Raw genomic sequence first — 57425 nt, forward strand, 5'->3', positions numbered from 1 at the left:
CCAGCCAGAGTTACGGAACCCGAGCGAGTACGGCGCTGATCGTTCATGCCGACGGGACGCGGCATGTGGTTGAACGGAGCTTCGGGCCGTATGGCGGGCATCTTGGGGAGGTGGAGATCAGGGCTTAGTTAGATGTTGTCAGGACTGACCCCATCGCGAGCAAGCTCGCTCCCACAGGGTTTTGTGTCGACCACAAACGAGTGAACAAACACAAATCCACTGTGGGAGCGAGCTTGCTCGCGATGGGGCCATCCGCGTTTCAGTGAGGCTTGATCGCCGCCGGATTGATCATCCGCGCCAACCCAAGGTTCTTCAGCGCCAGTTGCAGCGAGCTGTGGATAACTTGCGGGTTGTCGATGGTCATCAGCTCCGCCAGCAATTCCTTGGCTTTGCTCAGGTTGATCTGACGCAGCATCCACTTCACCTTCGGCAGGTTGGTGGCGTTCATCGACAAGCTGTCGAAACCCATCGCCATCAGCAGCACCGCCGCCGCCGGGTCACCGGCCATTTCGCCGCAGATGCTCACGGGCTTGCCTTCGGCATGGGCATCGCGCACCACGTTCTGCAAAGCCTGGAGCACCGCCGGGTGCAGATAATCGTAGAGATCGGCCACCCGCGGATTATTGCGATCCACGGCCAGCAGGTACTGGGTCAGGTCGTTGGAGCCGACCGACAGAAAGTCCACCTGACGCGCCAGTTCCTTGGTCTGATACACCGCTGCAGGAATCTCGATCATCACGCCAATCGGCGGCATCGGCACGTCGGTACCTTCGTCGCGGACTTCACCCCAGGCCCGGTGAATCAGGTGCAGGGCTTCTTCCAGTTCGTGGGTGCCGGAGATCATCGGCAACAGAATCCGCAAGTTGTTCAGGCCTTCGCTGGCCTTGAGCATCGCGCGGGTCTGAACCAGGAAAATCTCCGGGTGGTCGAGGGTGACGCGAATGCCGCGCCAGCCGAGGAACGGGTTGTCTTCCTTGATCGGGAAGTACGACAGCGACTTGTCACCGCCGATGTCCAGGCTGCGCATGGTGACCGGTTGCGGGTGGAACGCGGCGAGTTGTTCGCGGTAGATCGCCAACTGCTCCTTTTCGCTGGGGAACCTCTGGTTGATCATGAACGGCACTTCGGTGCGGTACAGACCGACGCCCTCGGCGCCACGCTTCTGTGCCCGCGCCACGTCCGCCAGCAGGCCGGTGTTGACCCACAGCGGCATGCGGTGGCCATCAAGCGTCACGCACGGCAAGTCGCGCAAAGCATCCAGCCCGAGGGCCAGTTGTTTCTCTTCCTCGACCACTTCGGCGAACTGCTTGCGCAGCACGTCACTCGGGTTGGTATAGACCTCCCCGTGGTAGCCGTCGACGATCATCTGGATGCCGTCGACCTTGGAATACGGCAGATCGACCAGGCCCATCACTGTCGGGATGCCCATGGCGCGCGCTAGGATCGCCACGTGAGAGTTGCCGGACCCGAGGACCGAGACCAGACCGGCCAGCTTGCCTTCCGGCACCTCCCCGAGCATGGCCGGCGTCAGTTCTTCGCTGATCAGAATGGTGTTGTCGGGGTAGACCAGGGTCTGTTGCCGCTCTTCCTGCAAATAAGCCAGCAAGCGCCGACCGAGGTCTTTGACGTCCGAGGCGCGCTCACGCAGGTAGGCGTCGTCCATCAGTTCGAAACGGTTGACGTGTTCGGTGACCACTTGGCGCAATGCGCCCTGGGCCCACTGACCCGTCTTGATCACCGTGGTGATTTCGCTGCCGAGAGAAGCATCGTCGAGCATCATCAGGTAGACATCGAACAGTGCGCGCTCTTCCGGGCGCAACTGGTTCGCCAGTTTGGCGGACAAGGCACGCATGTCGGAGCGCACGCCTTCGATGGCAGTCTTGAACAAGCCGAGCTCGGCTTCGATGTCGGTTATGGTCTTGTCCGGCACCACGTCCAGATCGGCCGGTGGCAACATGACCACCGCCGTACCGACCGCCGCACCCGGCGAACCCGGCACGCCGACGAACTTGGCTTCCTGAATGCCTTTGCCCTGGCGGCCCAGACCCCGGATCGAACCGGTGGCCTCGGCGTGGGCGATAACGCCGGCGAGCTGCGCGCTCATGGTCACGAGGAAGGCTTCTTCGCCTTCGTCGAACTGACGGCGTTCCTTTTGCTGGATGACCAACACGCCGACGACGCGGCGATGGTGAATGATCGGCGCCCCGAGGAATGAGGCGTAGCGTTCTTCACCGGTCTCGGCGAAGTAGCGATAACGCGGGTGATCCGCGGCATTTTCGAGGTTCAGGGGTTCTTCACGCGTGCCGACCAGGCCGACCAGACCTTCGTTGGGCGCCATGCTGACTTTGCCGATCGAGCGCTTGTTCAAGCCCTCGGTCGCCATCAGCACAAAGCGGTTGGTCTCGGGGTCAAGCAGGTAGACCGAGCAGACCTGGCTGCCCATGGCCTCTTTGACGCGCAACACAATAATCCCCAACGCCGCCTTGAGATCCTTGGCGGAGTTAACTTCCTGGACGATCTTGCGCAGCGTATTGAGCATGGCTCGGGGTCGAACTCCGTCGTCAGTCGCGCGATAAAAGGCGCGGGGCAAGCTCTTTGAGAGCGCGTCGATACACCTCGCGCTTGAATGTCACCACCTGGCCCAACGGATACCAATAACTGACCCAGCGCCAGCCATCGAATTCCGGTTTGCCGGTCAAATCCATCCGCACCCGCTGCTCGTTGGAGATCAGGCGCAGGAGAAACCATTTCTGTTTCTGGCCGATGCACAGCGGTTGGCTGTGGGTACGGACCAGACGTTGCGGCAAACGATAGCGCAACCAGCCCCGGGTGCAGGCGAGAATTTCAACATCTTCGCGCTCCAGACCCACTTCTTCGTTCAACTCGCGGTACAAGGCGTCTTCCGGCGTCTCCTGGGGGTTGATACCACCCTGCGGAAACTGCCAGGCATCTTGATTGATACGGCGAGCCCATAGCACCTGTCCGGCATCATTCGTGAGAATGATCCCGACATTGGGGCGGAAACCATCGGGGTCGATCACGGCAACAACCTCGCAAACGCATGTCGCCGCATTGTTCCACAAAGGTTGTGAAGGCAGCAACGCGCCGGCCTACCTTATGTGCACTCTTGTGAAAAGTCCGTATTCTGGATGCCTTTCTACAGACTTTTCAGCGAGTAACTGCAATGCGGCTGGCTTTATTCGACTTGGACAACACACTTCTGGGCGGCGACAGTGACCACGCCTGGGGCGACTATCTGTGCGAACGCGGCTTCCTTGACGCCGTCGCCTACAAGGCGCGCAACGATGAGTTCTATCAGGATTACCTGGCCGGCAAGCTCGATAATGCGGCCTATCTGAATTTTTGCCTGGAAGTGCTCGGCCGTACCGAAATGGCCACGCTGGCTCAATGGCACAGTGATTACATGCGCGATTGCATCGAACCGATCGTGCTGCCCAAGGGGATCGAACTGCTGGCCAAACACCGCGCAGCCGGTGACAAATTGGTGATCATCACCGCGACCAACCGCTTTGTGACCGGGCCAATTGCCGAGCGCCTGGGGGTTGAAACCTTGATCGCCACAGAGTGTGAGATGGTCGATGGCCGTTACACCGGGCGCAGCACCGACATCCCGTGCTTCCGCGAGGGCAAGGTAACGCGGCTGAATCGCTGGCTGGAAGAGACCGGGTTTTCGCTGGAAGACAGTTATTTCTACAGCGACTCGATGAATGATCTGCCGTTGCTGGAGCAGGTGGCGAATCCGGTGGCGGTTGATCCGGATCCGAATTTGCGTGCTGAAGCCGAGAAGCGTGGCTGGCCGGTGATTTCGTTGCGCGGCTAATACCGCCTTCGCGAGCAAGCTCGCTCCCACAGGGGATTTGAGTCGTTCACACATCCAATGTGGCAGCGAGCTTGCTCGCGATGGGGGCAACTCGGTCTCAAGACTTATACAGGCTTCGCGCCCATCAACCCCGCAATGGCGACAAAACAGACGAAGCTGAACAACGCGAGGGCAAACGTGAACTTACCGTTACCCCCCGGCGCGGTGCGTAGCTTGTTCAACCGCACCAACACCCAGAACCAACCCAACGCTGCCACGGTGTAAAGCACGCTGGACGCCAGCAACCACGTCTGCCCCAACGGCCAGCCCACCAGATGCACCATCCACCACCCAGTGAACGGCATGCCCAGCAATGCCAGACCCATCAGCAGCCAAACAAACACCCGTGGCCGCTGTAGCGTACGTGCCGCAGCAGTCGCATCGCCACTGCGCCGCGTTTGCCAAACCCATATCCCCAGGCCCAGCGCACAGCCCAACAATATCGCCGTCGCCGCAGTGTGCGCCATTTTCAGAGCGGTTAACGTTTCCATTGTTCGATTTCCTTATGATCTGCCCATCAGCGTAGCCGCTCAGCCGAGAAACAGCTGATAGGCGGGGTTGTCGCTTTCGTCCCAGTACGGGTAGCCGATTTCTTCCAGCGCTGCGGGCACCAAGTGACGTTCATCGTGAGGCACTTGCAGGCCGGCGACCACTCGGCCGTCCGCCGCACCATGGTTACGGTAGTGGAACATCGAGATGTTCCAGCGCCCGCCGAGTTTGTTGAGGAAGTTGAACAGCGCGCCCGGACGCTCCGGGAACTCAAAACGCAGAATCACTTCATCGACCACATGGGCCGCGCGACCACCGACCATATGGCGGATGTGCAGCTTGGCCAGTTCGTTGTCGGTCAGGTCCAGCACCGGAAAACCCTGCTCGGTCAGGCTGGCGATCAGTGCGCTGCGCGGATCGTTTTCCGGGTGTGTCTGCACGCCGACAAAGATGTGAGCTTCGCTGCCGGTGTTGTAGCGGTAGTTGAACTCGGTGATCTGGCGCTTGCCAATGGCTTCGCAGAACGCCTTGAAACTGCCCGGTTTCTCGGGGATGGTCACGGCGATGATGGCTTCGCGGCCCTCGCCCAGCTCGGCGCGCTCGGCGACGTGGCGCAGGCGGTCGAAGTTGACGTTCGCGCCGGAATCGATGGCGACGAAGGTGTGGCCCGTGACGGCGTGCTGCTCAACGTACTTCTTGATCCCGGCCACGCCCAAGGCGCCGGCAGGCTCAGTAATCGAGCGGGTATCGTCGTAGATATCCTTGATGGCCGCGCAGATCTCGTCGGTGCTGACAGTGATCACTTCATCGACATAGTCTTTACAGATGTCGAAGGTGTGCTGCCCGATCTGAGCGACCGCGACGCCGTCCGCGAACAGACCCACGGTCGGCAGCACCACGCGCTCGCCGGCGGCCATGGCGGCTTGCAGGCAATTGGAATCGTCCGGCTCGACGCCGATGATCTTGATATCCGGGCGCAGGTATTTCACGTACGCCGCGATACCGGCGATCAGCCCGCCGCCGCCCACCGGAACGAAGATCGCATCCAGACGCCCAGGGTGCTGGCGCAGAATCTCCATGGCCACCGTGCCCTGCCCGGCAATGGTGTGGGGATCGTCGTACGGGTGAATGTAGACGTAGCCTTTTTCGTCGACCAGTTTCAGCGAATAGGCCAGGGCCTCCGGGAACGAATCCCCGTGCAGCACCACTTTGCCACCGCGCGAACGCACGCCTTCGACTTTGATCTCGGGAGTGGTCTTGGGCATGACGATGGTGGCTTTCACGCCCAGCACTTTCGCGGCCAGGGCCAGGCCCTGCGCATGGTTGCCTGCCGAAGCGGTCACTACGCCGCGAGCGCGTTCTTCATCGCTCAGTTGGGTCAGCTTGTTGTAGGCACCGCGAATCTTGAACGAGAACACCGGCTGCAAGTCTTCACGCTTGAGCAAAATACTGTTGCCCAGCCGCTCGGAGAGCTGGCGGGCAGCCTGCAATGGGGTTTCTACGGCAACGTCATAAACGCGCGAGGTGAGGATCTTTTTGACGTACTGTTCGAGCATCGGAAAGCATCACTGAGCGGGTTGGGCAGGGCCATGGAGTCTAACCCGGCTTTCGAGCGGGCGACCACACTAAACAGGTGGTTTCAAGGCGCCGGAAAAGATCGCAGCCTTCGGCAGCTCCTACAATATGTTCGCATGCGCCTGTAGGAGCTGCCGAAGGCTGCGATCTTTTGAGCCGCCAATCGGGCAATGACCTTCCCTGCCCCGAAGCCTATAATGCCGGCCTTTCCGTTCTCCCCTTGCCCGCTTTCGGAGCCCGCATGACCCAGGATCAACTCAAACAGGCAGTGGCCCAGGCCGCCGTCGACTTCATCCTCCCGAAACTCGACGACAAGAGCATCGTCGGGGTCGGCACCGGCTCCACCGCCAACTGCTTCATCGACGCCCTGGCCCAGCACAAAGGCGCCTTCGACGGCGCCGTCGCCAGCTCCGAAGCCACCGCCGCGCGTCTCAAGGGCCACGGCATTCCGGTGTATGAGCTGAACACCGTCAGCGACCTGGAGTTCTATGTCGACGGTGCCGACGAAAGCGACGAACACCTGAACCTGATCAAGGGCGGCGGCGCCGCCCTGACCCGTGAGAAGATCGTCGCGGCCGTGGCCAAGACCTTCATCTGCATCGCCGACGCCAGCAAACTGGTGCCGGTGCTCGGCGCGTTCCCGCTGCCTGTGGAAGTGATCCCGATGGCCCGCAGCCACGTGGCCCGTGAGCTGGTGAAGCTCGGCGGCGACCCGGTTTACCGTGAAGGCGTACTGACCGATAACGGCAACATCATTCTGGATGTGTTCAACATGCAGATCACCAACCCGGTGGAGCTGGAAAGTCAGATCAACGCCATCGTTGGCGTCGTGACCAATGGCTTGTTCGCCGCTCGTCCGGCAGATTTGCTGTTGCTGGGCACCAGCGAAGGTGTCAAAACCCTGCGCGCTCAGTAAGCCAAACGCAAAACCTGTGGGAGCGAGCTTGCTCGCGATAGCGGTTTGTCAGTCGACATCTTTATCGACTGACACGGCCCCATCGCGAGCAAGCTCGCTCCCACATTGGTTTTAGGGTGTTGGTCAGGGTTGGGTTGGTTTTTTGAAGACGTAGAACAGGTTCGGCTCGCTCACCAGGTACATCGTGCCATCGTCATCCATGGCGATCCCTTCCGCTTGCGGCACTGTCTTCTGCAACCCCTGACGCCCCTTGCTCAGTGACATGGTGCTCAATGGTCGCCCGTCCACATCCAGCTCCAGAATCAGTCGCGACTCGTCGGACAGCGCCAGTAAATGGCCGCTACGCTCGTCGTATTGCAGGCTCGACAGGTCTCGTACAAACATCCCGGCATCGCGCCTGGGGTTGTTGACCACGTGCACCGCGTAGGATTTCTCCGGGTTGTAATGGGGGAAACCCTGCACTTCGTAGATCAGCATCGGGTCGCGTTCCTTGGCGACAAACAGGCGCTTGCCCACCGAATCGTAGGCCAGTCCTTCAAAGCCCTTGTTGCCGCTCATGTGCACGCCCAGCGTCATTTGCTCGGCATCCGCCGCGTCGAGGAACGTGGTGTCCTTTTCCAGATGAATCTTGATCAGCCGTTGCTGGCTCTCGTCAGTGATCACGTAGGTGTCGGCGCTGATGAACTCCACCGCCTCTGGATCACCGAAGCCGACCAGTGCGACACGCCGAATGATCTGGCCTTCCAGCGACAGCTCGATCAGTTCGGAGTTCTTGTTGGTGACGGTGAACAGGCTTTTGCGCACAGGATCGAAAGTCAGCGCCGATACATCGTCATCCAGGCCTTCAATGACCCGGCCCTCGACCACGACCTGGTAGTGGCTCAAGCCGATGGACTCGGCACTCTCCGGCTGCCAAAGCGTGTGCACATTGAACCAGACGCGCTCGAACAGCCGCAGGTATTGGCCGACCGCAACCAGCACGACCAGCACAATCACCAAAAGAATCAGCATCAGGGGTTTGGGGCGGGCAAGTCGGCGCATTCGGGCAAGCTCGGAATCAGGACGGGCGGATGGAATACCACGGCAGTCTGAATTGAAGCTTAAAGGCCGTTGAGCGGGTCCTACAACTGAGCATCGCGCTTCTTACAAAATCGCGAACCAAGGTCGCGAACCAAGGTCGAGAATCAGTGCTGCTTCTCGAAACGATAGAACAGGTTCGGCTCGCTCACCATATAGAGCGTGCCAGTGTCATCCATGGTCACGCCTTCGGCACGGGGAATGGTTTTTTTCAAACCATTGAAGCCGCCCAGCAAGGTCATGAAACTCACCTGCTCGCCCTTCTCGTCCAGCTCCAGCAACAGATGCGAGTCGGCAGACAATGCCAACGTGTGCCGGGTGCGTGGATCGATGGCCAGGGCCGACAGGTTGCGGATATCCAGCTCATCGCTGGCAAGCTTCTGCTTGTCGCCGGTGAGCGTCAGACCGTCGGTGCTTTTCCAGGTGAACAGCGCCGGTGGACGCTCTTCACCCAGCAGCATCAGCTGGTTGCGCGCATCCCAGACGATCGCTTCGAACGCTTTGTTCTGGTCCTTCGACGTGCCGAGGTCGTACTTCGGGAAGTGGGCGATGTTCAGCTCGCGGGTGTCGGCGTCGACCTTGACGATGCTGAGCAGGTGCTCGCGCTCATCGACGATAGCCAACTGACCGTTACCCATGACCGTCACGGCTTCCGGGTTGCTCCAGCCCACCAGCGGCATTTTGCGCAAGACATCGCCCTGCAAGGTCAGTTCGACAAGGAACGGGTTCTTGCCCATGACCGAGAACAGGGTTTTGGTTTGAGGGTTGTAGGCCAGGTCGGACGCTTCGTCCTCTTCCATGCCCGGCAATGGCTTGGCATCTATCACGGCCCGGTAATCCGGGAGCCAGATGCTTTCCTGGCGTCCGGCCGGACTTTCGAAGCGCTCCAGCACCCAGAGCACGCCACGGTCATCCCAATGCATTGCGAACGCGAGACCATACGCGGCGGCCACGGCCAGCAAAAGCCAGTAATACCAACGCACGAAAAAGCGCGGGCGACGGGCAGTTTTGAACGTGGGCAGCGGTTGGGTGGCCATCAAGGGATGCGTTCCAGAAATTCAGGCTAAGGGTAATAGCACAATTGGGACCGGCTCAGACGCCAGAAGCCCGGGAATTATCCAGACAAGATGTGAAAAAAACGGGAAATGGCGGGATTGCCCTTGTGCAACCAATCACAAAAACCAATGTAGGAGCGAGCTTGCTCGCGATGGACGTTAACGATAACGCTGCAAGCCTGACACCCCGCAGGGCTCTCAGGTTCATCGCGAGCAAGCTCGCTCCTACAAGGGTTTTGCAGTGTCTGGACTATCGGACGCTGCTGGTGAAGCTGCTCGCGCCTGGCAATTCAATGACCAGTTCATCACCGACATTCAGCGGGCCGACACCGACCGGCGTACCAGTGAGGATCACATCCCCGGCCTGCAGCGAGAAGCAACCGGCCATGTGCTGAATCATCGGCACGATCGGGTTGAGCATCGCGCTGCTGCTGCCATCCTGGCGCACTTCGCCGTTGATGGTCAGGCGGATGCCAATGTCGGTCAGGTCAGCAAAGGTGCTGCCGGCCACGAAGGGCGCAATCACTGCCGCGCCATCGAACGACTTGGCGATTTCCCAAGGCAGGCCTTTGGATTTCAACTCGGCCTGCTTGTCACGCAAGGTCAGATCCAGCGCCGGGGCGAAACCGGAGATGGCATCGAGCACTTCTTCGCGGCTCGGTTTGGTCGACAAAGGCTTGCCAATCAACACCGCGATTTCCGCTTCGTAATGCACTGAACCGCGCTCGGTCGGAATGCTGAAGCTGCCTTCCAGTGGCACCACGCAACTGCCCGGCTTGATGAACAGCAGCGGTTCGGTTGGGACCGGGTTATCCAGTTCCTTGGCGTGTTCGGCGTAGTTGCGGCCGATGCACACCACCTTGCCCAGCGGGAAGTGGATACGCGTACCGTCGACATACTGGTGCTGATAGCTCATTGACCGCTCCTGGTTCGTTGATTCAAACAGCGAAAATCTTGCCCGGGTTCATGATGCCGTTCGGGTCGAACACCGCTTTGACCGCTTTCATGTACTCGATCTCAACCGGTGAGCGGCTGTAGGTCAAGTAATCGCGTTTGGTCATGCCCACGCCGTGTTCGGCGGAAATCGAACCGTTGTACTTCTCGACGGTTTCGAACACCCACTTGTTCACGGTCGCGCACTTGGCGAAGAACTCGTCTTTGCTCAGGTTGTCCGGCTTGAGGATGTTCAAGTGCAGGTTGCCGTCGCCGATGTGGCCGAACCAGACGATTTCGAAATCCGGGTAGTGTTCGCCGACGATCGCATCGATTTCCTTCAGGAATGCCGGGACTTTCGACACGGTGACCGAAATGTCGTTCTTGTACGGCGTCCAGTGGGAGATGGTTTCGGAGATGTACTCGCGCAGCTTCCACAAGTTCTGCAGCTGGGTTTCGCTCTGGCTCATCACGCCATCCAGCACCCAGCCCTGCTCGACGCAGTGTTCGAAGGTTTCCAAAGCGTGGTTGGCCACTTCTTCGGTGGTCGCTTCGAATTCCAGCAGTGCGTAGAACGGGCAATCGGATTCGAACGGTGCCGGGACATCGCCGCGCGCCATGACTTTGGCCAGGGCCTTGTCGGAAAAGAATTCGAACGCGGTCAGATCGAGCTTGCTCTGGAACGCGTGCAACACCGGCATGATCGAGTCGAAATCAGTGGTACCGAGCACCATCGCAGTGAGGTTTTTCGGCGCGCGATCCAGACGCATGGTCGCTTCAACCACAAAACCGAGGGTGCCTTCAGCGCCGATGAACAACTGACGCATGTCGTAACCGGTGGCGTTCTTGATCAGATCGCGGTTCAGCTCCAGCACGTCGCCCTTGCCGGTGACCACTTTCATGCCGGCGACCCAGTTACGGGTCATGCCGTAGCGAATCACCTTGATCCCGCCGGCATTGGTGCCGATGTTGCCGCCAATCTGGCTCGAACCTGCGGATGCGAAGTCCACCGGGTAATACAGGCCATTTTCTTCCGCGACATTCTGCAGATGCTCGGTGACCACGCCCGGCTGGCACACCGCGGTGCGGTCGGTCAGGTTCACGTCGAGGATCTGGTTCATGTAATCGAAGGACACAACGACTTCGCCATTGGCGGCCACCGCAGCGGCGGACAGCCCGGTACGCCCGCCGGACGGCACCAGCGCCACCTTGTGTTTGTTGGCCCAAAGGACAATGGCCTGGACCTGTTCGGTGGTCTTGGGGAACACGATGGCCGTCGGGGCCGGAGCGAAATGCTTGGTCCAATCCTTGCCGTAAGCAATCAGGGAGTCGGCATCGGTCAGCACCTTGCCAGGCTCAACCAGGGTCTTCAGCTCATCAATCAGGGCAGGATTGGTCATCGACAGAACTCTCGAACAATTCATGGTCATCCTGAGAACGCTTCACGTCGCAGGAATGAGTGTTTAGCGGGGTGCGTATGCTAGCATATCGACCCCGCAGCATAGTGCCCAACGGCTATTCTGCGGCGACGGCTTTCCTGCCGTCCGGGTCAGCGTCTGCTGGCTATTTCCTGCCATTTTTCTCCGGGATACAGGTTTACGCAGATGAGCAAGACTTCTCTCGATAAGAGCAAGATCAAGTTCCTTCTTCTCGAAGGCGTCCACCAATCGGCTGTCGACGTCCTCAAGTCGGCGGGCTACACCAGCATCGAGTACCTCACCGGTTCTCTGCCGGAAGCCCAGCTGAAGGAAAAGATCGCTGATGCTCACTTCATCGGCATTCGCTCGCGCACTCAACTGACCGAAGAGATCTTCGATCACGCGAAGAAGCTGGTCGCGGTCGGCTGTTTCTGCATCGGCACCAACCAGGTTGACCTGAACGCTGCCCGCGAACGCGGCATCGCAGTGTTCAACGCGCCGTACTCCAACACTCGCTCCGTTGCCGAGCTGGTGCTGGCCGAAGCGATCCTGTTGCTGCGCGGCATCCCTGAGAAGAACGCTTCCTGCCACCGTGGCGGCTGGATCAAGAGCGCGGCCAACTCCTTCGAAATCCGTGGCAAGAAGCTGGGCATCGTCGGTTACGGCTCGATCGGTACGCAACTGTCGGTCCTGGCTGAAGGCCTGGGCATGCAGGTGTACTTCTACGACACCGTGACCAAGCTGCCACTGGGCAACGCAACCCAGGTCGGCAATCTGCACGAGCTGCTGGGCATGTCCGACATCGTCACCCTGCACGTTCCGGAAACCGCTGCCACCCAGTGGATGATCGGCGAGAAGGAAATCCGCGCCATCAAGAAGGGCGGCATCCTGATCAACGCCGCGCGCGGCACCGTGGTCGAACTGCAAGCCCTGGCGGACGCGATCAAGGACAAGCACCTGATCGGCGCGGCCATCGACGTGTTCCCGGTGGAGCCACGCTCCAACGACGAAGAGTTCGAAAGCCCGCTGCGCGGCCTGGACAACGTGATCCTGACCCCGCACATCGGTGGCTCCACCGCCGAGGCGCAAGCCAACATCGGTCTGGAAGTAGCGGAAAAACTGGTCAAGTACAGCGACAACGGTACTTCGGTATCGTCCGTGAACTTCCCGGAAGTGGCCCTGCCGGCTCACCCTGGCAAGCACCGCCTGCTGCACATCCACGAGAACATTCCGGGCGTGATGAGCGAGATCAACAAGGTCTTCGCCGAAAACGGCATCAACATCTCCGGTCAGTTCCTCCAGACCAACGAGAAAGTCGGCTACGTGGTGATCGACGTCGACGCCGAGTACTCGGACCTTGCGCAAGAGAAGCTGCAGCACATCAACGGCACCATTCGTTGCCGCGTGTTGTTCTGATAGCGACTTGAGCAACAAAAAAGGAGACCTTCGGGTCTCCTTTTTCATGGACGCGACTAACGTTACTTAACATTGACAGTAATTTTTTTCGACACGATGGGTGGATCGAACGGCTTGTGACTGCTGTCACCCAGTTCGAGCTGCAAGGTGTGCTTGCCCGGTGCCAGTTTGATGGTGGCCTCGGTTTGCGCCTTGCCGAAGTGCATGTGGTTGGCATCCGCGGGAATCGGTTGCCCGGCAGAAGGAAGCTCTTTAACGTCAATCAGCAAGTGATGGTGGCCGGTGTTCTTGGTGACATCACCCGCCGGAGCCAACGAGATGTCCTTTACGCCGAACTTGACCTTGAACTCTTGTGGGACCGTGGCACCGTCTTCCGGGGAAACAATGAACGCTTCTGCACCTTTGGGAGCCGGCGTTGCCGCCGTCGCCAACATCGAAGCACTCAGCAACAGGCCCGCCAATGTTGCTCGTGACATAAACGTTTTCATTCTCTTCTCCAGTTTTTTCATAAAATCCGCATGGCCATGACAACTTCACGGCCATTCGTTGTCGAAGGCTCAAGACAACCATAGCAAAGCGAGCCTGAACCAGCGCATCGCGATAAATGTATTCAAAGGAGTGACCATGCGCTTTTTGCCTGGCCTGATTTGCCTGCTACCCCTTTTGAGCCCTATGGCTCATGCCGAATTGATTGACGATGTGAACGACCGTGGCGAATTGCGCATTGCCCTTGAGGCTAATACACCGCCCTTCAATTTCAAGGACGACGGCCAACTGCGTGGCTTCGAAGTCGAGTTGGGTCAGCTGCTGGCCAATGAACTGGATGTGCGGGCCGACTTTGTCGTCACCGATTCGAGCGATCTGTTGACCGGCGTCGAAAGCGGCAAGTACGACGTCGCCATCAACCACATAGCAGTGACCCCGGAACTCCAGGATCGTTTCGACTTCAGCGAACCTTACATTCACACCGATGCGCAATTGATCGCGCAGAAAGAAGAGCAGCCGCGTTCGATCCTGTTGATGCAGTCGCTGACGGAAGAAAAGCCGAAAGACGCCCCGGCTGTGAGCCTGGCGATTCCGTTTCAGAAGGGTAACCCGGCGTTCCACGCCAGCCTGGAAAACGCGTTGCAGCGGATCAAGGCGGATGGGCGGCTGGAAGCGCTGGAGCAGAAATGGTTCGGGGCGGATGCGAGCGAGGCGCCCAAACCCTGATTTCGGGTTGATGAATAACCCTGTGGGAGCGAGCTTGCTCGCGATGGGGCCATAGCAGGCAAAATCGATGTTGAATGTCAGTACGCCATCGCGAGCAAGCTCGCTCCCACAGTGGTTTTGGGTTGTTCGTTAGTCGAGTGTGGCCAGAGATTGCGCCGCTTCAGCCAATTCCAGTTCGCTGAAGACTTTCACACCATGGCGTTTGAGCAACGCGGCAGTGACGCCTTCGCCGCTGACTTTCACACCGCTGAACGTCCCGTCATAGGTCAGCAAATTCCCGCAAGAGGGGCTGTTGGCCTTGAGTACGGCAATGCGGATGTTGTGTTTGTGCACCAGCTCCAGCGCCTGCCAGGCGCCGCTCAGAAACTGCGCACTGACGTCCTCGCCTTCGCTGGTGATCACTGCCGCCCGGCCCACCAGCACGTCACCACCCTGCCCGCCCGGAATCTCCGCCGCCGCACGTGGCGTCGGCAACCCGCCGGCGACCTCCGGGCAGAGCGGCACCACCCGACCTTCATCGATCCACTGCTGAAGCTGATCGAACGGCCCACTGGCCCCGCCGTCGTAACGCACGCGATGGCCGAGCAGACAGCGACTTACCAGAATTTTCTGCATGATCAGAACGGCTCGCTGCCACGGCGCCGGAACCAGCCGGTCAATGACAGGCGATCGCGGGTCGCGGGCAGGACTTCGTGGGGCACCTCGCCCGACAGGAACACCACCAGGCATCCGCCGGTAGGCACCACGTCGTGCTCGACGCCGTTTTTCAGGTACATGCGCAACTGACCGCCGTGTTCGGGCAACCAGCCGTCGTTGAGATAGACCACCGCCGACACCATGCGCCGGTCGTCATCGCGAAAACGGTCGAGATGCTTGAGATAGAAAGCGCCGGGCGGGTACAGCGCGAAATGGCTTTCGAAATCTTCGAGGCCCAGATACAGCCCGCGATTCATGGCTTCGCGCAGGCAGTCCATCAATTGCAGATAGTTGTCGCAAGCCAACGCCTGGCCGGGCTCGATCCACTGGATGTGGTCGCCACGAATCCCCTCGCGAACCTCCGACGACGGCCCGCGGCCCACGGCGGCCGGGGCCAATTCGCCCTCGGTCGCACGTTTATGGCACTCAGCAGCCAGTTCTTGGGTCAGACCCAAAGGCAGGAAAATATTCTGCTGCGACCAGCCGTGTTCAGCCAGGTCGTCGACGATACGTAACAGCAGCGGGTGATCAGAGGATATCGGCATGGCGAGCATAGTATTCCTGTGCCTGAAAATCCGACAGAGCCGCGCAGCGGCTTGATACGAATTCTCGACAAGTCCGTATGCCGCACGGAGAATAGTCGCCTGCTGACAGGAGTCCCTATGCGTCGTTTGCTTTTCTCACTGCTGATGTTCTGCGTTTTGCCCGCTTGGGCAGACGGCCACGACCAGTTGTACAAGGTCGCCGGCTGGCCAGAACAACGCGCGCATTTCAGCGATGCTCTTTCAGCCGCGCAGCAGCGTTACCAGAACAGTCTGCCGCCCGCCGTATTCCAGGCGCTGGTGAACAACAGCAATCAGCGCTTCGCCCCGCAGGCCATGGACCAGCGCGCTGAAGCGCAATTGCGCAAAACCCTCGCTGATCCGAAACCTGCACTGGACTTCTTCCAGTCGCCGCTGGGCAAAAAGATCGTCGCCGCCGAGTTGCTGGCGACCCGCCGTGATCAGTTGGCGAAGAACGCCAAAGGCCTGCCGAAGATTCAGGCCAGCGATAGCCGCATGCTGATCATCGGTCACCTCGCCCAAGCCCTGCCCGCACGCGAAGCCGGCGCGGAAGTCAGCCTGGCGATTGCCGGCGTCGCGGCCGACAGCTTGAGTTCGATGATCCCCGGTCTGCTGGGTGGCGGTCAGCCGCAAGGTCTGTTGAACGGTCAGCGTCAGCGCTTGATGGACCAGATTGGCAGCGACCTGAACAACACGCTGTTGTATGTCTATCGCGACCTGACAGATAACGAGCTTGAGGAGTTTGCTACGTTTGCCGAGTCGGCCGAAGGCAAGGCTTACTACCAGGCGGCGTTGGCGGCGATTCGGGCGGGGTTGGCGGTGGGGCAGAATCCTTCGAACCTGAACCAATAATTCTGGTGCCTGAAAGGGCCCCCTCGCGAGCAAGCCCGCTCCCACATGGGACCGCGATGCATTGTGGGAGCGGGCTTGCTCGCGAAGAGGCCAGTAAGACCACTAAAGATTCCGTCCCTTGATCCGCTTCGTCAAAAACCCGAAATACTCCCCTCGCAACGCCTCTGTCTCATTCGCCAAATGATGCCGCGCCTGCGGCAACATCAACACCTGCGGCCGATCGAACTTGGCCTTCAACACCTCAAGGTTGTGCTGCCAATCTACCGTCATATCCGCCTGTCCCTGCACAATCAACGGCTGTCGTGTGCTGCTGGGAGCGGCTTCGACCCGCTTGATCCAGCGCGCCAGCGCACCGACCCAGGCTGTCGGCAAACGCAGCGGCTGCAACGGATCGGCTTGCAGGAACGGCAGGAAATCCGGGTCGTTGGAATTCTCACTGAAGCGCCGGGCAATACCTTTGACAAACGGCTTGAGCAGGTAATAACTGAGTTGCGACCAACCCCAGGCTCGCGGCCGCACCAGTGGCGACAGCAAAATCACCTGCCCCTGAGCCGGACTGTTCGCGCCGTGGTTGAGCACATGATCGATCACAATCGCGCCGCCCGTACTCTGCCCGCACAGGTGCCACGGCTGCGGCAGATCGAGTGATTGCGCCTCGGCGAACAGCCCTTGCAGCGTGTCCTGATACTCGGCGAAATCCTTGATGCTCGCCCGTTCGCCGCTGGACAGACCGTGCCCCGGCAAGTCGCACGCGATCACCGCAAAACCCTGATCCAGTGCCCACTCGATCACATGCCGATAGAGCCCGGTGTGATCGTAGAAACCGTGAAACACAAACAGCGTCGCCTTCGCCCGCTCCGGCCACCACACCTGACTGACCACGTCATAGGCACCCACCTCAAAACGCCCCAGGCCACTGCGCAATTGACGCACCGGAAAATCCAGTCCGTAGAACCGCTGATACGCCTGCGCCTCCACGGACAGCGGCTGCCACGCGGCCAAGGGCCTCAGGCCGGTACGCAAATGATCAGGGTCGAAAGTGGCGGACATGGGCGATTCCAGAGCATGCAGCGGACTTTATGAGCTTGCGATATTCATCTGTCGCGGCAAGCATGGCAAGCTGGGCGACCTTCGAGGATCGACCCCCATGCGTTCGCCTTACCGCACACCACTGCTTGCCAGCCTGCTCGCCCTCGTGTGCGCCGGTGTTTTGTGGGCGGCTTACGACTGGTTTCAGGGACGCTATCTGCGCGCGTTCAGCGAGCACACCGCGGTATTTTCCGGCGATCCGTTGCGCCTCCCCGACAATCTCGCCGGCCCCGGCGCCATCCGTCTCGTGCACTTCTGGGACCCGGCCTGCCCGTGCAACGTTGGCAATCAGCAACACCTGAGCGAACTGGTCGAGCACTACGTACCGCAAGGCGTCGAGTTTTACGCAGTACAAAAACCCGGCAGCCACGGCCAGTTGCCGAGCACGCTGAGCAGCCTGAAAACCATCACGGTCCTCCCAGGTTCCGAACAGATCCCGGCCAGCCCGGCAGTGGCGATCTGGGACCGCAGCGGCAAACTGGCGTACTTCGGCCCGTACAGCGAGGGCCTGACCTGCAACTCAAGCAACAGCTTTATCGAGCCGATCCTGCAAGCGTTAAACGCGGGTCGCACAGTGAATGCCACGCACACACTGGCGGTCGGGTGTTACTGCCCGTGGCCGGTCGATACAACGAAGTAGGGACAAACAAGGCAACAAGAATCCCTCCTACGGGTGATGGGTCAATTCGGCACGGCATGTTAAACAGTGGCGCCAGGGAACTGCTGCCACTCATAACAAGAATAAGGAATCACCATGAAACGTCTCCTGACTGCGCTCGTCCTGCTGATTGTCGTGCTCGCCGCAGGCGCCGGCTGGTACGTCTACAGCAAGCTGCCGACACGCCAGGGCATGGTTGAGCTGCAACACCTGCAAGGCTCCGTCACCGTCCGTTACGACGAGCGTGGCATCCCGCACATCCGCGCCGAAAACGAAACCGACCTGTATCGCGCGCTCGGCTATGTGCACGCCCAGGATCGGCTGTTTCAGATGGAAGTCCTGCGCCGCCTCGCCCGCGGTGAACTGGCCGAAGTGCTGGGCCCCAAACTGCTCGATACCGACAAACTGATGCGCAGCCTGCGCATTCGCGAACGCGCCGAAACCTACTTGTCGAACATGGACCAGCAGTCGCCAGCGTTCATCGCCATGCAGGCCTATCTTGACGGCATCAACCAGTATCAGGACAGCCACCCCAAACCTGTGGAATTCGATGCTCTGGGTATTTCGAAACGCCCGTTCACCGCGCAGGACACCATCAGCATCGCCGGTTACATGGCTTACAGTTTTGCCGCGGCGTTTCGCACCGAACCGTTGCTGACCTACGTGCGCGATCAGTTGGGCGCCGACTACCTGAACGTCTTTGATCTCGACTGGCAGTCCAAGGGCGTTCTGGCGAAAAACCGCAGCGGCGCCGTGCCGCCCCTCGCCAGCGCCGACTGGAAAGACCTCAATGCCCTCGCTCGCCTGAGCGAGCAGGCGCTGGCCGACAACGGCTTGCCCCAGTTCGAGGGCAGCAACGCCTGGGTGGTCTCCGGCAACCGCACCAAAAGCGGCAAGCCGCTGCTGGCGGGTGACCCGCATATCCGCTTCTCCGCGCCGTCGGTGTGGTACGAAGCGCAGCTCTCGGCGCCGGGCTTCGAGCTGTATGGGCACTATCAGGCGTTGATGCCATTCGCCTCGCTCGGGATGAACCGCGACTTCGGCTGGAGCATCACCATGTTCCAGAACGACGACCTCGATCTGATCGCCGAGAAGGTCAACCCGGACAACCCCAATCAGGTCTGGTATCGCGGCCAGTGGGTGGACATGGTCACCAACGAACAGCAGATCGCGGTCAAGGGCCAGGCGCCAGTGACATTGGTACTGCGCCAGTCACCGCACGGGCCGATCGTCAACGATGCGCTGGGCACCAGCGCCGGCAAAACGCCGATCGCCATGTGGTGGGGTTTTCTCGAAAGCCAGAACCCGATCCTCGATGGCTTCTACCAGCTCAACCGCGCCGACACCCTGGCCAAGGCGCGCAGTGCCGCCGCCAAGGTCCAGGCCCCGGGCCTGAACATCGTCTGGGCCAATGCCAAGGGCGACATCGGCTGGTGGGCGGCGGCGCAATTGCCGAAACGTCCGGCGGGTGTGCGGCCGTGGTTCATTCTCGACGGCGGCAGCGCCGAAGCGGACAAGGACGGTTTCTACCCGTTCAGCGCCAACCCGCAGGAAGAAAACCCGGCGCGAGGCTATATCGTCTCGGCCAACTTCCAGCCCGTTTCGCCGACCGGCATGGAAATTCCCGGTTACTACAACCTCGCTGATCGGGGCCAGCAGCTCGATCGCCAGCTCGGCGACAAAACCGTCAAGTGGGATCTGGAGGCCAGTCAGCAGTTGCAACTGGGCACCACCACCGCCTACGGCCCACGTTTGCTGGCGCCATTACTGCCGGTGCTGCGTGAAGGGGTAAGCGATCCCGCCGAACTCAGACTGGTGGAGCAACTGGCCCGGTGGGCAGGCGACTACCCGCTGGAATCCACCAGCGCCACGTTGTTCAACCAGTTCCTGTTCAACCTGGCTGACGCGACGATGCGCGATGAGCTGGGCAATGACTTCTTCGAAACGCTACTCTCGACCCGGGTGATCGACGCCGCGCTGCCGCGCCTGGCTGCGAACGCTGATTCGCCGTGGTGGGACAACCGCAACACCCCCGGCAAGGAAACCCGCACCGACACGGTCAAGGTGGCGTGGCAAGCGAGCCTCGCTCACCTCAAGAGCACGCTGGGTGCGGAGGTCGCGCAATGGCAGTGGGGCAAGGCGCACACGCTGACCCATGGTCATCCGCTGGGGCAGCAAAAGCCGCTGGACCGGATCTTCAATGTCGGGCCGTTCGCGGCGCCTGGCACGCACGAGGTGCCGAACAACCTCTCGGCCAAAATCGGCCCGGCGCCGTGGCCGGTGACTTACGGCCCGTCGACCCGGCGCCTGATTGATTTCGCCGACCCGACGCACAGCCTGACCGTCAACCCGGTGGGCCAGAGTGGTGTGCCGTTTGACCGTCATTTTGAGGATCAGGCTGAGGCGTTTGTCGAAGGGGTGTACTTCCAGGCGTACTTCAATGATGAGGAAGTGGCGGCCAATACGCGGAGTACGTTGAAGCTGTTGCCAGCGCGGGCTGCGCCATAGGTTTGTATTGGCTGGGCTGCCCTCTTGGCGCCCTGAGCCTTTCCGTCAACACGGTTTTGCTGTGTCCGGCTCGCCGGTCAAAGGCGAGCCGTGCCGGAGCAAGGCCTGTAAATAAACCTTTTCGTCGTACACGGTGCTGCTCTTCCAGCGCCGATGAACTTCGTCGAGGTCATCCGCAAGTCGCCTTGGGTGGCATGAACCAATGTGGGAGCGAGCTTGCTCGCGATGAGGCCATCACAGTCAACATCAATGTTGAATGTCGGTCCGCTATCGCGAGCAAGCTCGCTCCCACAGGGATTTGGGTTGGCCACTGATAGGTGGCCACCCCCCTGCCTTAGCTCAAGCCGCTTCCGGTGCCTGCTGTGCGCGACGCACGTCCGGTTGTTTCCAGGAGTCGGCTGCGCTTTCTTCGATGGCCTGCTGGATCGCTTTTTTGCGCGCTTCTTCGGCACGGCGGCTGAAGAACCAGACCAGGAACGTCATCAGTGATACCGCCAGCAGAATCAGACTGGCCACGGCGTTGATCTCGGGTTTGACCCCCAGACGCACCGCCGAGAACACCTCCATCGGCAAGGTCGTCGACCCCGGCCCCGACACGAAGCTCGCCAGCACCAGGTCATCCAGCGACAGGGCGAAGGACATCATGCCGCCCGCGCCGAGCGATGGCGCGATCATCGGGATGGTGATCAGGAAAAACACCTTCCACGGCCGCGCGCCCAGGTCCATGGCCGCCTCTTCGATGGACAGGTCCAGCTCACGCAAGCGCGCCGACACCACCACCGCCACATACGCCGCACAGAACGTCGTGTGGGCGATCCAGATGGTGACGATGCCGCGTTCCTGCGGCCAACCGATCATCTGCGCCATCGCCACGAACAGCAGCAACAGCGACAGACCGGTGATCACTTCCGGCATCACCAGCGGCGCGGTGACCAGGCCACCGAACAGCGTGCGACCCTTGAAGTGGGTGATGCGGGTCAGGACGAACGCGGCCAACGTACCCAGCGCCACCGCCGCCACCGCCGTGTAGCAGGCGATTTCCAGCGAGCGCACCACCGAGCCCATCAGTTGGGTGTTGTCCATCAACCCGACATACCACTTGATCGACCAGCCGCCCCACACCGTTACCAGTTTCGAGGCGTTGAACGAGTAGATCACCAGAATCAGCATCGGCGCGTAGATGAACAGCAAACCGGCTACCAGCATGAAACTCGAGAAACGGAAGCGCTTCATTCCTTGCCCTCCATTTCTTTGGCCTGACTACGGTTGAACAGAATGATTGGGACAATCAAGATCAGCAACATCACCACTGCCAGAGCAGACGCCACCGGCCAGTCACGGTTGTTGAAGAACTCTTGCCAGAGCACTTTACCGATCATCAGAGTTTCCGGACCGCCGAGCAGTTCCGGAATCACGAACTCACCCACCACCGGGATGAACACCAGCATGCAGCCCGCGACGATGCCGTTCTTGGACAGCGGAATGGTGATTTTCCAGAAGCTGTTGAAGGTGCTCGAACCGAGGTCGGACGCGGCTTCCAGCAAACTGTTGTCGTGCTTCACCAGGTTGGCGTAGAGCGGCAGGATCATGAACGGCAGGTACGAATAAACCACGCCGATATAAACCGCCAGGTTGGTGTTGAGGATCTGCAGCGGTTCGTCGATCCAGCCCATGGTCATCAGGAAACCGTTGAGCAGACCGTTGTTGCTGAGAATGCCCATCCACGCGTAAACGCGGATCAGGATCGCGGTCCAGGTCGGCATCATGATCAGCAGCACCAGCACCGTTTGCATCTCTTTACGGGCACTGGCGATGGCGTAGGCCATCGGGTAACCGATCAACAAGCAAAGGACGGTGCTGATCAGCGCCATCTTCAACGAGCCGAGGTAAGCGGCGATGTACAGTTCGTCACCGGCCAGCATCGCGTAGTTGCCGAGGTTAAGCAGCAACTGCAATTTCTGTTCGGCGAAGGTATAGATCTCGGTGTACGGCGGAATGGCCACGTCGGCTTCGGCGAAGCTGATCTTCAGGACGATGAAGAACGGCAACATGAAGAACAGGAACAGCCAGATGAACGGAACCCCGATGACCAGCTGGCGGCCACCGGGAATTATTCGATTGAGGCGGCGTTTGAATTTGCGCATGTTCATGAACGAAGTACCACGCCGCTGTCGTCTTCCCACCACACGTAAACCTGGTCACCCCAGGTCGGGCGCTGGCCACGGCGCTCGGCGTTGGCGACGAACGACTGGACGATCTTGCCGCTCGGCAATTCGACGTAGAACACCGAGTGACCGCCGAGGTAGGCGATGTCGTGCACCTTGCCGCTGGACCAGTTGTATTCACAGGTCGGCATGGTCGGCGTCACCAACAGTTTTTCCGGACGAATCGCGTAAGTCACGGACTTGTCCTGCACCGAGGTGCTAATGCCGTGGCCCACATAGATCTGCCGGTCCAGGTCCTTGCAGGTGATCGTTGCGTGGCCTTCGGCGTCGTCGATGACTTCGCCGTCGAAGATGTTGACGTTGCCGATGAACTCGCAGACCAGACGGCTGGTCGGGGTTTCGTAGATGTCGATCGGGCTGCCGATCTGGGCGATCCAGCCCAGGTGCATGATCGCGATGCGCTCGGCCATGGTCATGGCTTCTTCCTGATCGTGGGTCACCATGACGCAGGTCACGCCGACGCGCTCGATGATCTCGACCAGCTCCAGTTGCATTTGCGAGCGCAGCTTCTTGTCCAAAGCTCCCATTGGTTCGTCGAGCAGCAGCAACTTCGGTCGCTTGGCCAGCGAACGCGCAAGGGCTACACGCTGACGCTGACCACCGGACAACTGATGCGGCTTGCGCTTGGCGTACTGGGTCATCTGCACCAGTTTGAGCATGTCGGCCACGCGCGCATCGACTTCCGCCGCCGGCAGCTTGTCCTGCTTGAGGCCGAAGGCAATGTTCTGCGCCACGGTCATGTGCGGGAACAAGGCGTAGGACTGGAACATCATGTTGATCGGCCGCTCGTACGGCGGCATGTCGGTGATGTCTACGCCGTCGAGGAAAATGCGCCCCTCCGTGGGCCGTTCGAAGCCGGCAAGCATGCGCAGCAACGTAGATTTGCCCGATCCCGAACCGCCGAGCAGGGCGAAGATCTCGCCTTTCTTGATCTCCAGGGACACATCGTCCACGGCAATCGTCTCGTCGAACTTCTTCGTGACCCGGTCGATTTTGACCAGCACCTGTTTCGGTGATTGGTCGCCCTCGAGGGCTTTCTTATAGGCGCCGGAGGCAACTGCCATTTACGAAACTCCCAACAAAAAAGAGTGCAGTTCGCTCAAGGTGAGCCAACCTTGGATAGTTTGAGCCTTGAATCTATTTGCCCGACTTGACCTTGGTCCAGCTGCGGGTCATCAAACGTTGAATGTTTGGTGGTAACTCGATCGACACGTAGGTCTTGTCGAGGACTGCTTGCGGTGGATAAACAGATTCATCGGTGCGAATGGACTGTTCCATCAATTTGTCCGAACCAGGGTTGGGGTTCGCATAGCCCACCGAATCACTGACCTGGGCGATCACCTCGGGTTTCAACAGATAGTTGATGAACGCGTGGGCCTCTTTGACGTTGGCCGAATCCTTCGGAATCGCCAGCATGTCGAACCACAGCGCACCACCTTCCTTGGGAATCGAGTAGGCAATGTTCACGCCTTTTTTCGCTTCATCCGCGCGGTTTTTGGCCTGGAACATGTCGCCGGAGAAACCGATCGCGATGCAGATGTCGCCGTTGGCCAGATCCGCGATGTATTTCGAGGAGTGGAAGTAGGTCACGTAAGGCCGCACCGCCAGCAACTTGGCTTCGGCCTTTTTGTAATCTTCGGGGTTGGTGCTGTTGGCGTTCAGGCCCATGTAGTTAAGAACGGTGGGCATCATTTCATCGGCGGAATCGAGGAACGCCACGCCGCAGCTGTGCAGTTTCTTGATGTTCTCCGGTTCGAACACCATAGCCCATGAGTCGATCTTGTCGACGCCGAGTACAGCCTTGATCTTGTCGACGTTGTAACCGATGCCGTTAGTACCCCACAGGTACGGCACGGCGTACAGGTTACCCGGATCGTTTTGCTCCAGACGCTTGAGCAATACGGGGTCGAGGTTCGAGTAGTTCGGCAACTTCGACTTGTCGAGTTTCTGGAAAGCACCGGCCTTGATCTGCTTGCCGAGGAAGTGGTTGGACGGCACGACCACGTCGTAACCGGTCCGTCCGGCGAGCAACTTGCCTTCCAGGGTTTCGTTGGAGTCGAACACGTCATAGACCGGCTTGATACCGGTCTCTTTCTGGAAGTCCGCCAGGGTGGTCTCGCCGATATAGTCCGACCAGTTATAAATATGCACAGTGCCGGCGGCCTGAGCACTGACAGCAAATGTCAGCCCGGCGCCGACCAACAGGGCATTGCGCAGCAAAGAAGAAATAGGCAAGTGGAGGTCCTCTAAAATTAGTTGGGCCCAAGTTGCCCCGCGTTACATGACAGTCGTAGCTGCCCAGCAACCAAACCGGCGCGCAACTTACCCTCGAAAAACCGTTCCAGCAAAACTTTATGAAAATCCTTGTAGGAGCGAGCTTGCTCGCGATGATCGTCAACGATAACGCGTTGTGCCTGACACCCCGCGGCGCTCCGTTGTTTTTCGCGAGCGAGCTCGCTCCTACAGGGGTTATTTACCCGATTTGATCTTGGTCCAGCTGCGCGTCAGGATCCGCTGGGTCGCGGCCGGCAAGTCGGCGATCGCGTACAGCTTGGCCAGCACGTCCGCTGGCGGGTAGATGCCTGGATCGTCGGTGATTTCTTTTTCGACCAATGCGGTGGCGGCCGCGTTACCGTTCGGGAAACGAACGGCGTTGGTGATTTCAGCCATGATTTCCGGCTTCTGCAGGAACGTCATGAACTTGTAGGCGCCTTCGACGTTTTCGGCATCTTTAGGGATGGCGACCATGTCGTAGAAGGTGCCGGCACCTTCTTTCGGAATGTTGTAGCTGACTTTCACCTTGTCACCGGCTTCAGCCGCGCGGGACTTGGCCTGGTAGATGTCGCCGGAGTAACCGACGGCTACGCAGATGTTGCCGTTGGCCAGGTCGGAGATGTACTTGGACGAGTGGAAGTAGCCCACCGAAGGACGAATCTTCAGGAACAGCGCTTCGGCTTCGGCCAGTTGTTTCTTGTCTTGGCTGTCGGTTGGATAGCCCAGGTAGTGCAACGCCACCGGAATCATCTCGGTTGGCGAATCGAGGAAACTGATACCGCACGATTTCAACTTCGCGGCGTTCTCGGGTTTGAACAACAGGTCCCAGGAATTGGTTGGTGCATCGGCACCCAGTGCAGCCTTGACCTTTTCGGCGTTGAAGCCGATACCGATCGAGCCCCACATGTAGGGGAAGGCATGTTCGTTACCCGGGTCGCTCACCGATACCGCTTTGAGCAGGTCAGTGTTCAGGTTCTTCCAGTTTGGCAGCTTGGACTTGTCCAGCTTCTGGTAAACGCCGGCCTTGATCTGCTTGGCCAGGAAGTTGTTCGACGGCACGACGATGTCGTAGCCGGACTTGCCTGCCAGCAACTTGGCTTCCAGGGTTTCGTTACTGTCGAAAACGTCGTAGACGACTTTGATGCCGGACTCGGTTTCGAACTTCTTGATGGTGTCCGCAGCGATGTAATCGGACCAGTTATAGACGTGCAACACCTTGTCGTCCGCCTGAACCGCACTCGCCATTATGCCCATCAGGGACATGGCGAGGAGTGTCTTGCCAGCAAGCTTTTTTCCTAATGCCTTCATGCGTAATGCTCCAAATTTTTCTTTTTTGAACCACTTTGTTCAGCGGCCGAACCCGGACAACTGGAACCGCGGCTAGTCTGGCAAGATCCAAGGCGGTCTTTCAAGAAAAGACCAACCTTTATGACTGCTCCGAGCGAAAGTTTCATGACTCCCGCTCAGAGCCTAGCACTTAGCCCTGCAACGCACTCAGGGTCAGGTCCAGACACTTGCGTGCCTTGGTCACCAGCTCATCGATTTCAGCCTTGGTAATCACCAGCGGCGGAGCAATGATCATGGTGTCGCCGACGGCGCGCATGATCAGGCCGTTGTCGAAGCAGAACGTGCGGCAGATCATGCCGACGCCTTTGCCTTCGTAACGCTTGCGCGTGGCCTTGTCCTGAACCAGTTCGATGGCCCCCAACAGACCAACGCCGCGCACTTCCCCCACCAATGGGTGATCGTTCAGTTCCCGCAGACGCTTTTGCAAATAGGGTGCCGTTTCCGCATGCACGTGCTCGATAATTTTTTCTTCGCGCAGGATGCGGATGTTTTCCAGCGCCACCGCAGCCGCAACCGGGTGCCCGGAATAGGTGAAGCCGTGGTTGAAGTCGCCGCCTTCATTGAGCACCGCCACCACTTCATCGCGCACGATCAAGCCACCCATCGGGATGTAACCGGAGGTCAGGCCTTTGGCGATGGTCATCATGTCGGGTTTGAGGTCGTAGAAATCGGTACCGAACCACTCACCGGTGCGGCCGAACCCACAGATCACTTCGTCCGCCACGAACAGGATGTCGTACTTGGCGAGGATTTCCTTGATGCGCGGCCAGTAGGTCTCTGGCGGAATGATCACGCCGCCAGCGCCCTGGATCGGCTCGGCAATAAACGCACCGACGTTGTCCACGCCGATTTCCACGATCTTCTCTTCCAGCTGATTGGCCGCCCAGACACCGAACTCTTCCGGTGTCATGTCGCCGCCTTCGCTGAACCAATAAGGCTGGGCGATGTGCACGATGCCCGGGATCGGCAAGTCGCCTTGTTCGTGCATGTAGGTCATGCCACCCAGGCTCGCGCCGGCCACGGTGGACCCGTGATAACCGTTCTTGCGGCTGATGATGACTTTCTTGTTCGGCTGGCCCTTGATCGCCCAGTAGTGACGGACCATGCGCAGCATGGTGTCGTTGCCTTCCGAACCCGAACCGGTGAAGAACACGTGGTTCATGCCTTCTGGCGCGATGTCGGCAATGGCCTTGGCCAGTTCCAGCACCGGCGGGTGAGCGGTCTGGAAGAACAAGTTGTAGTAAGGCAGTTCGCGCATCTGTTTACTGGCGGCATCGGCCAGTTCATCGCGACCGTAGCCAATCGCTACGCACCAAAGGCCGGCCATGCCGTCGAGGATCTTGTTGCCTTCGCTGTCCCAAAGGTAAACGCCCTTGGCGTTGGTGATGATCCGCGGGCCCTTCTCTTTCAGCTGTTTGAAGTCGCTGAACGGGGCCAGGTGGTGATCGCTGCTCAGGGTTTGCCATTCACGGGTTTGCGGGTTGTTGCTGGTCATGCGAATTCTCCTTGGAAGGTTAAAGGCGCGGCCATTAGCAGCCGCGCCCGGCGCATCAGACGGCGAAGAGCAGGAATTCCCGCTCCCACGAACTGATCACGCGCTTGAAGTTTTCATGCTCGGCCCGCTTGACCGCGACGTAGCCAGTGATGAATTTCTTGCCCAGGTATTTCTCGACGGTCGCGCTGTTTTCCATCCGCTCCAGCGCGTCTTCGATGGTCAGTGGCAGGCGCAGGTTGCGGCGTTCATAGCCACGCCCTACCACCGGCGCACTCGGGTTCAGGCCTTCGACCATGCCGATGTAACCGCAGAGCAGGCTCGCGGCAATCGCCAGGTACGGGTTGGCGTCGGCGCCCGGCAGGCGGTTTTCCACCCGACGGTTTTGTGGTCCGGCGTCCGGAACCCGCAGGCCCACGGTGCGGTTCTCTTCGCCCCACTCCACGTTTACCGGCGCCGAGGTGTCCGGCAGGAAGCGGCGGAACGAGTTGACGTTGGGTGCGAACAGCGGCAGCAACTCGGGGATCAGTTTCTGCAAACCACCGATGTGGTTCAGGAACAACTGGCTCATGGTCCCGTCTTCATTGGAGAAGACGTTCTTGCCGGTTTCCATGCAGATGATGCTCTGGTGCAAGTGCATCGCGCTGCCGGGCTCACCGGTCATGGGCTTGGCCATGAAGGTCGCCGCCACGTTGTGCTTGAGCGCGGCTTCGCGCATGGTGCGCTTGAAGATCAGGATCTGGTCGGCCAGGGACAAGGCATCGCCGTGACGGAAGTTGATTTCCATCTGCGCCGTGCCGTCCTCGTGGATCAGCGTGTCGAGGTCCAGTTCCTGCAGTTCGCACCAGTCATAAACGTCTTCGAACAGCGGATCGAATTCGTTCGCCGCTTCAATCGAGAACGACTGACGACCGGTTTCCGGGCGACCGGAACGGCCTATCGGCGGTTGCAGCGGGTAATCCGGATCGTCGCTGCGCTTGGTCAGGTAGAACTCCATTTCTGGCGCCACGATCGGCTGCCAGCCCCTGTCGGCGTAGAGTTTCAGCACTTTCTTCAGCACGTTGCGCGGCGACAGCTCGATCGGGTTGCCTTGTTTGTCATAAGCGTCGTGGATCACCTGAGCGGTCGGCTCGATGGACCACGGCACCACATAAACCGCGTTCTGATCGGGGCGGCAGATCATGTCGATGTCCGCCGGGTCGAGCAGTTCGTAATAGATGTCGTCTTCGACATAGTCGCCGGTGACGGTCTGCAACAGAACGCTCTCGGGCAGGCGCATGCCTTTTTCCGCAATGAACTTGTTGGTCGGCGAAATCTTGCCCCGGGTGATCCCGGTCAAGTCGGCGATCATGCATTCGACTTCTGTGATCTTGTGGTCTTTCAACCAATCGGTGAGCTGGTCGAGGTTGTGACTCATAAATGCCTCTTAGGCTGAGTTTCCTGACTCTCGTAAGTCAGGCGTTGTTTGACGCATGGGCGTCGCTTGGTACAGATTGCCACTGCAATTGCCGGGCACAACAACGCCCGCCTTGACAGTGGCGCGAATCAACGGAAGAAGGGTGGCATCAGGTGCAGAATCATAAGCGGGGCCCGACGCATTGACCGGGCCGCCGAGGTAAAAGGGTTCTATATTGGTTGGAGGACCGGTAAACAGAATGTCGTCCGGACCGTCCAGAATATCGGACGGGGCCAGCCCATGAGCCGGGGAAGAAAGAGTCGGCGGCACACCTTTGGCAACCGGGACCATGGCGCGGACGTAATTGTCGCCACTGATGTGATAAGCATGCAGACCGATCTGCGCGGAGCAGACGGTGACGCCGATTAACGGCAGGCGAGACATGAAGCACCCCGGTATTATTGCTGTTATGGGTTTGAATCGGAGCTTAGCCTTGTTCATTTTTTTACACAACACCCCCGTAAAAAATACAACACGGCCCGCTCAAGCCTGCGGCGGGTAAAGCGCTGGAAGGCATAAAAACGCCCCAAAGTGCCTCAAAAAAGCCTCATGGGCGCTTTTTTAGGGCAAAAACGGCCTCGCTTGACTTCGGCATGCCGTTCGGGTTGACTGAAACCCGAAGAGATCAATGATTGATATTTTTAACAACAAAGGTGTTGCATCATGTCGGTACCCCCGCGTGCCGTTCAGCTTAACGAAGCGAACGCGTTCCTTAAGGAACATCCTGAGGTTCTGTACGTTGACCTTCTGATTGCGGATATGAATGGTGTGGTGCGCGGCAAGCGCATTGAACGCACCAGTCTCCACAAGGTTTACGAGAAAGGCATCAACCTGCCGGCCTCTCTATTTGCTCTGGATATCAATGGCTCGACGGTCGAAAGCACCGGCCTGGGCCTGGACATCGGCGATGCTGACCGAATCTGCTATCCAATCCCTGACACCCTGTGCAATGAGCCCTGGCAGAAGCGCCCTACCGCGCAACTGTTGATGACCATGCACGAACTCGAAGGCCAGCCGTTCTTTGCCGACCCGCGAGAAGTGCTGGCCAATGTGGTGCGCAAGTTCGACGACATGGGCCTGACCATCTGCGCCGCGTTCGAACTGGAGTTCTACCTGATCGACCAGGAGAACGTGAACGGCCGTCCGCAACCGCCTCGCTCGCCAGTGTCGGGCAAACGCCCGCATTCGACACAGGTCTACCTGATCGATGACCTCGACGAATACGTCGATTGCCTCCAGGACATTCTGGAAGGTGCGAAAGAGCAAGGCATCCCTGCCGACGCGATCGTCAAGGAAAGTGCCCCGGCGCAGTTCGAAGTGAACCTGCACCACGTGGCCGACCCGATCAAGGCGTGCGACTACGCAGTCCTGCTCAAGCGTCTGATCAAAAACATCGCCTACGACCATGAGATGGACACCACCTTCATGGCCAAGCCTTATCCAGGCCAGGCGGGTAACGGTCTGCACGTACACATTTCGATTCTTGATAAAGATGGCAAAAACATTTTTGCCAGCGAGGATCCCGAGCAGAACGCCGCGCTGCGTCACGCGATCGGCGGTGTGCTCGAGACCCTGCCGGCGCAGATGGCTTTCCTCTGCCCGAACGTCAACTCCTACCGTCGTTTCGGCGCACAGTTCTACGTGCCGAACTCGCCGTGCTGGGGCCTGGATAACCGTACCGTGGCGATCCGCGTACCGACCGGTTCCTCCGATGCCGTGCGCATCGAACACCGTGTGGCCGGCGCCGATGCCAACCCGTACCTGTTGATGGCTTCGGTTCTGGCGGGCGTGCACCACGGTCTGACCAACAAGATCGAGCCGGGCGCACCCGTGGAAGGCAACTCCTACGAGCAGAACGAACAAAGCCTGCCGAACAACCTGCGCGACGCCTTGCGCGAGCTGGACGACAGTGAAGTCATGGCCAAGTACATCGATCCGAAATACATCGATATCTTCGTGGCCTGCAAGGAAAGTGAGCTGGAGGAGTTTGAACACTCCATCTCCGACCTTGAGTACAACTGGTATCTGCATACCGTGTAAGTGGTTGCAGTAAAAAGAACGCCGCAGGCTGATAAGGCTTGCGGCGTTTTTTTATGGGTTTTATTCAGTTGAACCGAGGTGCCTGCTTCGCGAGCAAGCCCGCTCCCACACTAGACCGCGTTCGTCTGGACAACTCGGTCAAATGTGGGAGCGGGCTTGCCCGCGAAGGCGGCCGGGCAGACAACATGGATGCCTGCTCGTACAATGCCCCCTGCCCCGCAGGAGACCTCAATGACCCGACTCGCCACCCCACGCAAACCCCGCGCCCGCAGCCAGGCCCGGATCGATACGATACTCGATGCCGCTCGCACACTGCTGGCCGCCGAGGGCGTGGCCAGTCTGTCGATCTACAGCGTGGCCGAGCGCGCGGAGATTCCACCGTCCTCGGTCTACCATTTTTTCGCCAGCGTCCCGGCCCTGCTCGAAGCGCTGACCGCCGACGTCCATGCGGCCTTCCGCGCCTGCCTGCAAGCGCCCATCGACCACGGCGCCCTCAACGGCTGGCGTGACCTGTCGCGGCTGGTGGAACAACGCATGCTCGACATCTACGACGAAGACGCCGCCGCCCGCCAATTGATCCTCGCCCAGCACGGCCTGACCGAAGTCACCCAGGCCGACCGCCAGCACGACATCGAACTCGGCGACCTGATGCACAAGCTGTTTGATCGTCACTTCGAACTGCCGAAGCTGCCGAACGATGTCGATGTGTTTGCACTGGCCATGGAGCTGGGTGATCGTGTTTATGCACGCTCGGTGCAGCAACATGGGCAAATAACGCCGCGCATGGCGGAGGAAGGGATGCGGGTGTTTGATGCGTATCTGGGGCTTTATTTGCCGCCGTATCTGCCCAAGCGCGCCATACCAACCTGATTTTTTCATTGGCCTTACCGGCCTCATCGCGAGCAAGCTCGCTCCCACAGTTGACCGAGTTGTTCAGACTGACACGGTCTAATGTGGGAGCGAGCTTGCTCGCGATGGCTGCACCGCCGAGCTACTGACAAAAACACATAAAAACCCCGAAGGGCTCACACCCTTGGGGGTTGTCGTTTACGCACAGTCTTACAACTTGGCGATTGACACCTCGGTGGATTTCACAAATGCGATCACTTCACTGCCGACCACCAGTTCCAGCTCTTTCACCGAGCGGGTGGTGATCACCGACGTGACGATGCCGGATGCGGTTTGTACGTCGATTTCCGACAGCACGTCACCCAGTACGATTTCCTTGATCGAGCCTTTGAACTGGTTACGAACGTTGATGGCTTTGATAGTCATGATGTTGATTCCTGTCGTTGGATGAGGCTTGAGTTATTGAGCCCAACGCAGTTGCGTGGGCAAGGGTGAAACAGGTTCAGGTTCCGGTGGTTCGCCGGGCAGTGCGAGGACGCGATTGAGGACTTCGGTTTCCAGTGCAGCCAGCCGATGGGAGCCACGAACCCGAGGGCGCGGCAGCTCGACATGCAGGTCGAGCCCGACTTCGCCCTCTTCGATCAGGATTACCCGATCGGCAATCGCCACCGCCTCGCTGACGTCATGGGTCACCAGCAACACGGTGAAGCCGTGCTTTTGCCAGAGCCCTTCGATCAGTTGCTGCATTTCAATTCGGGTCAGGGCATCCAGTGCGCCCAGCGGCTCATCCAGCAACAGCAAGCGTGGTTGGTGGATCAGCGCGCGAGCCAGGGCCACACGTTGCTTCTGTCCACCGGACAGCGCCGCTGGCCATTCATTGGCGCGGTCCGCCAGGCCGACTGACTCCAATGCTTCCAATGCTTGCGCACGCCAGTTGCCCTTGAGCCCGAGACCAACGTTGTCGATCACCTTTTTCCACGGCAACAGACGTGCTTCCTGGAACATCAATCGAGTGTCTTCCCGCGCATCGCTCAGCGGCGCGGAACCTGCGAGCAATTCACCATCCGTGGGTTTATCGAGGCCGGCGAGCAACCGCAGCAAGGTACTTTTGCCGCAACCGCTACGTCCCACCACGGCGACGAACTGACCGGCCGGAATGTGCAGATCGATCTCACGCAGCACCTGCCGCGAACCGAAGGTTTTTTGAAGCTTGCGCACCACCAGCGGAATTCCGCGCAGCAGGCGTGGAGGTTGTTGAGCCGTCATGCGGCACCTCCTTTGGCGACCTGATAGGCCGGATGCCAGCGCAGCCACACTCGCTCAAGTCCACGGGCCGCGAGGTCGGCGAGTTTGCCGAGCACCGCGTACATCAGGATCGCCAGCACCACCACGTCGGTCTGCAAAAACTCCCGGGCATTCATTGCCAGATAGCCGATGCCGGAGCTCGCGGAAATGGTTTCAGCGACGATCAACGTCAGCCACATGAAGCCCAGTGCGAAGCGCACGCCGACCAGAATCGAAGGCAATGCACCCGGCAGGATCACCTGCCGGAACAGGCTGAAACCGGACAACCCGTAACTGCGCGCCATCTCCACCAGCGCCGGGTCGACGTTACGAATGCCGTGATAGGTGTTGAGGTAAATCGGGAACAATGTGCCCAGCGCCACCAGAAAAATCTTCGCCGACTCATCGATGCCGAACCACAGGATCACCAGCGGAATCAGTGCCAGGTGTGGCACGTTGCGGATCATTTGCACCGAACTGTCGAGCAGACGCTCGCCCCATTTCGACAGGCCGGTGATGAAACCCAGCGCCAGGCCTATACCGCCGCCAATGGTGAAGCCCAATGCCGCACGCCAGCCACTGATTGCCAGGTGCGTCCAGATTTCACCGCTGCGCACCAGGCTCACGCCGGCTTCGATCACCGCGATGGGCGCCGGCAGAATCCGTGTCGACAACCAGCCTGCCGATACCGACAACTGCCACACTGCCAGCAGCAAAACAGGCAACGCCCAAGGCGCCAGGTTGTGGATGATTTTCTTCATGGCGCCCCTCAGCTCTGTGACGCGGCTTTGGGAAGAATGTCGTTGGCGACCATCTCGCCAAACGGGCTGACGTAGTTGGCGCCCTGTGGCAATTCAGGACGCTCGATGTCCAGGTGCGGGAACAGCAACTCGGCGACGCGGTACGACTCTTCAAGGTGTGGATAACCGGAGAAGATGAAGGTGTCGATGCCCAGGTCCGCGTATTCCTTCACGCGGGCGGCCACGGTCGGACCATCGCCGACCAGCGCCGTACCGGCACCGCCGCGTACCAGACCGACGCCGGCCCACAGGTTCGGGCTGACTTCCAGATTGTCACGGCTACCGCCGTGCAGCGCCGCCATGCGTTGCTGGCCGACGGAATCGAAACGTGCCAGAGAAGCCTGGGCACGGGCGATGGTGTCGTCGTCCAGGTGCGAGATCAGTCGGTCCGCCGCTTGCCAGGCTTCGGCATTGGTTTCACGGACGATCACGTGCAAGCGAATACCGAAGCGCACCGTGCGGCCGAGCTTCGCGGCTTTGGCGCGGACCTGTTCGATTTTTTCAGCGACAGCGGCCGGTGGCTCGCCCCAGGTCAGGACCATTTCCACTTGCTCTGCCGCGAGGTCTTGCGCCGCTTCCGAAGAGCCGCCGAAGTACAGCGGCGGACGCGGTTGCTGGATCGGTGGATAGAGCAGTTTGGCGCCCTTCACGCTGATGTGCTGACCGTCGTAATCAACGGTTTCGCCTTCCAGCACGCGACGCCAGATTCGGGTGAATTCCACCGAGGCTTGATAGCGTTCTTCATGGTTGAGGAACAGACCGTCACCGGCCAATTCTTCCGGATCACCGCCGGTCACCAGGTTGAACAGCGCACGACCGCCGGACAGACGATCCAGCGTCGCCGCCTGACGCGCCGCCACCGTCGGGGAAATGATCCCGGGGCGCAGGGCGACGAGGAATTTCAAACGCTGGGTCACCGGTATCAGCGACGCCGCCACCAACCACGAGTCTTCGCATGAGCGGCCGGTGGGAATCAGCACCCCGCCGAAGCCCAGACGATCCGCTGCTTGCGCGATTTGTTGCAGGTAACCGTGGTCGACGGCGCGAGCGCCTTCGGCGGTGCCAAGGTAATGGCCGTCGCCGTGGGTAGGCAGGAACCAGAAGATATTGAGGCTCATGGAGTGGTCTCCTTGGGGAATCGAATTACTGCGCTTTGGCAACGGCTGCCGGTGGCGTCCAGATCACGTCTTTAATGCTCAACTGCTTCGGAATCAGCTTGAGCTGGTAGAAGCTGTCGGCAATTTTCTGCTGGGCGGCGACCACTTCAGGCGTCAGGAACAGTGCGCCGTAGCCTTGGCGTTTCACCGAGGTCAGGGTGATGTCCGCCGGCAGGCCGAGCAGTGGCGAGACCTGTTGGGTCACGTCTTCCGGATTAGCCTTGGACCACTCACCGACGGCGCGCACTTCTTCCACGAGGGTCTTGATCACCTCAGGATTTTTCTGTGCGTAAGGTTTGGTCGCCAGGTAGAACTGATGGTTGTCGACGATGCCCTGACCATCGCGCAGAGTGTGCGCTTGCAACTGCTTTTCGGCGGCGGCCTGGTACGGGTCCCAGATCACCCAGGCGTCGACGCTGCCCCGTTCGAACGCGGCGCGGGCATCGGCCGGCGGCAGGAAGACGGTCTGGATGTCGGTGTACTTGAGGCCGGCGTCTTCCAGCGCGCGGACCAGCAGATAGTGAACGTTGGAGCCTTTGTTCAGGACGACTTTCTTGCCCTTGAGGTCCTTCACCGATTTGATCGGCGAGTCTTTCGGTACCAGGATCGCTTCGCTGTGAGGCGCTGGCGGTTCGTAGGCGACGTAGAGCAGATCGGCACCCGCCGCTTGAGCGAATACCGGCGGAGTTTCGCCGGTGACACCAAAGTCGATCGAGCCGACGTTCAAGCCTTCAAGCAGCTGCGGGCCGCCGGGGAATTCAGTCCATTGCACGTCAACGCCCTGGGCGGCGAGGCCTTTTTCCAGCGTGCCCTTGGCTTTGAGCAGCACCAAAGTGCCGTACTTCTGATAACCGATCCGCAAGGTCTCGGCTTGAGCTTGAGTAATGGCGCCGAAGGAAACAGCCGCAGCAAACAGAGCGACCAGACCACGACGCAAAATGACAGTGCGCATAGCGCTCTCCTTTTTGCAGTTGGGTTTTGGCTGCACCTGCTTGGCCGTTGACGGCTGAGTAAGGTGAGTACTTCAAATTCAGGTGTGACTTGAGTGCTGGCTTAAATGCTCCAGCGAGCGCTTAACAGACGTTCGTTCAACAGGTTTGGATCGAGCGGCTTGGGCCGTCGGGCCATGGCGCTGAAAAACAGCTCCAGGGATTCGTTCAGACGTTGTTCCAGCTCTGGCGCCAACTGCGCCTGAGCGCTGCCCTCGCTGTAAGCGATCTGGCTGTCGACGGCGAAAATCCCGTGCAGCATTTCCTGGGCTTTCAACGCCGACAGCACCGGCTTGAGCGCGTAATCCACCGCCAGCATGTGCGCGATGCTGCCGCCTGTGGCCATCGGCAAAACCACTTTGTGCGCCAGAGCGCGTTCGGGCAGCAGGTCCAGCACGGTTTTCAATGCGCCGGAAAACGACGCCTTGTAGACCGGGGTGGCGATCAACAGGCCGTCGGCGTTTTCAATCTGTTGCAGCAGGTCGATCACCTTCGGGCTGTCGAAACGTGCGTGCAGCAAGTCTTCGGCCGGAAAGTCCCGCACCTGGTAACTCACCACTTCCACACCTTGCTCCTGCAACCAGCGCTGGGAGCGCTCCAGCAGCACCCCGGAACGGGAGCGTTGGCTGGGACTGCCACCGAGTGAGACGACCAGCATTCAGACGATTCCTTGAACGGTGTTGGCGATTCGCGGTTTGCGATCTCGCTTTGGTGGAAGTGACCTTAACAGGTGATTTATATATCCATAAATCATATTTATTCATTTGGTTATTCGATATGGAGATATGCAAAACCTTTCCTCCGGGCAAAAAAACAGGCCGTCGAAGCGGCCTGAAATTCCCCTGTTTTGTGCATGCGGTTTAATCTGAATCTTGTGGCGCCTGATATGCAGTCATCGCGAGCAAGCTCGCTCCCACAGGTACAGCGTGATCAATGTGGGAGCGAACTTGCTCGCGATGGCGATTTCAGCCGCACCGCCAATGGTGAAGGTTTACTTGTTCGGTTGAGGCGTCAAACGCAGGTACGGCTTTACCGCGCGATAGCCCTTGGGAAAACGTTTCTTGATTTCGTCTGGATCCTGGAGCGACGGCACGATCACCACATCTTCACCGTCCTTCCAGTTGGCCGGGGTGGCCACCTTGTAGTTGTCGGTCAGTTGCAACGAGTCGATCACCCGCAGGATTTCATGAAAGTTACGGCCCGTGCTCGCCGGGTAAGTAATGGTCAGCCGAACTTTTTTGTTCGGGTCGATCACGAACAGTGAACGCACCGTCAGGGTGTCGTTGGCGTTGGGATGGATCAGGTCATACAGGTCCGAGACCTTGCGGTCGGCATCCGCCAGGATCGGGAAGTTGACGACGGTATTCTGTGTTTCGTTGATGTCTTCGATCCACTTGTGGTGCGAGTCCACCGGGTCCACGGACAGCGCGATGGCCTTGACCCCGCGCTGGGTGAATTCATCCTTGAGCTTGGCGGTGAAGCCCAGCTCGGTGGTGCACACCGGGGTGAAGTCTGCCGGGTGGGAGAACAGCACGCCCCAACTATCGCCCAGCCATTCATGGAAACGGATGGTGCCGGCGCTGGAATCCTGCTCGAAATCGGGGGCGATGTCGCCGAGTCTGATGCTCATGATGGGCTCCTGATGAGTTTGGTGTAGAACTCAACTTTAGCTCGTGTTTAGGATTTATTAAAAAGAATAAATATCGTCATTATTAGATCGTAAATGAATATTAAAAATCTGTTCACTGGACCTGTGAAGCCATCGCGGCGACTATCGTTTTCAAGGTTCGAGAAGGCCTTGAGTTGCTGCAAAAGAGGGAATTTCAGGGCGGGATTACGGGGGTGACCCCGTCCAGAAAACGCAAAAGCCCCGCCCGGCGTGATGCCGGGCGGGGCTTTTTTTCAGCGGTTACGCGAGCGCTGTTACAACAGCGGGATCGAGTAGCTGACGATCAGGCGGTTTTCGTCCTGCGAACGAGTGTTCGGCAGGTCGGTACGCCAAGTAGCGTTTTTCCACATGAAACCAAGGTTTTTCAGCGGGCCTTCTTGTACGACGTAAGCCAGAGTAAGGTCGCGTTCCCACTCGGAAGCACCGTTAGCCAACTCGCCACCGCGAGAGTTGACGGTATCAATTTCATCACCTTTCAGGTAGACCAGACCGGCCGTCAGACCTGGTACACCGACCTTGGCAAAGTCATACGAGTAGCGTGCTTGCCAAGTGCGCTCGCCGGCACGGGCGAATTTCTGGATCTGCATGTCGGTAATGATGTACGCCGACGAGCCGTCACCCTGGTTCAGCCAAGGGAAGTCGCTGCTGCCGTTGCTGACCTGGTAACCGCCACCGAAGGTGTGACCGGCAACGGTGTACAGGAACAGGCCGCTGTACAGATTGTTGTCGACCTTGCCCTTACCGTTTGGCGCATTGTAGTTGCCAGAAGTGAAGTAGTTGGCGTCGTGACCGTTGGCACCGTCATCCCGGCTGTTGAAGTAGCGCAGGTCGGATTTCAGAACGCCCGGGCCGATTGCCCAGTTGTGAACCAGACCCAGGAAGTGCTGCTTGTAGAAATCTTCCAGGTTGCCGTAGTAGTACTGCGCAGTCAGGTCTTTGGTGATTTTGTAGTCACCGCCACCGTAATAGAATTTGTTGCTGTCGCGGCCAGCCGCAGTGCGGCCGTTGGCACCAGCGATCGACAACTCTTCGTTGTTGCTGGAGTTACGACCTTTGGCGTGCTCGATCTGACCACCGACCAGTGTAAGGTCCTTGATCTCGCCCGAAGTGATCTGGCCACCCTGGAAGGTTTGTGGCAGCAGACGACCGTCGTTGGTCACGATCACCGGCAGTTTTGGCTGCAAGGTACCCAGTTTCAGTTCAGTCTGGGAGATCTTGGCTTTGGCAGTCAGGCCCAGGCTGGAGAAGTTATCAACCGCTTCGCCGTTGGACTTGCTCGGGAACACAGTGCCGCCATAAGCGTTACCAGGGGTGCCATTGGCGTTAACGTTGCCATTAGTGCCGCCGCCCGAATCCAGACGTACGCCCAGCAGGCCGATGGCGTCGATACCGAAGCCGACAGTGCCTTGGGTATAACCGGAAGTGAAGCGCAGATCGAAGCCTTGGCCCCACTCTTCGTTTCGACTTGGGCTGGCAGTGCCGTCACGGTTATCAGTGTTGATATAGAAGTTACGCAGCCCCAATGTTGCCTTGCTGTCTTCGATGAAACCGGCGGCGCCTGCCTGCTGCGCCATAACCCCTACGGCCACAGCCAGGGCCAAAGTGGACTTGTTCATTGTTTCGCTCCTCGTTTCTAATTTTTTCGGTCCTGAGTCGAATGCTCTGGATCCTGAAATGTGCGGGTACCGCTAACCGCAATCCGCGCGCCACTCAACTGATGCGTCTAAGTCAAGGGTCTGATCGCTGCGAATGGGCCGGCATGGTAAACGTAAAAATTTCTATTTCATTCTTTTTCATGGCCTGCGGGCATAAAAACCGGCATTTTAATCGCTGTGGGACACTGGGTATCGGCCCCGGCGGGATGCACTTTAGTGGTTTATTTTAAAAGCTAAAAAGAATAATAAATTACTATTAGATTCCTAATTGGAATATGAAAAAATCGCAAAAAAAAGCCCCACCAACCGGCGAGGCTCTCTTGCGAAGCTTGTTACAGGAAGCTGTAGGTGTAGTTGAAGATCAGACGGGTCTGGTCTTGGTCAGCGTTGGTGTTGCCACGATAAGCACCGTGACGCAGCGTCGTGCCAAACCCTTTAAGTGGACCGGTTTGAATCACATAGTCTACGCGCAGGTCAGTTTCCCGCTCGTTCAGGTCTTCACCCACGCCGCTGACGGTCTTGATATCCCGGCCATACAAGTAACCAGCCGAAGCTTTCAAGCCTGGTACACCCAATGACGCGAAGTCATAGGAGTATTGACCGTACGTGGTGTTTTCACCGGCACGGATAAAGCTGCCCACAGTGGCATCGGTGAACGAGTAGAAGCTGGCGCCGCCAGCACCTTCGTTGCGACCGTTACCATCGACAACGTTACCCTGGTTCAAGAAGACGAAGCCGCCGTCATCGTTGACACGTTGATGCCCGAGCAGGAACGCACTGCCGCCCAGGGTGTAGGTGAACGTCGCGCTCCAGGTCTTGTTATCGACCTCGCCCTTGTTCTTGGCGAAACCACCGTTGTTGCTGAATTGGTAGCCGGCGTCACCGTTCTTGCCGTCGGAGCTGCTGTCGAAATAACGAAGATCGGTCTTGAACGACTGGTTGGGTGCGATCGGGTAAACGTGCACCAGGCCGAGGAAGTTCTGCTTGTAGTAGTCTTCCAGGTTCGCGTAGTAGTACTGCAGCATGAGGTCCTTGGTGACCTTCCAATCAGCACCAGCGTAACGGAACTGGTTGCTGTCCTGAGTACCGCCAGCCACTGCCAGGCCAGTGCTGTTGCTGGACGCGCGACCCGTCGCGTGCTCCAACTGACCTACGTTGAAGGTCACGTTGTCGATTTCCTTCGAGGTGATGGTGCCACCTTCAAAGGTTTGTGGCAGTACGCGACTGTCGTTCGCGATCAGGATCGGCATGTTTGGCTGCAGGGCACCACCGTAGTGGGCCTCAGTCTTCGAGAAGCGTGCCTTGACGTTGCCCGCTACACGGCTCCACTCGTCCACTGCCGATTTATCGGAATCGCTAGGGTTGAAGGAGTTGATGTCCGGGTGATGGCCCTTGCCACCGTCCAGATGGATACCGACCAATGCCTGGGCATCGATACCGAAACCTACGAGACCTTGGGTGAAGCCCGACTGGTAATCGAACTTGAGGCCTTCAGCGGTTTCTCGCTGACGGTTAGCTGGCGTCTTGGCGCCTTCACGGACATCGGCATCGAAATAATAAGTGCGAGAACTAACCGAAGCCTTGCTGTCTTCGATGAAACCGGCGGCGCCTGCCTGCTGCGCCAAAACCCCTACGGCCACGGCCAAGGCCAAGGTGGACTTGTTCATTGTCTAGCTCCTATCGATTCTAATTCTTGTATTCCTGGCCCTGAGTCAAATGCCCCGGATCCTAGGATTCGCGATTAGCGCCGTACCGTGACCCACAAGTCAATCGTAACCTTGTGTGTCTACGACCATGGTCTAACCCCCACCCAATTCGGTCCATGCAGGTGTATGACACGCGTCAAAAACCTAAAAAGAAGTCTGTGATTCTTTTTCATACCCTTTGGGAATTGACTCGCTGAAACAACGTTTCATAAGTTAATTCCAAAAAGGTATTTATTCGTATTTTTTTAGATCGATTAGATTTAAAGCACCCGCATTCAATCTCATCGAAGGCAACGCCATGACGACCAAGCGCGCACTATCCAGACCAATTGTTACAGTTTGTGTGTCGATATTTTTTTCTTTTAGCGCTCAGGCGGCCGGCCTTACCGTCGGCTATCAAACCGGTATCGACCCCAGCAAAGTTCCGCAAGCCGACGGCCTCTACGAGCAGACAATCGGCCAGAAAATCGACTGGCGTCGATTCAACAGCGGCCCTGAAGTGGTGACCGCCATCGCCTCGGGCGACGTGCAGATCGGCAACCTCGGTTCAAGCCCGTTGGCCGCAGCTGCCTCGCGCAATTTGCCAATTGTCGCGTTCATCGTTTCAGCCCAGATCAACGCTGCTGAAGCGTTGGTGGTGCGCAACGGCAGCGGTATTAATAAGCCGGAAGATCTGATCGGCAAGACCATCGCCACGCCGTTCGTTTCAACCTCTCACTACAGCTTGCTCGGTGCCTTGAAGCACTGGGGCCTGGACGCCTCGAAAGTCAAAGTGGTGAACCTGCAACCGGCTGAAATCGCTGCCGCCTGGAAGCGCGGCGACATTGACGGCGCGTTCGTCTGGTCACCGGCCCTGGGGGAAATTCGCAAGACCGGCAAGACCTTGACCGATGCCGCACAGGTGGGGCAGTGGGGTGCGCCAACCTTCGAAGTCTGGGTCGCACGCAAGGATTACGCGGAGAAGCATCCGGACGTCGTGGCCAAATTCGCCAAGGTCACACTGGACTCGTTCGCTAACTATGCCGCGCATAAAGACAGCTGGACCGCTGATTCGGTACCGGTGCAGAAAATCGCCAAATTGACCGGTGCCAATGCCGCCGATGTGCCGGAACTGCTCGCCGGCTCCACCTTCCCGGATGCCAAGGCACAACAGACCACCGCGCTGCTGGACGGCGGCACGGCGAAGGCAATTGGTGAGACGGCGAAGTTCTTGAAGGAGCAAGGGAAAGTCGAGACGGTGTTGCCGGACTATTCGCCGTATGTCAGCGCGAAATTCGTACAGGAATAAACGCAAACACTGTGGCGAGGGGATTTAGCGGACCGCCGCACCGCCCCGTTGGGCTGCGAAGCGGCCCCAAAAGATGGGACTGCTGCGCAGTCCAACGGGGATAAATCCCCTCGCCACAACAGCCCTCACTTACAGGGTTTTTTCGAAGATCTTCGAGTTGCGCTGGTAGTTGTACAGCGACGCCCGCGCCGACGGCAGGCGCTCGACGCTGCTCGGCACGAAACCACGCTCGCGGAACCAGTGGGCGGTCCGGGTGGTGAGCACGAACAAGGTTTTCAACCCCTGAGCCCGAGCGCGGGTTTCGATCCGTTCCAGCAGCTCATCCCCACGACCGCCATGCCGGTACTCCGGGTTCACCGCCAGGCACGCCAGCTCCCCCGCATCCGAATCGGCAATCTGATACAACGCCGCGCACGCGATGATCATGCCTTCGCGCTCGACCACGCTGAACTGCTCGATCTCGCGCTCCAGCACTTCGCGCGAACGTCGCACCAGAATTCCCTGCTCTTCCAGCGGGCTGATCAGATCCAGCAGACCGCCAACGTCTTCAATGGCGGCTTCACGCACGACCTCGAATTGCTCCTGCGCCACCAGCGTACCGCCACCGTCACGGGTGAACAGTTCGGTCAGCAATGCGCCGTCTTCGGCGTAACTGACGATATGACTGCGCGCCACGCCACCGCGACAAGCTTCAGCCGCCGCATCCAATAGTTCGCCCTGATAGTTGCTGCCCAGACGCAGCAAATGTGCCGGCACTTGCTGCGGACGCAACTCACGAACCAGCCGACCGTTTTCGTCGATCAAACCCAGGTCGGCACCGAACAGCAGCAGTTTGTCTGCACCCAGATCGATGGCCGCACGGGTGGCGACGTCTTCGCACGCGAGGTTGAAAATCTCACCGGTCGGCGAGTAGCCCAACGGCGACAGCAGCACGATCGAGCGCTCGTCGAGCAGGCGATTGATGCCCTTGCGGTCAACCCGACGCACTTCGCCGGTGTGGTGATAGTCGACGCCTTCGAGCACGCCGATCGGCCGTGCGGTCACCAGGTTGCCGCTGGCCACCCGCAGGCGCGAGCCCTGCATTGGCGACGAGGCCATGTCCATCGACAGCCGTGCTTCGATTGCAATGCGCAACTGGCCGACTGCATCGATCACACACTCCAGGGTGGCGGCATCGGTGATGCGCATCCCATGGTGGTAATGCGGGGTCAGCCCGCGTGCGGCGAGGCGGGTTTCGATCTGCGGACGGGAACCGTGGACCAGCACCAGACGCACACCCAGACTGTGCAGCAGCACCAGGTCGTGGACGATATTGCCGAAGTTCGGATGCTCCACGCCGTCGCCGGGCAGCATGACGACGAAGGTGCAATCACGGTGGGCGTTGATGTAAGGCGAAGCGTGACGAAGCCAATTAACGTATTCGGGCATGAACCTGGGCCTGTAATAAATAGCAGCCAAAAAATGGGCGAAACAGAAAACGCACAGCGGGCTGATGGTTATCGTCGGAACAGGCTTGGCGACACGCGCGCTCTCCTTATGAATACGGGTTGGGACACTGGCAATTTAAACGCGGGGCCCTGTAGGAGCGAGCTTGCTCGCGAAGAACGTGAGGACATCGCGCCCATTCAGGCAGCCCTCGTCATCGTTTAACGTCCATCGCGAGCAAGCTCGCTCCTACAGGGTTTTGGCCGGTGTCAGGCAGTAATGTTCAATCAACTGACGTAACAGATGCACCGTAGGCTGCAAACGTGACATTTCGAGGTATTCCCCCGGTTGGTGGGCGCAGGCGATGTCGCCCGGGCCAAGCACCAGTGTTTCGCAGCCAAGACGCTGAAGATAAGGCGCTTCGGTGCCGAACGCCACTGCTTCGGCACGATGACCGGTGAGCTTTTCCGCGATGCGTACCAATTCGGCATCTTCGGCCTCTTCGAAGGGCGGCACTTCGGGGAACAGCGGCGCGTAATCGATCTTCACTTGATGCCGTTCGGCAACGGGCTTCAACCGCTGCAATATCTCCGCGCGCAGGGTTTTGGGGTCCATCCCCGGCAACGGACGCACATCGAATTCCAGCGAGCACTGTCCGCAAATCCGGTTGGGGTTATCGCCGCCATGGATGCAGCCGAAGTTCATGGTCGGCGTCGGCACGCCAAATTGCGGATTACGAAATTCGCGCTGCCACAGCAGGCGCAAACCACGTAATTCGCCGATGGCATCGTGCATGGCTTCGAGGGCACTGTGGCCAAGGCGCGGATCCGAGGAATGGCCGCTCTGACCGAGGATGTCGATGCGCTCCATCATGATGCCTTTGTGCATGCGGATCGGTTTGAGCCCGGTCGGCTCGCCGATCACCGCCGCTCGGCCTAGTGGTCTTCCCGCTTCCGCCAAGGCGCGGGCACCGGACATCGAGCTTTCCTCATCGCACGTGGCGAGAATCAACAGCGGCTGCTTGAACGGCTGGTCGAGCAGAGGAATCACGGCTTCGATGGCGAGGGCAAAAAAACCCTTCATGTCGCAACTGCCCAAACCCACCCAGCGGCCATCGACTTCGGTCAGTTTCAGCGGATCGGTCTGCCACAACGCGCCATCGAACGGCACGGTATCGCTATGCCCGGCCAGTACCAGGCCGCCAGGACCAGAACCAAAGCTGGCCAGCAAGTTGAATTTACCCGGGCTGACCTGCTGGATATCGCAGGCAAAACCCAGGTCGCCGAGCCACGTCGCCAGCAAATCAATCACCGGGCGGTTGGATTGATCGAGGCTGGCCTGGGTACAACTGACCGACGGCGCGGCAATCAGCGCAGCGAACTGATCTCTCATGGACGGCAAAGGCATCGCTGACTCCAACTCGCGAATTGAAGTCCATCATAGAACCATCCAGTGACAGGAATAAACCGTCGCGGCACGAAGGTTTGAGCAGTGCTGTACACTGCACGACCTTGGCAGCCACACATTCCCCCGGCTGCGCTCCCGATCCTGGATTTTCCGGCCATGCAGAAAGAAACCGAAATCAAACTCCGCGTCAGCCGCGAAACCCTCGCTGCCCTGCGCGAGCACCCGCTACTGAAAAAACGCAACAAACTTGGCTGGGAACGCCGTGAACTGATGAACCAGTACTTCGACACGCCTGAGCGCGACCTGGCCCGTGCCAAGGTGGCCCTGCGCCTGCGCCGTGATGGCGAAGAAGTGATTCAGACCCTCAAGACACGTGGCCACAGCATTGCCGGTTTGTCTGAGCGTAACGAATACGACTGGAACCTGCCCAAAGCCAAGCTCGACGTGAAGAAACTCGACGGCGACTGCTGGCCTGAAGAACTGGCCGAGCTGGACAAGAAAACCCTGAAGCCGATCTTCACCACCGATTTCGTCCGCGAACGCGCTGAAATCGCTTGGGGCCGTGGCAAGACCAAAGTGGTCATCGAAGCCGCGCTGGATCTGGGCCACGTGGTGGTCGGCAAGCAGAAAGAAGAAATCTGCGAGCTGGAACTGGAATTGCGCGAAGGCGAACCGGCCGCGTTGCTGGAACTGGCCGCCGAACTGGCCGCGACCCTGGCGTTGATGCCGTGTGACATCAGCAAGGCCGAGCGCGGGTATCGCTTGTACGACGCCAACAGTTACTCGCTGAGCCTGCCGGCACCGCAAATCACTGCCGAAACACCGCTGGATGACGCGTTCGCCGCACTGAGCTGGCACTTGCTGAGCAGCAGCCAGCGATTGGCCGAGCAGTACCGTTTCAATGGCCACTGGCGCCTGCTGCAGGACTGGGTCGAGAACCTCGCCGAATTACGCGCGTTGCTGAGCAGCCTGGGCCAAGCCGCCCCGCGTCAGTCGACACACGATCTGCGCGTCGCTCTGGATGCGTTGCTCGAAGACTGGCGCCCACTGGTGCAAGCCGGTCTGGACGACGAAGACGTGCGCAAAGCTGCGCCGGAGCAGTTCCTCGAAGAACTCGAAGACCCGCGCTGGGGCCTGTTCTCGCTGAGCACTTCACGCTGGTTGCTGGCCCGCACCTGGGCGGCCGATCGCAATGTTCGCGGTAATCGCCAAGGCGCTGCGCAATTGGGTAGCTGGTTGCCGCGCTTGCTAGGTGAAGAAGCCACATCGTTGCAATTGCAGCGCTACCAGCAGCAGCCGGAAGACCTGGCGGAACAACTGCCGCGCATCGAACGTATCCAGGCCTGGCTGCACCATGCCCGTCACGTGCTGGAGATTCCGGAAATGGATCGCCTGTACGGCGAGCTGAAGCAGCTTGCTCTGCTTGCTAACGAGCCGATCACCGATGAATCCCTGGACGCGCGCAAGCAACAGGCGATTGCGGTTTATCAGAATCGTGCCTGGAAGATGTTGCTGCGTATGTAAGACCGTGTGGCGAGGGAGCTTGCTCCCGCTGAGCAGCGAAGCGGCCCCAAAAAATGGGCCTGCTGCGCAGTCCAGCGGGAGCAAGCTCCCTCGCCACAGGTGTTCTCTGCCGAATCAACGCAACACCGGCAAACTCGTCGCCGACTTGGCGTCTGTTCGGTTGATCTGCAAGCGGCTGATTCTGCGTGGGGTTGACGCCGCTCAGGCGACGGCCTGAAAAAGCCCGATACGGCTTCGTCCGGTAGTGGCCCAACGGTCAGCGTGTCCACGACTATCCTTTGCGAACTGTTGTTCACGAGGAGCCCGCATGTCCGTTCAACTTGCCCTTCAGGACCGCTGGCTGGATCTCAATGATTTGCTGCGCGAACTGGTCGCCCAGGGCTTTATCAGCCAGGACTCGGCCGAGCACGCGCTCAACGCCCGCCGCCGTCACGCCGCCAATGGCCAGATGCACCCGCTGGAGTTCATCGCCAGCCAACAGCTGGACGACCTCAGTCGTTCCGGCAAACAGCTTGACCTGGAAAGCCTGACCCTGTGGTTGTCGCAGCAGGCCGGTCAGCCCTACTTGCGCATCGATCCGCTGAAAATCAACGTCGCGGCCATTACGCCGCTGATGTCCTACGCCTTCGCCCAGCGCCACAAGATTCTCGCGGTGTCCATCGACCGTGACGCGGTGACCGTGGCCAGCGCCCAACCTTATGTCAGAGGCTGGGAAGCCGACCTGACCCACGTTCTGAAACTGCCGATCAAGCGCGTAGTGGCCAACCCGGTGGACATCCAGCGCTTCAGCGTGGAATTTTTCCGCCTGGCCAAATCGGTCAGCGGCGCGACCACCAACGATCAACAAACCAGCAACCTGGGTAACTTCGAACAACTGCTCAACCTCGGCGCCAGCGACCAGGAGCCGGACGCCAACGACGCGCACATCGTCAACATCGTCGACTGGTTGTTCCAATACGCGTTCCAGCAACGCGCCAGCGATATCCACATCGAGCCCCGGCGCGAGCAAGGCACGGTGCGCTTTCGCATCGACGGCGTGTTGCACAACGTCTATCAATTCCCGCCGCAGGTGACCATGGCGATCGTCAGCCGCCTGAAAAGCCTGGGGCGGATGAACGTCGCGGAAAAACGCAAACCCCAGGATGGTCGGGTGAAAACCAAAACCCCTGACGGGGGCGAAGTTGAGCTGCGGCTGTCGACGTTGCCAACAGCGTTCGGCGAAAAAATGGTCATGCGGATCTTCGATCCGGAAGTGCTGCTGAAGAACTTCGATCAGTTGGGCTTTTCCGCCGACGATCTACGCCGCTGGCAAGACATGACGAGCCAACCCAACGGCATCATCCTCGTGACCGGCCCCACCGGTTCAGGCAAGACCACCACGCTCTACACCACGCTCAAGAAACTGGCGACGCCGGAGGTTAACCTCTGCACCATCGAAGACCCGATCGAAATGGTCGAGCCGGCGTTCAACCAGATGCAGGTCCAGCACAACATCGACCTGACCTTTGCCGCCGGCGTGCGCGCGTTGATGCGGCAGGACCCGGACATCATCATGATCGGCGAGATCCGTGATCTGGAGACCGCGGAAATGGCGATCCAGGCCGCCCTCACCGGTCACTTGGTGCTCTCGACGTTGCACACCAACGACGCGCCCAGCGCCATCAGCCGCCTGCTGGAACTTGGCGTGCCGCATTACCTGATCAAAGCCACGGTGCTTGGCGTCATGGCGCAGCGACTGGTCCGTACTTTGTGTCCGCACTGCAAGGCACCACTGGCACTGAGTGAAGAAGACTGGCAAACCCTGACCAAACCCTGGCAAGCACCGCTGCCGGGCAATGCCCAGCGCGCCATCGGCTGCCTGGAATGCCGGGACACAGGCTATCGCGGTCGCGCTGGGGTTTACGAAATCATGCAACTGACTGACGGCGTCAAAGCACTGATCAACCCTGACTCCGATCTGCTGGCGATCCGGCGCCAGGCGTTCAAGGAAGGCATGCGCAGCCTGCGATTGTCGGGCGCGCAAAAAGTCGCCGCGGGATTGACGACGATTGAGGAGGTGCTGCGGGTGACGCCGCAGAGTGAGCAGAAATAGCGGCACTGGCCGTCATGGGGTCATGGAACCCATTGGGTACTTGGCAATCCAACCCCGTAGATAACCCTGTGGAGTCACCTTATGCGTCTCAAACTTGCTGTCGCTACCATCGCCCTGTTGTCCCTTCCAGTCGGTTCGGCGATGGCCGACAGCTTTTGGCGTAACGTTCTCTCGTCCGGTGCGACTACCGGTTCGACCTACCTGACGTTCAAGGATCACAAGCTGATCATTGCCGCGCAGGACGATGCCGGCAGTTTTGTTGCCAGTGACGGCGGCATTCGCGGCCCGTATCTGGAAGCCGCGATGCAGAAAGTCCGCGCCGATAATCCTGGCTTGCAAGCCACGGACATGGAACTGGCGAATGCGATCCTGGCGAAGAATGCCATCGCATCCGAGTAAGCTTTTCAGCTGAATAAAAATGCCGCTCGACATGAGCGGCATTTTTTTGCCCGACACAAACCACTTGTAGGAGCGAGCTTGCTCGCGATGGAGTGTCAGTGACGTCAATGTAGCTGACACACCCTCGCGAGCAAGCTCGCTCCTACAAAGGGCATGTGTTTTCAGCGGTAGTCATCTACAGGCACGCAGGCGCAGAACAGATTCCGGTCGCCATAGACGTTATCGACGCGGTTCACCACCGGCCAATATTTATGGGCCTTGGTGTGCGCATCCGGCGTCACCGCCTGTTCGATGCTGTACGGCCGCTCCCAAACCCCGGTGATGTCGGCCATTGTGTGCGGTGCCCGTTTCAGCGGGTTGTCCTCGGCTGGCCAGTTGCCGTTCTGCACCTCGGTGATTTCTGCGCGAATGCTCAGCATCGCCTTGATGAACCGGTCCAGTTCAGCCTTCGATTCACTTTCCGTCGGCTCGACCATCAACGTCCCTGGCACCGGAAATGACATGGTCGGCGCATGGAAGCCATAGTCCATCAGGCGCTTGGCCACGTCCTCTTCGCTGATCCCGGTCAGCGCCTTGAGTGGCCGCAGGTCGAGAATGCACTCGTGTGCCACCCGTTCGTTGCGCCCGGTGTAGAGCACCGGAAATGCACCGGACAAATGCTGCGCCAGGTAATTCGCAGCGAGGATCGCCACCTCGCTAGCGTCCGCCAGTTGCGGGCCCATCATGGCGATGTACATCCAGCTGATCGGCAGAATGCTCGCGCTGCCCCAGGGCGCCGCACTGACTGCACCGTTCTGCGGCAGCGGGCCTTCAATCGCCACCACCGGGTGATTCGCCACAAACGGCGCCAGGTGCGCACGCACCCCAATCGGCCCCATGCCAGGGCCGCCACCACCGTGGGGAATGCAAAAAGTCTTGTGCAGATTCATGTGCGAGACGTCGGCACCAATATCCGCTGGCCGCGCCAACCCGACCTGCGCATTGAGGTTGGCGCCATCCATATACACCTGGCCGCCATGGCTGTGGATAATTTCACAAATCTCACTGATGCCTTCCTCGTACACGCCGTGAGTCGAAGGGTACGTCGCCATCAGGCAGGCCAGTTTGTCGCCGGCCTCGGCAGCCTTGCCTTTCAGGTCCTCCAGGTCGACGTTGCCCGCTTCGTCGCACTCGACAATCACTACACGCATTCCGGCCATCTGTGCTGAAGCGGGGTTGGTACCGTGGGCCGAGGACGGGATCAGGCAGATATCCCGTGCGCCTTGATGACGACTTTCGTGGTATTTGCGGATCGCGAGCAACCCGGCGTACTCACCTTGGGCGCCGGAGTTGGGCTGCATGCAGATCGCATCGAAACCGGTGATCGCGCAGAGCCAGCGCTCCAGCTCTTCAATCATCAGCGCATAACCGGTCGCCTGCTCTTTCGGTACAAACGGGTGCAGGTTGGCGAACTGCGGCCAGGTAATGGGGATCATCTCGCTGGTTGCATTGAGTTTCATGGTGCAGGAGCCCAGCGGAATCATGGACTGGTTGAGAGCAAGGTCCTTGTTCTCGAGCTGCTTGAGATAACGCAACATCTCGGTTTCGCTGTGATGGGCGTTGAATACCGGGTGACGCAAGTACGGCGAGGTACGCAGCAACCCGCCGGGAATGCCGGAAGCCAGGGTTTCAGCGTCCAGGTCGTCGACATTGAGCCCATGATCGGCGCCAAGGAATACATCGAACAGCTTCGCTACGGTGGATTCATCGCACGCTTCGTCAAGGCTCAGACCCAACTGACCGCGACCGAGAATGCGCAAATTGATTTGCGCGGCCTGGGCGCTTTCGATGATTGCCGTCTGCGTGCCGCCGACCTCCAGCGTCAGGGTGTCGAAAAAGTGTGCATTGAGACGAGTGATGCCGTGGCGTTCCAGGCCCGCAGCGAGGATGCAGGTCAGTCGATGAACCCGCTGGGCAATTCGTTTCAGCCCTTCCGGACCGTGGTAGACCGCATAGAAACTGGCAATGTTGGCCAACAGGACTTGGGCGGTGCAAATGTTCGAGTTGGCCTTCTCCCGGCGAATGTGTTGCTCACGGGTTTGCAGGGCCATGCGCAAAGCGGTGTTGCCGCGAGCATCTTTGGATACGCCAATAATCCGCCCGGGAATCGCCCGTTTGTACTCCTCACGACTGGCAAAAAACGCCGCATGCGGGCCGCCATAACCCATGGGCACGCCGAATCGCTGGGATGAGCCGAACACCACATCGGCGCCCAACTCCCCCGGAGGGGTCAACAACAACAGGCTCAACAGATCGGTGGCGACACAGGCCAGGGCTTGCTGGGCGTGCAGGTGATCGATCAATGGACGCAGATCACGAATCTCGCCATGGGTGTCGGGGTATTGCAGCAGCGCGCCGAATACCTGGTGCTGCTTCAAGTTATCCACTGTGTCGACGATCAGCTCAAAACCGAAGCCCTCTGCCCGGGTCTGCACCACGGAAATCGTTTGTGGATGACAATTTTCATCCACAAAAAACAGATTGCTTTTGGACTTGGCGACTCGCTTCGCCAGGGCCATGGCTTCCGCCGCCGCCGTGGCTTCATCCAGCAGCGAGGCGTTGGCCAGTTCCAGTCCGGTCAGGTCGATGGTCAATTGCTGGAAATTCAGCAAGGCCTCGAGCCGGCCTTGGGCAATTTCTGGCTGATACGGCGTGTAAGCGGTGTACCAACCGGGATTTTCCAGCACGTTGCGCAGGATTACGGCCGGAGTGATCGTGCCGTGATAGCCCATGCCGATCAGGCTGGTCCAGACCTGATTCTGCTCGGCGTAACCACGCAGTTTGGCCAATGCGGCTTCTTCGTCAAGGGCGGGCGGCAGGTCGAGCGCCCGGTTCAGACGAATCCCCGGCGGCACCGTCTGCTCGATCAGCTCGACGCGGCTGCCGACGCCGAGGCTGTCGAGCATCGCCTGCTGCTCGGAGGCATCGGGCCCGAGGTGGCGGCGAAGGAAGGCATTGGGGTCGCGTAACTGGCTCAAGGACGGCAACTGGGACATGACGGGCTCTCTCTTGACTGGCGCTCAGCGTCGATGCAACACGGTCAATCCAGCATAGCAGTCACTGCCGGACGCAGACCCTGTAGGAGCGAGCTTGCTCGCGAAGAACCTGAGAGCGCCGCGTAATACCAGGCTTGAAGCGTTATCGTTGACGACCATCGCGAGCAAGCTCGCTCCTACAGGGGAAACTCTGCAGGTAATAAAAAACCCCGACGAGTCGGGGCTTTGGGTGACGCTGCAGGCTTACTCGCCGATGGCGTCCTTGTAGCCAGCCGCATCGAGCAGCTTGTCCAGATCGCCAGCGTTGCTTGGCTTGAGCTTGAAGATCCAGGCACCGTACGGGTCGGAGTTGAGCAGTTCCGGGGTAGCGCTCAGTTCTTCGTTGATCGCAATCACTTCACCGGCAACCGGGGAGTAGATGTCGGAGGCGGCTTTGACCGACTCAACCACGCCGGATTGATCACCGGCAGCGAAGACGGTTCCGACTTCGGTCAGCTCGACGAACACCACATCGCCCAAGGCTTCCTGAGCGTGATCGCTAATGCCCACGGTGACGGTGCCATCGGCTTCCAGACGGGCCCATTCGTGACTTTCGGCAAAACGCAGGTCGGCAGGGATATCGCTCATGTTCTGTGTCCTCAAGAAAATTGTCAGCGGTCGTTGCCCGCCAGAAAAAGGTTAGATCAAGGTTTTGCCATGGCGTACGAAGGTCGGTTTGACCACTCGGACCGGGTACCATTTGCCACGGATTTCCACTTCCGCGCGGTCGGCAGTCGCCATCGGCACGCGCGCCAGTGCAATCGACTTGCTAAGCGTAGGAGAGAAACTACCACTGGTGATCTCCCCTTCGCCAACATTGGCGATGCGGACCACTTGATGAGCGCGCAACACCCCGCGTTCCTCAAGGACCAGACCGACCAGTTTGTGCTGTATGCCACCGGCCCGCTCGGCTTCCAGGGCCGCACGACCGATGAACTGACGAGTGGCCGGTTCCCAGGCAATGCTCCAGGCCATGTTTGAGGCCAGCGGCGAAACGTCTTGATGAATGTCCTGACCGTAGAGGTTCATACCGGCTTCGACACGCAAGGTATCGCGCGCGCCAAGCCCGATCGGCGAAATGCCCGCGCCCACCAGGTCATTGAAGAAGCCCGGTGCCTGATTGGCCGGCAGAATGATTTCCAGACCATCCTCACCGGTGTAACCGGTGCGCGCGATGAACCAGTCACCGTCAGGCTGGCCTTCGAACGGCTTGAGTAGCTGAATCAGGTTGCCGCGAGACTGGGTAACCAGTTCGCAAATTTTGTGTCGGGCTTGAGGGCCCTGAATGGCCAGCATCGCCATGTCCGAGCGTTCGTTGATTCGTACGTCGAAACCATCGAGGTGCGCCTGCATCCACGCCAGGTCCTGGTCGCGGGTGGAGGCGTTGACCACCAGACGATAACCTTCGTCGAGGCGGTAGACGATCATGTCGTCGACGATACCACCGTGCTCGTTGAGCATGGTGCTGTACAAGGCACGGCCGGAGCTGTGCAGGCGCTCGACGTCATTGGCCAGCAAATGCTGAAGCCAGGCCTTGGCCTGCCCGCCGCTGACATCGATCACGGTCATGTGGGACACATCGAAAACGCCGCAATCACGGCGCACCTGATGGTGCTCCTCGACCTGCGAGCCGTAATGCAGAGGCATATCCCAACCGCCAAAATCGACCATCTTCGCGCCGAGGGCGAGATGAAGGTCATACAGAGGCGTACGCTGTCCCATGGGTTTCTCCTTCCGGGCGTGGCGAAGGTGCGGGCAGGTGCTGCACGGGTTGAAAGCCTTGAAATAAAAGGCTTTCAGCCAATTTCAGCTACCGGGTCTGTAGGACGGACCGCACCGAATGCCGCGCATTGTAGCCGCAAGGTGTAGGACTGACACCTAGGTGTTTCGATGCGCTGAACGTCGAATCAATCCGATAACCGGTAACAACCCGACCAGAACGAGTGTCAACGCCGGCAACGATGCCCTCGCCCACTCGCCTTCGCTGGTCATTTCAAAGATGCGCACGGCCAGCGTGTCCCAGCCAAACGGGCGCATCAGCAGGGTTGCGGGCATTTCCTTGAGCACATCGACAAACACCAGCAGCGCGGCACTCAATGTGCCGGGCAGCAATAACGGCAGATACACTTTGAAAAACAGTCGTGGCCCACTGACCCCAAGGCTACGTGCCGCTTCGGGCAAAGATGGCCGTATTCGCGCCAGACTGCTTTCCATCGGCCCGTATGCCACCGCGATGAAACGCACCAGGTAGGCCAGCAATAACGCCGATAGTCCGCCCAAGAGCAACGGCTTGCCGGCGCCGCCGAGCCAACCCGATACAGGGATGACCACCTCGCGATCCAGGTAACTGAACGCCAGCATGATCGAAACCGCCAGCACCGAACCTGGCAGCGCGTAGCCTAGATTGGCCAGGCTGACACCGGAACGAATCGCCCGTGTTGGCGCCAGGCGACGGGCAAACGCCAGCACCAGCGCAACGCTGACGGTGATCAACGCCGCCATGCCGCCCAGATACAGCGTATGAACAATGAGCCCGGTGTACCGCTCATCCAGATCGAAGCGCCCACGCTGCCAGAACCACACCACCAGTTGCAGCACCGGAATGACGAAGGCGCAGGCAAACACCAGACCACACCAACTCATCGCCGCCAACGCTTTGAAGCCGCGAAGGTGATATAGCGCCTTCACCCGCGGTCGTTCGTTGCTCGCCCGGTTGGCCCCGCGCGCACGACGTTCGCCGTACAACACGACCATCACCACCAACAGCAGCAAGCTGGCCAGTTGCGCGGCGGTGGAGAGGCTGAAGAATCCGTACCAGGTCTTGTAGATAGCGGTGGTGAACGTGTCGAAATTGAACACCGACACGGCTCCGAAATCCGCCAGGGTTTCCATCAGCGCCAACGCCACGCCCGCACCGATGGCGGGCCGCGCCATCGGCATTGCGACTCGCCAGAATGCCTGCCACGGCGATTGGCCCAGGACTCGCGCCGCTTCCATCAGGCCTTTGCCCTGCGCCTGGAACGCCGTGCGTGCCAACAGGTAAACGTAGGGATAAAAGACCAGCACCAGAACCAGGATGACACCGCCCGTCGAGCGCACTGGCGGTAACCGCAGGCCGGTGCCGAACCACTCGCGCATCAAGGTTTGCACGGGGCCGGCGAAATCCAGCAACCCGACAAAAACGAAGGCCAGCACGTAGGCGGGAATCGCGAAAGGCAGCATCAACGCCCAGTCCAGCCAGCGCCGACCGGGAAATTCACAGAGGCTGGTAAGCCAGGCGAGGCTGACGCCCAGCAGCGTTACACCGACACCAACGCCAAGTAGCAGGGTGAGCGTGTTGCCCAGCAGGCGCGGCATCTGGGTGTCCCAGAGGTGGGACCAGATTTGATGATCGATGGTTTGCCAGGACAACAGCAAAACGCTGAGGGGCAGCAGGACCAGCGCAGCGATGGCGAAGACCAGGGGATACCAGCGGCGTTGGACGGGGTGGGCCAAGGACAAGCTCTCTGCGAAAAATCAACGAATGTACGTTAAACGCAAAAAGATCGCAGCCTGTGGCAGCTCCTACATCGGGATGGTGTACACCCTGTAGGAGCTGCCGCAGGCTGCGATCTTTTGCTCTTTAAAAAAGCAGACTCAGTTCCAGCCAGCCCGGTCCATCATGCGAATCGCTTCAGCCTGACGTTTGCCGGCGACTTCCACAGGCAACTTATCGGCGACGAACTCGCCCCAGGCGGCAACTTCCGCGGACGGCGACACCGCAGGGTTGGCCGGGAACTCCTGATTCACGTCGGCAAAAATCTTCTGCGCCTCTGGCGTCGTCATCCACTCAACCAATGCCTTGGCCGCTTCCGGGTGCGGCGCATGCTTGGTCAGGCCGATCCCCGACAGGTTGACGTGGACACCACGGTCAGCCTGGTTCGGCCAGAACAATTTCACTGCCAGATCGGGCTTCTGCTTGTGCAGACGGCCGTAGTAGTACGTGTTGACGATGCCAACATCGCATTGGCCGGCGTTGATGGCTTCCAACACCGCGACATCATCAGAGAACACATCCGTGGACAGGTTGTTGACCCAGCCCTTGAGAATCTTTTCGGTTTTGTCGGCGCCATGCACTTCGATCATGGTGGCGGTCAGGGACTGGTTGTAGACCTTCTTCGCCGTACGCAGGCACAGGCGGCCTTCCCAGTTCTTGTCAGCCAGACCTTCGTAAGTGGTCAATTCGCCCGGCTTTACCCGGTCCGTGGAGTAAGCGATGGTTCGCGCACGCAGGCTCAGGCCGGTCCAGGCATGAGAAGAAGCGCGATATTGCAGCGGGATGTTGGCGTCGATGGTTTTTGAGGTGAACGGTTGCAGAATGCCCATCTGCTCGGCCTGCCAGAGGTTGCCGGCATCGACGGTCAGCAGCAGGTCGGCGGTGGCGTTCTCGCCCTCGGCCTTGATGCGCTGCATCAGCGGCGCTTCCTTGTCGGTGATGAATTTCACTTGTACACCGGTTTTCGCCGTGTAGGCATCGAACACCGGTTTGATCAGCTCGTCGATACGCGAGGAATAAACCACCACCTCGTCAGCGGCCTGGGCTGCAGTGCTGCCGATCAGGGTCAGGGCGAGTGCGGTCAGTAGACGCTTCGGTGCCAACATGGGAGCGAGCCCTCTATTTGAAAAGTGAGTCCAAATGATAAGGACTCACATTTACGTTCTCAATGGAACAGTTTGCGGAGGAGTTACCAGATGTTGCATGGCCAAAATGGCTGACCCTGTGGTGAGGGAATTTATCCCCGTTCGGCTGCGCAGCAGTCGTTTACCACCGCAGAGGTGTGCCTGAGATTCCTCGACTTCAATTCTAGGGTCGCTTCGCAACCCAACGGGGATAAATCCCCTCGCCACATGTCAGGCTTTGGCCAGCGCCGGCAAATCCCCGATCAACCCCAGCGCC

General features: G+C 59.4%; 50 protein-coding genes and 1 pseudogene (2 of these 51 only partly in view). 14 read left to right on the plus strand and 37 right to left on the minus strand.

Going from position 1 to position 57425, the window contains the following annotated elements:
- On the plus strand, positions 1-128 hold the end of the coding sequence (locus ACYZT9_RS25350) for an NRDE family protein (protein WP_462007909.1). Its footprint begins 619 nt before the window's first position; only the last 128 of its 747 coding nucleotides appear in the window; its start codon lies off the left edge, out of view; the stop codon is at positions 126-128.
- Between the two features lie 131 nt (positions 129-259).
- Here ACYZT9_RS25350 and ptsP read toward each other — a convergent pair whose 3' ends face one another.
- Positions 260-2539, minus strand: coding sequence for a phosphoenolpyruvate--protein phosphotransferase (gene ptsP, locus ACYZT9_RS25355; protein ID WP_462007910.1), 2280 nt, complete (start codon positions 2537-2539; stop codon positions 260-262).
- Between the two features lie 22 nt (positions 2540-2561).
- Entirely contained in the window at positions 2562-3041 is a 480-nt protein-coding gene (locus ACYZT9_RS25360) for an RNA pyrophosphohydrolase (protein WP_028623697.1), read from the minus strand.
- 143 nt (positions 3042-3184) lie between these two features.
- Between ACYZT9_RS25360 and ACYZT9_RS25365 the strand changes: the two genes are divergently transcribed.
- Positions 3185-3841 (plus strand): histidinol-phosphatase, encoded by a 657-nt coding sequence (locus ACYZT9_RS25365; RefSeq protein ID WP_462007911.1) that lies wholly within the window; start codon positions 3185-3187, stop codon positions 3839-3841.
- Positions 3842-3945: 104 nt separating this feature from the next.
- Here the strand turns inward: ACYZT9_RS25365 and ACYZT9_RS25370 are convergent, their stop codons facing one another.
- Positions 3946-4371, minus strand: a complete 426-nt coding sequence (locus ACYZT9_RS25370; RefSeq protein WP_462007912.1) for a DUF2269 domain-containing protein — start codon at positions 4369-4371, stop codon at positions 3946-3948.
- A 39-nt stretch (positions 4372-4410) separates the two neighbouring features.
- Entirely contained in the window at positions 4411-5925 is a 1515-nt protein-coding gene (gene ilvA, locus ACYZT9_RS25375; protein ID WP_462007913.1) for a threonine ammonia-lyase, biosynthetic, read from the minus strand.
- A 260-nt stretch (positions 5926-6185) separates the two neighbouring features.
- Between ilvA and rpiA the strand changes: the two genes are divergently transcribed.
- Positions 6186-6860 carry a ribose-5-phosphate isomerase RpiA gene (gene rpiA / locus ACYZT9_RS25380; protein WP_017341330.1) on the plus strand — a complete coding sequence of 225 codons (675 nt, stop codon included), beginning with the start codon at positions 6186-6188 and terminating at the stop codon, positions 6858-6860.
- Between the two features lie 123 nt (positions 6861-6983).
- Here rpiA and ACYZT9_RS25385 read toward each other — a convergent pair whose 3' ends face one another.
- The 4 genes from ACYZT9_RS25385 to ACYZT9_RS25400 form a co-directional block, all read right to left on the minus strand.
- Complete coding sequence (locus ACYZT9_RS25385) at positions 6984-7901, minus strand: SdiA-regulated domain-containing protein (protein ID WP_462007914.1); 918 nt, start codon at positions 7899-7901, stop codon at positions 6984-6986.
- Positions 7902-8044: 143 nt separating this feature from the next.
- Positions 8045-8974: an SdiA-regulated domain-containing protein gene (locus ACYZT9_RS25390; RefSeq protein ID WP_462007915.1), complete on the minus strand. Its 930-nt coding sequence runs from the start codon at positions 8972-8974 to the stop codon at positions 8045-8047.
- A gap of 268 nt (positions 8975-9242) precedes the next feature.
- Positions 9243-9908 carry a fumarylacetoacetate hydrolase family protein gene (locus ACYZT9_RS25395; RefSeq protein ID WP_462007916.1) on the minus strand — a complete coding sequence of 222 codons (666 nt, stop codon included), beginning with the start codon at positions 9906-9908 and terminating at the stop codon, positions 9243-9245.
- Positions 9909-9930: 22 nt separating this feature from the next.
- Positions 9931-11325: an FAD-binding oxidoreductase gene (locus tag ACYZT9_RS25400; RefSeq protein ID WP_462007917.1), complete on the minus strand. Its 1395-nt coding sequence runs from the start codon at positions 11323-11325 to the stop codon at positions 9931-9933.
- 204 nt (positions 11326-11529) lie between these two features.
- Here ACYZT9_RS25400 and serA point away from each other — a divergent pair, with 204 nt between their 5' ends.
- On the plus strand, positions 11530-12759 hold the full coding sequence (gene serA, locus ACYZT9_RS25405) for a phosphoglycerate dehydrogenase (protein ID WP_084320376.1): 1230 nt from the start codon (positions 11530-11532) through the stop codon (positions 12757-12759).
- Positions 12760-12821: 62 nt separating this feature from the next.
- Here serA and ACYZT9_RS25410 read toward each other — a convergent pair whose 3' ends face one another.
- The gene (locus ACYZT9_RS25410) at positions 12822-13247 is read right to left on the minus strand and encodes a DUF4399 domain-containing protein (RefSeq protein ID WP_462007918.1); all 426 of its coding nucleotides are present in this window, start codon (positions 13245-13247) and stop codon (positions 12822-12824) included.
- Positions 13248-13383: 136 nt separating this feature from the next.
- On the opposite strand from ACYZT9_RS25410, the gene ACYZT9_RS25415 reads away from it, so the two are divergent.
- Positions 13384-13971, plus strand: coding sequence for a transporter substrate-binding domain-containing protein (locus ACYZT9_RS25415; RefSeq protein WP_462007919.1), 588 nt, complete (start codon positions 13384-13386; stop codon positions 13969-13971).
- 129 nt (positions 13972-14100) lie between these two features.
- Here the strand turns inward: ACYZT9_RS25415 and ACYZT9_RS25420 are convergent, their stop codons facing one another.
- The gene (locus ACYZT9_RS25420; RefSeq protein WP_462007920.1) at positions 14101-14586 is read right to left on the minus strand and encodes a 2-thiouracil desulfurase family protein; all 486 of its coding nucleotides are present in this window, start codon (positions 14584-14586) and stop codon (positions 14101-14103) included.
- 2 nt (positions 14587-14588) lie between these two features.
- On the minus strand, positions 14589-15221 hold the full coding sequence (locus ACYZT9_RS25425) for a 2OG-Fe(II) oxygenase (protein WP_462007921.1): 633 nt from the start codon (positions 15219-15221) through the stop codon (positions 14589-14591).
- A gap of 108 nt (positions 15222-15329) precedes the next feature.
- On the opposite strand from ACYZT9_RS25425, the gene ACYZT9_RS25430 reads away from it, so the two are divergent.
- Complete coding sequence (locus ACYZT9_RS25430) at positions 15330-16082, plus strand: DUF2059 domain-containing protein (protein ID WP_462007922.1); 753 nt, start codon at positions 15330-15332, stop codon at positions 16080-16082.
- Positions 16083-16184: 102 nt separating this feature from the next.
- On the opposite strand, the gene bipL is transcribed toward ACYZT9_RS25430, so the two are convergent.
- Positions 16185-17132, minus strand: a complete 948-nt coding sequence (gene bipL, locus ACYZT9_RS25435; protein ID WP_462007923.1) for a phospholipase BipL — start codon at positions 17130-17132, stop codon at positions 16185-16187.
- 97 nt (positions 17133-17229) lie between these two features.
- Here bipL and ACYZT9_RS25440 point away from each other — a divergent pair, with 97 nt between their 5' ends.
- Both ACYZT9_RS25440 and ACYZT9_RS25445 read left to right on the plus strand, forming a co-directional pair.
- Positions 17230-17811, plus strand: coding sequence for a DUF6436 domain-containing protein (locus ACYZT9_RS25440; RefSeq protein ID WP_462007924.1), 582 nt, complete (start codon positions 17230-17232; stop codon positions 17809-17811).
- A gap of 114 nt (positions 17812-17925) precedes the next feature.
- Positions 17926-20337: a penicillin acylase family protein gene (locus ACYZT9_RS25445; protein ID WP_462007925.1), complete on the plus strand. Its 2412-nt coding sequence runs from the start codon at positions 17926-17928 to the stop codon at positions 20335-20337.
- Positions 20338-20676: 339 nt separating this feature from the next.
- Here the strand turns inward: ACYZT9_RS25445 and ACYZT9_RS25450 are convergent, their stop codons facing one another.
- From ACYZT9_RS25450 to ACYZT9_RS25485, 8 genes and pseudogenes are all read right to left on the minus strand, one after another.
- Positions 20677-21570: an ABC transporter permease subunit gene (locus ACYZT9_RS25450; protein ID WP_462007926.1), complete on the minus strand. Its 894-nt coding sequence runs from the start codon at positions 21568-21570 to the stop codon at positions 20677-20679.
- Entirely contained in the window at positions 21567-22487 is a 921-nt protein-coding gene (locus ACYZT9_RS25455) for an ABC transporter permease subunit (protein ID WP_131061051.1), read from the minus strand. The genes ACYZT9_RS25450 and ACYZT9_RS25455 overlap by 4 nt, the downstream gene beginning before the upstream one ends.
- Positions 22484-23626 (minus strand): ABC transporter ATP-binding protein, encoded by a 1143-nt coding sequence (locus ACYZT9_RS25460; protein ID WP_084320357.1) that lies wholly within the window; start codon positions 23624-23626, stop codon positions 22484-22486. The genes ACYZT9_RS25455 and ACYZT9_RS25460 overlap by 4 nt, the downstream gene beginning before the upstream one ends.
- A 73-nt stretch (positions 23627-23699) precedes the next feature.
- Positions 23700-24797: a polyamine ABC transporter substrate-binding protein gene (locus ACYZT9_RS25465; protein WP_462007927.1), complete on the minus strand. Its 1098-nt coding sequence runs from the start codon at positions 24795-24797 to the stop codon at positions 23700-23702.
- 234 nt (positions 24798-25031) lie between these two features.
- Entirely contained in the window at positions 25032-26144 is a 1113-nt protein-coding gene (locus ACYZT9_RS25470; protein WP_462007928.1) for a polyamine ABC transporter substrate-binding protein, read from the minus strand.
- Positions 26145-26313: 169 nt separating this feature from the next.
- Positions 26314-27678 (minus strand): aspartate aminotransferase family protein, encoded by a 1365-nt coding sequence (locus ACYZT9_RS25475; protein ID WP_462007929.1) that lies wholly within the window; start codon positions 27676-27678, stop codon positions 26314-26316.
- Between the two features lie 55 nt (positions 27679-27733).
- Entirely contained in the window at positions 27734-29092 is a 1359-nt protein-coding gene (locus ACYZT9_RS25480; protein WP_214379626.1) for a glutamine synthetase family protein, read from the minus strand.
- A gap of 78 nt (positions 29093-29170) precedes the next feature.
- Positions 29171-29515 (minus strand): annotated as a pseudogene (locus ACYZT9_RS25485) (gamma-glutamyl-gamma-aminobutyrate hydrolase family protein); the annotation flags it as partial.
- A gap of 279 nt (positions 29516-29794) precedes the next feature.
- On the opposite strand from ACYZT9_RS25485, the gene ACYZT9_RS25490 reads away from it, so the two are divergent.
- Together ACYZT9_RS25490 and ACYZT9_RS25495 are read left to right on the plus strand one after the other, a co-directional pair.
- Positions 29795-31171, plus strand: coding sequence for a glutamine synthetase family protein (locus tag ACYZT9_RS25490; RefSeq protein ID WP_214379630.1), 1377 nt, complete (start codon positions 29795-29797; stop codon positions 31169-31171).
- A gap of 231 nt (positions 31172-31402) precedes the next feature.
- A complete protein-coding gene (locus tag ACYZT9_RS25495) occupies positions 31403-32041 on the plus strand; it encodes a TetR/AcrR family transcriptional regulator (RefSeq protein ID WP_462007930.1) in 639 nt (212 codons plus the stop codon).
- Between the two features lie 189 nt (positions 32042-32230).
- Here the strand turns inward: ACYZT9_RS25495 and ACYZT9_RS25500 are convergent, their stop codons facing one another.
- The 9 genes from ACYZT9_RS25500 to ACYZT9_RS25540 all read right to left on the minus strand — a co-directional run bounded on the left by ACYZT9_RS25500 (position 32231) and on the right by ACYZT9_RS25540 (position 41241).
- Complete coding sequence (locus ACYZT9_RS25500; protein WP_003229256.1) at positions 32231-32446, minus strand: TOBE domain-containing protein; 216 nt, start codon at positions 32444-32446, stop codon at positions 32231-32233.
- A 33-nt stretch (positions 32447-32479) separates the two neighbouring features.
- Positions 32480-33286 (minus strand): aliphatic sulfonates ABC transporter ATP-binding protein, encoded by an 807-nt coding sequence (gene ssuB / locus ACYZT9_RS25505; RefSeq protein ID WP_462007931.1) that lies wholly within the window; start codon positions 33284-33286, stop codon positions 32480-32482.
- Positions 33283-34065 (minus strand): aliphatic sulfonate ABC transporter permease SsuC, encoded by a 783-nt coding sequence (ssuC, locus tag ACYZT9_RS25510; protein ID WP_462007932.1) that lies wholly within the window; start codon positions 34063-34065, stop codon positions 33283-33285. Before ssuC ends, ssuB begins: the two co-directional genes overlap by 4 nt.
- Positions 34066-34073: 8 nt before the next feature.
- The gene (gene ssuD, locus ACYZT9_RS25515; RefSeq protein ID WP_462007933.1) at positions 34074-35222 is read right to left on the minus strand and encodes an FMNH2-dependent alkanesulfonate monooxygenase; all 1149 of its coding nucleotides are present in this window, start codon (positions 35220-35222) and stop codon (positions 34074-34076) included.
- A 25-nt stretch (positions 35223-35247) separates the two neighbouring features.
- On the minus strand, positions 35248-36213 hold the full coding sequence (locus ACYZT9_RS25520; protein ID WP_462007934.1) for a sulfonate ABC transporter substrate-binding protein: 966 nt from the start codon (positions 36211-36213) through the stop codon (positions 35248-35250).
- A gap of 101 nt (positions 36214-36314) precedes the next feature.
- A complete protein-coding gene (gene ssuE / locus ACYZT9_RS25525; RefSeq protein WP_462007935.1) occupies positions 36315-36908 on the minus strand; it encodes an NADPH-dependent FMN reductase in 594 nt (197 codons plus the stop codon).
- 333 nt (positions 36909-37241) lie between these two features.
- On the minus strand, positions 37242-37880 hold the full coding sequence (locus ACYZT9_RS25530) for a peroxiredoxin (protein WP_462007936.1): 639 nt from the start codon (positions 37878-37880) through the stop codon (positions 37242-37244).
- Between the two features lie 293 nt (positions 37881-38173).
- On the minus strand, positions 38174-39535 hold the full coding sequence (locus tag ACYZT9_RS25535) for an OprD family porin (protein ID WP_462007937.1): 1362 nt from the start codon (positions 39533-39535) through the stop codon (positions 38174-38176).
- Positions 39536-39906: 371 nt separating this feature from the next.
- A complete protein-coding gene (locus ACYZT9_RS25540; RefSeq protein WP_462007938.1) occupies positions 39907-41241 on the minus strand; it encodes an OprD family outer membrane porin in 1335 nt (444 codons plus the stop codon).
- A 337-nt stretch (positions 41242-41578) separates the two neighbouring features.
- Between ACYZT9_RS25540 and tauA the strand changes: the two genes are divergently transcribed.
- On the plus strand, positions 41579-42568 hold the full coding sequence (tauA, locus tag ACYZT9_RS25545) for a taurine ABC transporter substrate-binding protein (protein WP_462007939.1): 990 nt from the start codon (positions 41579-41581) through the stop codon (positions 42566-42568).
- 129 nt (positions 42569-42697) lie between these two features.
- Here the strand turns inward: tauA and argA are convergent, their stop codons facing one another.
- Positions 42698-43996: an amino-acid N-acetyltransferase gene (argA, locus tag ACYZT9_RS25550; protein ID WP_462007940.1), complete on the minus strand. Its 1299-nt coding sequence runs from the start codon at positions 43994-43996 to the stop codon at positions 42698-42700.
- Between the two features lie 246 nt (positions 43997-44242).
- Entirely contained in the window at positions 44243-45400 is a 1158-nt protein-coding gene (gene argE, locus ACYZT9_RS25555) for an acetylornithine deacetylase (RefSeq protein WP_462007941.1), read from the minus strand.
- Positions 45401-45556: 156 nt separating this feature from the next.
- Between argE and ACYZT9_RS25560 the strand changes: the two genes are divergently transcribed.
- The 3 genes from ACYZT9_RS25560 (at position 45557) to ACYZT9_RS25570 (ending at position 49415) form a co-directional block, all read left to right on the plus strand.
- Positions 45557-46924 (plus strand): CYTH domain-containing protein, encoded by a 1368-nt coding sequence (locus ACYZT9_RS25560; RefSeq protein WP_462007942.1) that lies wholly within the window; start codon positions 45557-45559, stop codon positions 46922-46924.
- Between the two features lie 307 nt (positions 46925-47231).
- Entirely contained in the window at positions 47232-49016 is a 1785-nt protein-coding gene (locus ACYZT9_RS25565; RefSeq protein WP_462007943.1) for a GspE/PulE family protein, read from the plus strand.
- 81 nt (positions 49017-49097) lie between these two features.
- Entirely contained in the window at positions 49098-49415 is a 318-nt protein-coding gene (locus ACYZT9_RS25570) for a DUF2388 domain-containing protein (RefSeq protein WP_462007944.1), read from the plus strand.
- Between the two features lie 161 nt (positions 49416-49576).
- Here the strand turns inward: ACYZT9_RS25570 and gcvP are convergent, their stop codons facing one another.
- From gcvP to ACYZT9_RS25600, 6 genes are all read right to left on the minus strand, one after another.
- Positions 49577-52450, minus strand: coding sequence for an aminomethyl-transferring glycine dehydrogenase (gcvP, locus tag ACYZT9_RS25575; RefSeq protein ID WP_462007945.1), 2874 nt, complete (start codon positions 52448-52450; stop codon positions 49577-49579).
- Between the two features lie 243 nt (positions 52451-52693).
- Positions 52694-53077, minus strand: a complete 384-nt coding sequence (gene gcvH, locus ACYZT9_RS25580; RefSeq protein ID WP_462007946.1) for a glycine cleavage system protein GcvH — start codon at positions 53075-53077, stop codon at positions 52694-52696.
- A gap of 51 nt (positions 53078-53128) precedes the next feature.
- A complete protein-coding gene (gene gcvT, locus ACYZT9_RS25585; RefSeq protein WP_462007947.1) occupies positions 53129-54211 on the minus strand; it encodes a glycine cleavage system aminomethyltransferase GcvT in 1083 nt (360 codons plus the stop codon).
- Between the two features lie 156 nt (positions 54212-54367).
- On the minus strand, positions 54368-55984 hold the full coding sequence (locus ACYZT9_RS25590; RefSeq protein WP_462007948.1) for an ABC transporter permease: 1617 nt from the start codon (positions 55982-55984) through the stop codon (positions 54368-54370).
- A gap of 141 nt (positions 55985-56125) precedes the next feature.
- Positions 56126-57130 (minus strand): extracellular solute-binding protein, encoded by a 1005-nt coding sequence (locus ACYZT9_RS25595; RefSeq protein WP_462007949.1) that lies wholly within the window; start codon positions 57128-57130, stop codon positions 56126-56128.
- Positions 57131-57379: 249 nt separating this feature from the next.
- Positions 57380-57425, minus strand: the 3' end of a protein-coding gene (locus ACYZT9_RS25600) for a 2-octaprenyl-3-methyl-6-methoxy-1,4-benzoquinol hydroxylase (protein WP_462010287.1). The gene runs 1172 nt beyond the window's last position; only the last 46 of its 1218 coding nucleotides appear in the window; its start codon lies beyond the right edge, outside the window — the gene reads right to left on this strand; it ends in the stop codon at positions 57380-57382.

It is taken from the genome of Pseudomonas sp. ZT5P21, from assembly GCF_054897785.1.

Coding starts and splice junctions, on each gene's coding strand:
- ptsP (WP_462007910.1), bottom strand. CDS start 2,539: ATGCTCAATACGCTGCGCAAGATCGTCCAGGAAGTTAACTCCGCCAAG.
- ACYZT9_RS25365 (WP_462007911.1), top strand. CDS start 3,185: ATGCGGCTGGCTTTATTCGACTTGGACAACACACTTCTGGGCGGCGAC.
- ACYZT9_RS25370 (WP_462007912.1), bottom strand. CDS start 4,371: ATGGAAACGTTAACCGCTCTGAAAATGGCGCACACTGCGGCGACGGCG.
- ilvA (WP_462007913.1), bottom strand. CDS start 5,925: ATGCTCGAACAGTACGTCAAAAAGATCCTCACCTCGCGCGTTTATGAC.
- rpiA (WP_017341330.1), top strand. CDS start 6,186: ATGACCCAGGATCAACTCAAACAGGCAGTGGCCCAGGCCGCCGTCGAC.
- ACYZT9_RS25385 (WP_462007914.1), bottom strand. CDS start 7,901: ATGCGCCGACTTGCCCGCCCCAAACCCCTGATGCTGATTCTTTTGGTG.
- ACYZT9_RS25390 (WP_462007915.1), bottom strand. CDS start 8,974: ATGGCCACCCAACCGCTGCCCACGTTCAAAACTGCCCGTCGCCCGCGC.
- ACYZT9_RS25395 (WP_462007916.1), bottom strand. CDS start 9,908: ATGAGCTATCAGCACCAGTATGTCGACGGTACGCGTATCCACTTCCCG.
- ACYZT9_RS25400 (WP_462007917.1), bottom strand. CDS start 11,325: ATGACCAATCCTGCCCTGATTGATGAGCTGAAGACCCTGGTTGAGCCT.
- serA (WP_084320376.1), top strand. CDS start 11,530: ATGAGCAAGACTTCTCTCGATAAGAGCAAGATCAAGTTCCTTCTTCTC.
- ACYZT9_RS25410 (WP_462007918.1), bottom strand. CDS start 13,247: ATGAAAACGTTTATGTCACGAGCAACATTGGCGGGCCTGTTGCTGAGT.
- ACYZT9_RS25415 (WP_462007919.1), top strand. CDS start 13,384: ATGCGCTTTTTGCCTGGCCTGATTTGCCTGCTACCCCTTTTGAGCCCT.
- ACYZT9_RS25420 (WP_462007920.1), bottom strand. CDS start 14,586: ATGCAGAAAATTCTGGTAAGTCGCTGTCTGCTCGGCCATCGCGTGCGT.
- ACYZT9_RS25425 (WP_462007921.1), bottom strand. CDS start 15,221: ATGCTCGCCATGCCGATATCCTCTGATCACCCGCTGCTGTTACGTATC.
- ACYZT9_RS25430 (WP_462007922.1), top strand. CDS start 15,330: ATGCGTCGTTTGCTTTTCTCACTGCTGATGTTCTGCGTTTTGCCCGCT.
- bipL (WP_462007923.1), bottom strand. CDS start 17,132: ATGTCCGCCACTTTCGACCCTGATCATTTGCGTACCGGCCTGAGGCCC.
- ACYZT9_RS25440 (WP_462007924.1), top strand. CDS start 17,230: ATGCGTTCGCCTTACCGCACACCACTGCTTGCCAGCCTGCTCGCCCTC.
- ACYZT9_RS25445 (WP_462007925.1), top strand. CDS start 17,926: ATGAAACGTCTCCTGACTGCGCTCGTCCTGCTGATTGTCGTGCTCGCC.
- ACYZT9_RS25450 (WP_462007926.1), bottom strand. CDS start 21,570: ATGAAGCGCTTCCGTTTCTCGAGTTTCATGCTGGTAGCCGGTTTGCTG.
- ACYZT9_RS25455 (WP_131061051.1), bottom strand. CDS start 22,487: ATGAACATGCGCAAATTCAAACGCCGCCTCAATCGAATAATTCCCGGT.
- ACYZT9_RS25460 (WP_084320357.1), bottom strand. CDS start 23,626: ATGGCAGTTGCCTCCGGCGCCTATAAGAAAGCCCTCGAGGGCGACCAA.
- ACYZT9_RS25470 (WP_462007928.1), bottom strand. CDS start 26,144: ATGAAGGCATTAGGAAAAAAGCTTGCTGGCAAGACACTCCTCGCCATG.
- ACYZT9_RS25475 (WP_462007929.1), bottom strand. CDS start 27,678: ATGACCAGCAACAACCCGCAAACCCGTGAATGGCAAACCCTGAGCAGC.
- ACYZT9_RS25480 (WP_214379626.1), bottom strand. CDS start 29,092: ATGAGTCACAACCTCGACCAGCTCACCGATTGGTTGAAAGACCACAAG.
- ACYZT9_RS25490 (WP_214379630.1), top strand. CDS start 29,795: ATGTCGGTACCCCCGCGTGCCGTTCAGCTTAACGAAGCGAACGCGTTC.
- ACYZT9_RS25495 (WP_462007930.1), top strand. CDS start 31,403: ATGACCCGACTCGCCACCCCACGCAAACCCCGCGCCCGCAGCCAGGCC.
- ACYZT9_RS25500 (WP_003229256.1), bottom strand. CDS start 32,446: ATGACTATCAAAGCCATCAACGTTCGTAACCAGTTCAAAGGCTCGATC.
- ssuB (WP_462007931.1), bottom strand. CDS start 33,286: ATGACGGCTCAACAACCTCCACGCCTGCTGCGCGGAATTCCGCTGGTG.
- ssuC (WP_462007932.1), bottom strand. CDS start 34,065: ATGAAGAAAATCATCCACAACCTGGCGCCTTGGGCGTTGCCTGTTTTG.
- ssuD (WP_462007933.1), bottom strand. CDS start 35,222: ATGAGCCTCAATATCTTCTGGTTCCTGCCTACCCACGGCGACGGCCAT.
- ACYZT9_RS25520 (WP_462007934.1), bottom strand. CDS start 36,213: ATGCGCACTGTCATTTTGCGTCGTGGTCTGGTCGCTCTGTTTGCTGCG.
- ssuE (WP_462007935.1), bottom strand. CDS start 36,908: ATGCTGGTCGTCTCACTCGGTGGCAGTCCCAGCCAACGCTCCCGTTCC.
- ACYZT9_RS25530 (WP_462007936.1), bottom strand. CDS start 37,880: ATGAGCATCAGACTCGGCGACATCGCCCCCGATTTCGAGCAGGATTCC.
- ACYZT9_RS25535 (WP_462007937.1), bottom strand. CDS start 39,535: ATGAACAAGTCCACTTTGGCCCTGGCTGTGGCCGTAGGGGTTATGGCG.
- ACYZT9_RS25540 (WP_462007938.1), bottom strand. CDS start 41,241: ATGAACAAGTCCACCTTGGCCTTGGCCGTGGCCGTAGGGGTTTTGGCG.
- tauA (WP_462007939.1), top strand. CDS start 41,579: ATGACGACCAAGCGCGCACTATCCAGACCAATTGTTACAGTTTGTGTG.
- argA (WP_462007940.1), bottom strand. CDS start 43,996: ATGCCCGAATACGTTAATTGGCTTCGTCACGCTTCGCCTTACATCAAC.
- argE (WP_462007941.1), bottom strand. CDS start 45,400: ATGCCTTTGCCGTCCATGAGAGATCAGTTCGCTGCGCTGATTGCCGCG.
- ACYZT9_RS25560 (WP_462007942.1), top strand. CDS start 45,557: ATGCAGAAAGAAACCGAAATCAAACTCCGCGTCAGCCGCGAAACCCTC.
- ACYZT9_RS25565 (WP_462007943.1), top strand. CDS start 47,232: ATGTCCGTTCAACTTGCCCTTCAGGACCGCTGGCTGGATCTCAATGAT.
- ACYZT9_RS25570 (WP_462007944.1), top strand. CDS start 49,098: ATGCGTCTCAAACTTGCTGTCGCTACCATCGCCCTGTTGTCCCTTCCA.
- gcvP (WP_462007945.1), bottom strand. CDS start 52,450: ATGTCCCAGTTGCCGTCCTTGAGCCAGTTACGCGACCCCAATGCCTTC.
- gcvH (WP_462007946.1), bottom strand. CDS start 53,077: ATGAGCGATATCCCTGCCGACCTGCGTTTTGCCGAAAGTCACGAATGG.
- gcvT (WP_462007947.1), bottom strand. CDS start 54,211: ATGGGACAGCGTACGCCTCTGTATGACCTTCATCTCGCCCTCGGCGCG.
- ACYZT9_RS25595 (WP_462007949.1), bottom strand. CDS start 57,130: ATGTTGGCACCGAAGCGTCTACTGACCGCACTCGCCCTGACCCTGATC.